This window comes from Acidovorax sp. A1169, assembly GCF_030704685.1.
GTDB lineage: Bacteria > Pseudomonadota > Gammaproteobacteria > Burkholderiales > Burkholderiaceae_C > Acidovorax.
In genome coordinates this window covers 57,672-113,379 of the sequence record NZ_JAUZDX010000010.1, presented here as the reverse complement: position 1 = coordinate 113,379, position 55,708 = coordinate 57,672, and the positions used below count along the sequence as shown (strand labels likewise).

Annotated in this window: 51 protein-coding genes, 1 tRNA gene and 1 pseudogene (2 of these 53 only partly in view); 32 read left to right on the top strand and 21 right to left on the bottom strand. The window is 67.4% G+C overall.

Going from position 1 to position 55,708, the window contains the following annotated elements:
- From QYL93_RS17400 to QYL93_RS17390, 3 genes are all read left to right on the top strand, one after another.
- On the top strand, positions 1 to 826 hold the 3' portion of the coding sequence (locus QYL93_RS17400; protein WP_305744807.1) for a hypothetical protein. 263 nt of this gene lie to the left of the window's left edge; 826 of the gene's 1,089 nt are visible here — the last part of the coding sequence; its start codon lies off the left edge, out of view; its stop codon occupies positions 824 to 826.
- 149 nt (positions 827 to 975) lie between these two features.
- Complete coding sequence (locus QYL93_RS17395) at positions 976 to 1,524, top strand: hypothetical protein (protein ID WP_305744806.1); 549 nt, start codon at positions 976 to 978, stop codon at positions 1,522 to 1,524.
- Positions 1,521 to 2,141 carry a hypothetical protein gene (locus tag QYL93_RS17390; RefSeq protein WP_305744805.1) on the top strand — a complete coding sequence of 207 codons (621 nt, stop codon included), beginning with the start codon at positions 1,521 to 1,523 and terminating at the stop codon, positions 2,139 to 2,141. The genes QYL93_RS17395 and QYL93_RS17390 overlap by 4 nt, the downstream gene beginning before the upstream one ends.
- A gap of 78 nt (positions 2,142 to 2,219) precedes the next feature.
- On the opposite strand, the gene QYL93_RS31980 is transcribed toward QYL93_RS17390, so the two are convergent.
- Entirely contained in the window at positions 2,220 to 3,167 is a 948-nt protein-coding gene (locus tag QYL93_RS31980) for a hypothetical protein (RefSeq protein WP_370876991.1), read from the bottom strand.
- Here QYL93_RS31980 and QYL93_RS31975 point away from each other — a divergent pair.
- The 4 genes and pseudogenes from QYL93_RS31975 (at position 3,157) to ssb (ending at position 5,844) form a co-directional block, all read left to right on the top strand.
- Positions 3,157 to 3,702, top strand: coding sequence for an endonuclease VII domain-containing protein (locus tag QYL93_RS31975; RefSeq protein ID WP_370876995.1), 546 nt, complete (start codon positions 3,157 to 3,159; stop codon positions 3,700 to 3,702). The two genes, QYL93_RS31980 and QYL93_RS31975, sit on opposite strands and share 11 nt — an antisense overlap.
- Positions 3,660 to 3,926, top strand: a pseudogene (locus tag QYL93_RS31970) (helicase-related protein); the annotation flags it as partial. The gene QYL93_RS31975 and the pseudogene QYL93_RS31970, both read left to right, overlap by 43 nt.
- A 108-nt stretch (positions 3,927 to 4,034) precedes the next feature.
- Positions 4,035 to 5,303 carry a DNA methyltransferase gene (locus QYL93_RS31965; protein ID WP_370876994.1) on the top strand — a complete coding sequence of 423 codons (1,269 nt, stop codon included), beginning with the start codon at positions 4,035 to 4,037 and terminating at the stop codon, positions 5,301 to 5,303.
- 61 nt (positions 5,304 to 5,364) lie between these two features.
- Positions 5,365 to 5,844, top strand: coding sequence for a single-stranded DNA-binding protein (gene ssb / locus QYL93_RS17380; protein ID WP_305744803.1), 480 nt, complete (start codon positions 5,365 to 5,367; stop codon positions 5,842 to 5,844).
- On the opposite strand, the gene QYL93_RS17375 is transcribed toward ssb, so the two are convergent.
- Entirely contained in the window at positions 5,841 to 6,428 is a 588-nt protein-coding gene (locus QYL93_RS17375) for a hypothetical protein (RefSeq protein WP_305744802.1), read from the bottom strand. The genes ssb and QYL93_RS17375 overlap by 4 nt on opposite strands.
- Positions 6,429 to 6,510: 82 nt before the next feature.
- Between QYL93_RS17375 and QYL93_RS17370 the strand changes: the two genes are divergently transcribed.
- Together QYL93_RS17370 and QYL93_RS17365 are read left to right on the top strand one after the other, a co-directional pair.
- Positions 6,511 to 8,421, top strand: a complete 1,911-nt coding sequence (locus QYL93_RS17370) for a DNA cytosine methyltransferase (protein ID WP_305744801.1) — start codon at positions 6,511 to 6,513, stop codon at positions 8,419 to 8,421.
- Complete coding sequence (locus QYL93_RS17365) at positions 8,418 to 8,717, top strand: hypothetical protein (RefSeq protein WP_305744800.1); 300 nt, start codon at positions 8,418 to 8,420, stop codon at positions 8,715 to 8,717. Before QYL93_RS17370 ends, QYL93_RS17365 begins: the two co-directional genes overlap by 4 nt.
- Here QYL93_RS17365 and QYL93_RS17360 read toward each other — a convergent pair whose 3' ends face one another.
- Complete coding sequence (locus QYL93_RS17360) at positions 8,718 to 9,032, bottom strand: hypothetical protein (protein WP_305744799.1); 315 nt, start codon at positions 9,030 to 9,032, stop codon at positions 8,718 to 8,720.
- A 28-nt stretch (positions 9,033 to 9,060) separates the two neighbouring features.
- Here QYL93_RS17360 and QYL93_RS17355 point away from each other — a divergent pair, with 28 nt between their 5' ends.
- The 5 genes from QYL93_RS17355 to QYL93_RS17335 all read left to right on the top strand — a co-directional run bounded on the left by QYL93_RS17355 (position 9,061) and on the right by QYL93_RS17335 (position 12,948).
- Positions 9,061 to 10,170, top strand: a complete 1,110-nt coding sequence (locus tag QYL93_RS17355; protein ID WP_305744934.1) for a phage Gp37/Gp68 family protein — start codon at positions 9,061 to 9,063, stop codon at positions 10,168 to 10,170.
- Positions 10,163 to 10,429, top strand: a complete 267-nt coding sequence (locus QYL93_RS17350; RefSeq protein WP_305744798.1) for a hypothetical protein — start codon at positions 10,163 to 10,165, stop codon at positions 10,427 to 10,429. The genes QYL93_RS17355 and QYL93_RS17350 overlap by 8 nt, the downstream gene beginning before the upstream one ends.
- Positions 10,430 to 10,636: 207 nt before the next feature.
- Positions 10,637 to 11,461 carry a hypothetical protein gene (locus QYL93_RS17345; RefSeq protein WP_305744797.1) on the top strand — a complete coding sequence of 275 codons (825 nt, stop codon included), beginning with the start codon at positions 10,637 to 10,639 and terminating at the stop codon, positions 11,459 to 11,461.
- A gap of 75 nt (positions 11,462 to 11,536) precedes the next feature.
- Entirely contained in the window at positions 11,537 to 11,779 is a 243-nt protein-coding gene (locus QYL93_RS17340; protein WP_370876990.1) for an excisionase, read from the top strand.
- Complete coding sequence (locus tag QYL93_RS17335; RefSeq protein WP_305744796.1) at positions 11,755 to 12,948, top strand: tyrosine-type recombinase/integrase; 1,194 nt, start codon at positions 11,755 to 11,757, stop codon at positions 12,946 to 12,948. The genes QYL93_RS17340 and QYL93_RS17335 overlap by 25 nt, the downstream gene beginning before the upstream one ends.
- Positions 12,949 to 12,983: 35 nt before the next feature.
- On the opposite strand, the gene QYL93_RS17330 is transcribed toward QYL93_RS17335, so the two are convergent.
- From QYL93_RS17330 to QYL93_RS17320, 3 genes are all read right to left on the bottom strand, one after another.
- Positions 12,984 to 13,060: transfer RNA gene (locus tag QYL93_RS17330), tRNA-Val, on the bottom strand.
- Positions 13,061 to 13,164: 104 nt separating this feature from the next.
- Entirely contained in the window at positions 13,165 to 15,393 is a 2,229-nt protein-coding gene (locus QYL93_RS17325) for a bifunctional (p)ppGpp synthetase/guanosine-3',5'-bis(diphosphate) 3'-pyrophosphohydrolase (RefSeq protein WP_305744795.1), read from the bottom strand.
- Complete coding sequence (locus QYL93_RS17320; RefSeq protein ID WP_305744794.1) at positions 15,390 to 16,376, bottom strand: alpha/beta fold hydrolase; 987 nt, start codon at positions 16,374 to 16,376, stop codon at positions 15,390 to 15,392. Before QYL93_RS17320 ends, QYL93_RS17325 begins: the two co-directional genes overlap by 4 nt.
- 127 nt (positions 16,377 to 16,503) lie before the next feature.
- Here QYL93_RS17320 and QYL93_RS17315 point away from each other — a divergent pair, with 127 nt between their 5' ends.
- Positions 16,504 to 17,286, top strand: coding sequence for a 3-hydroxybutyrate dehydrogenase (locus QYL93_RS17315; RefSeq protein ID WP_305744793.1), 783 nt, complete (start codon positions 16,504 to 16,506; stop codon positions 17,284 to 17,286).
- Positions 17,287 to 17,804: 518 nt separating this feature from the next.
- Entirely contained in the window at positions 17,805 to 20,999 is a 3,195-nt protein-coding gene (locus tag QYL93_RS17310) for a WD40 repeat domain-containing protein (protein WP_305744792.1), read from the top strand.
- A 49-nt stretch (positions 21,000 to 21,048) separates the two neighbouring features.
- Here the strand turns inward: QYL93_RS17310 and QYL93_RS17305 are convergent, their stop codons facing one another.
- From QYL93_RS17305 to QYL93_RS17295, 3 genes are all read right to left on the bottom strand, one after another.
- Positions 21,049 to 21,429: a response regulator gene (locus tag QYL93_RS17305; RefSeq protein ID WP_305744791.1), complete on the bottom strand. Its 381-nt coding sequence runs from the start codon at positions 21,427 to 21,429 to the stop codon at positions 21,049 to 21,051.
- 143 nt (positions 21,430 to 21,572) lie between these two features.
- On the bottom strand, positions 21,573 to 22,403 hold the full coding sequence (locus QYL93_RS17300) for a transglutaminase family protein (RefSeq protein ID WP_305744790.1): 831 nt from the start codon (positions 22,401 to 22,403) through the stop codon (positions 21,573 to 21,575).
- Between the two features lie 91 nt (positions 22,404 to 22,494).
- A complete protein-coding gene (locus QYL93_RS17295) occupies positions 22,495 to 24,255 on the bottom strand; it encodes an ATP-dependent DNA helicase RecQ (protein ID WP_305744789.1) in 1,761 nt (586 codons plus the stop codon).
- A gap of 1,128 nt (positions 24,256 to 25,383) precedes the next feature.
- Here QYL93_RS17295 and QYL93_RS17290 point away from each other — a divergent pair.
- Positions 25,384 to 26,022, top strand: a complete 639-nt coding sequence (locus tag QYL93_RS17290) for a LysE family translocator (RefSeq protein ID WP_057204655.1) — start codon at positions 25,384 to 25,386, stop codon at positions 26,020 to 26,022.
- Positions 26,023 to 26,039: 17 nt separating this feature from the next.
- Here QYL93_RS17290 and QYL93_RS17285 read toward each other — a convergent pair whose 3' ends face one another.
- Complete coding sequence (locus tag QYL93_RS17285) at positions 26,040 to 26,804, bottom strand: SDR family oxidoreductase (protein ID WP_305744788.1); 765 nt, start codon at positions 26,802 to 26,804, stop codon at positions 26,040 to 26,042.
- Between the two features lie 104 nt (positions 26,805 to 26,908).
- Here QYL93_RS17285 and QYL93_RS17280 point away from each other — a divergent pair, with 104 nt between their 5' ends.
- From QYL93_RS17280 to QYL93_RS17265, 4 genes are all read left to right on the top strand, one after another.
- Positions 26,909 to 27,847, top strand: a complete 939-nt coding sequence (locus tag QYL93_RS17280) for an AraC family transcriptional regulator (protein ID WP_305744787.1) — start codon at positions 26,909 to 26,911, stop codon at positions 27,845 to 27,847.
- Between the two features lie 162 nt (positions 27,848 to 28,009).
- Positions 28,010 to 28,438, top strand: coding sequence for a hypothetical protein (locus tag QYL93_RS17275; RefSeq protein ID WP_305744786.1), 429 nt, complete (start codon positions 28,010 to 28,012; stop codon positions 28,436 to 28,438).
- A 148-nt stretch (positions 28,439 to 28,586) separates the two neighbouring features.
- Complete coding sequence (locus QYL93_RS17270) at positions 28,587 to 29,045, top strand: DUF4136 domain-containing protein (RefSeq protein WP_305744785.1); 459 nt, start codon at positions 28,587 to 28,589, stop codon at positions 29,043 to 29,045.
- A gap of 158 nt (positions 29,046 to 29,203) precedes the next feature.
- Positions 29,204 to 29,815, top strand: a complete 612-nt coding sequence (locus QYL93_RS17265; protein ID WP_305744784.1) for a YdeI family protein — start codon at positions 29,204 to 29,206, stop codon at positions 29,813 to 29,815.
- Positions 29,816 to 29,836: 21 nt separating this feature from the next.
- On the opposite strand, the gene QYL93_RS17260 is transcribed toward QYL93_RS17265, so the two are convergent.
- On the bottom strand, positions 29,837 to 30,211 hold the full coding sequence (locus tag QYL93_RS17260; RefSeq protein ID WP_305744783.1) for a hypothetical protein: 375 nt from the start codon (positions 30,209 to 30,211) through the stop codon (positions 29,837 to 29,839).
- A gap of 112 nt (positions 30,212 to 30,323) precedes the next feature.
- Complete coding sequence (locus QYL93_RS17255) at positions 30,324 to 31,226, bottom strand: AraC family transcriptional regulator (protein WP_305744782.1); 903 nt, start codon at positions 31,224 to 31,226, stop codon at positions 30,324 to 30,326.
- A gap of 133 nt (positions 31,227 to 31,359) precedes the next feature.
- Between QYL93_RS17255 and QYL93_RS17250 the strand changes: the two genes are divergently transcribed.
- Positions 31,360 to 32,133 (top strand): SDR family oxidoreductase, encoded by a 774-nt coding sequence (locus tag QYL93_RS17250; RefSeq protein WP_305744781.1) that lies wholly within the window; start codon positions 31,360 to 31,362, stop codon positions 32,131 to 32,133.
- A gap of 34 nt (positions 32,134 to 32,167) precedes the next feature.
- Here QYL93_RS17250 and QYL93_RS17245 read toward each other — a convergent pair whose 3' ends face one another.
- A complete protein-coding gene (locus QYL93_RS17245) occupies positions 32,168 to 32,884 on the bottom strand; it encodes an SIMPL domain-containing protein (protein ID WP_305744780.1) in 717 nt (238 codons plus the stop codon).
- A gap of 217 nt (positions 32,885 to 33,101) precedes the next feature.
- On the opposite strand from QYL93_RS17245, the gene ompR reads away from it, so the two are divergent.
- A complete protein-coding gene (gene ompR, locus QYL93_RS17240) occupies positions 33,102 to 33,833 on the top strand; it encodes a two-component system response regulator OmpR (RefSeq protein ID WP_007859588.1) in 732 nt (243 codons plus the stop codon).
- Positions 33,834 to 33,845: 12 nt separating this feature from the next.
- On the top strand, positions 33,846 to 35,378 hold the full coding sequence (locus tag QYL93_RS17235) for a sensor histidine kinase (RefSeq protein ID WP_305744779.1): 1,533 nt from the start codon (positions 33,846 to 33,848) through the stop codon (positions 35,376 to 35,378).
- Positions 35,379 to 35,502: 124 nt separating this feature from the next.
- On the opposite strand, the gene QYL93_RS17230 is transcribed toward QYL93_RS17235, so the two are convergent.
- Positions 35,503 to 36,372, bottom strand: a complete 870-nt coding sequence (locus QYL93_RS17230) for a DMT family transporter (protein WP_305744778.1) — start codon at positions 36,370 to 36,372, stop codon at positions 35,503 to 35,505.
- 107 nt (positions 36,373 to 36,479) lie between these two features.
- Between QYL93_RS17230 and QYL93_RS17225 the strand changes: the two genes are divergently transcribed.
- The gene (locus QYL93_RS17225) at positions 36,480 to 37,412 is read left to right on the top strand and encodes a LysR family transcriptional regulator (protein WP_305744777.1); all 933 of its coding nucleotides are present in this window, start codon (positions 36,480 to 36,482) and stop codon (positions 37,410 to 37,412) included.
- Positions 37,413 to 37,570: 158 nt separating this feature from the next.
- Positions 37,571 to 38,809 carry a sensor domain-containing diguanylate cyclase gene (locus tag QYL93_RS17220; RefSeq protein ID WP_305744776.1) on the top strand — a complete coding sequence of 413 codons (1,239 nt, stop codon included), beginning with the start codon at positions 37,571 to 37,573 and terminating at the stop codon, positions 38,807 to 38,809.
- 66 nt (positions 38,810 to 38,875) lie between these two features.
- On the opposite strand, the gene QYL93_RS17215 is transcribed toward QYL93_RS17220, so the two are convergent.
- From QYL93_RS17215 to QYL93_RS17205, 3 genes are read right to left on the bottom strand one after another with little or no spacing between them, the layout of a single operon-like run.
- Complete coding sequence (locus QYL93_RS17215; protein ID WP_305744775.1) at positions 38,876 to 40,558, bottom strand: AMP-binding protein; 1,683 nt, start codon at positions 40,556 to 40,558, stop codon at positions 38,876 to 38,878.
- A gap of 37 nt (positions 40,559 to 40,595) precedes the next feature.
- Positions 40,596 to 41,036 (bottom strand): nuclear transport factor 2 family protein, encoded by a 441-nt coding sequence (locus QYL93_RS17210; protein WP_305744774.1) that lies wholly within the window; start codon positions 41,034 to 41,036, stop codon positions 40,596 to 40,598.
- Positions 41,037 to 41,065: 29 nt separating this feature from the next.
- Entirely contained in the window at positions 41,066 to 43,126 is a 2,061-nt protein-coding gene (locus QYL93_RS17205) for an FAD-dependent oxidoreductase (protein ID WP_370876989.1), read from the bottom strand.
- Positions 43,127 to 43,272: 146 nt separating this feature from the next.
- On the opposite strand from QYL93_RS17205, the gene QYL93_RS17200 reads away from it, so the two are divergent.
- The 6 genes from QYL93_RS17200 to QYL93_RS17175 all read left to right on the top strand — a co-directional run bounded on the left by QYL93_RS17200 (position 43,273) and on the right by QYL93_RS17175 (position 50,454).
- On the top strand, positions 43,273 to 43,818 hold the full coding sequence (locus QYL93_RS17200) for a PadR family transcriptional regulator (RefSeq protein WP_305744773.1): 546 nt from the start codon (positions 43,273 to 43,275) through the stop codon (positions 43,816 to 43,818).
- A gap of 173 nt (positions 43,819 to 43,991) precedes the next feature.
- Positions 43,992 to 45,545 carry a DUF4331 domain-containing protein gene (locus tag QYL93_RS17195; RefSeq protein WP_305744772.1) on the top strand — a complete coding sequence of 518 codons (1,554 nt, stop codon included), beginning with the start codon at positions 43,992 to 43,994 and terminating at the stop codon, positions 45,543 to 45,545.
- 17 nt (positions 45,546 to 45,562) lie between these two features.
- Entirely contained in the window at positions 45,563 to 45,802 is a 240-nt protein-coding gene (locus tag QYL93_RS17190; RefSeq protein WP_305744771.1) for a hypothetical protein, read from the top strand.
- Positions 45,803 to 45,926: 124 nt separating this feature from the next.
- The gene (locus QYL93_RS17185; protein WP_305744770.1) at positions 45,927 to 47,063 is read left to right on the top strand and encodes a hypothetical protein; all 1,137 of its coding nucleotides are present in this window, start codon (positions 45,927 to 45,929) and stop codon (positions 47,061 to 47,063) included.
- Positions 47,064 to 47,125: 62 nt separating this feature from the next.
- Positions 47,126 to 48,289, top strand: a complete 1,164-nt coding sequence (locus QYL93_RS17180) for a HupE/UreJ family protein (protein ID WP_305744769.1) — start codon at positions 47,126 to 47,128, stop codon at positions 48,287 to 48,289.
- A gap of 53 nt (positions 48,290 to 48,342) precedes the next feature.
- Entirely contained in the window at positions 48,343 to 50,454 is a 2,112-nt protein-coding gene (locus QYL93_RS17175) for a TonB-dependent receptor (RefSeq protein WP_305744768.1), read from the top strand.
- Positions 50,455 to 50,487: 33 nt separating this feature from the next.
- Here QYL93_RS17175 and QYL93_RS17170 read toward each other — a convergent pair whose 3' ends face one another.
- The 4 genes from QYL93_RS17170 to QYL93_RS17155 form a co-directional block, all read right to left on the bottom strand.
- Positions 50,488 to 52,398, bottom strand: coding sequence for an ankyrin repeat domain-containing protein (locus QYL93_RS17170; protein ID WP_305744767.1), 1,911 nt, complete (start codon positions 52,396 to 52,398; stop codon positions 50,488 to 50,490).
- A 458-nt stretch (positions 52,399 to 52,856) separates the two neighbouring features.
- Positions 52,857 to 53,918 (bottom strand): DMT family transporter, encoded by a 1,062-nt coding sequence (locus QYL93_RS17165; RefSeq protein WP_305744766.1) that lies wholly within the window; start codon positions 53,916 to 53,918, stop codon positions 52,857 to 52,859.
- A 7-nt stretch (positions 53,919 to 53,925) separates the two neighbouring features.
- Positions 53,926 to 54,321 (bottom strand): hypothetical protein, encoded by a 396-nt coding sequence (locus QYL93_RS17160; protein ID WP_305744765.1) that lies wholly within the window; start codon positions 54,319 to 54,321, stop codon positions 53,926 to 53,928.
- A 95-nt stretch (positions 54,322 to 54,416) separates the two neighbouring features.
- Positions 54,417 to 55,708, bottom strand: partial view of an efflux RND transporter permease subunit gene (locus QYL93_RS17155; protein WP_305744764.1) — the final stretch only. It continues 1,855 nt past the right edge of the window; only the last 1,292 of its 3,147 coding nucleotides appear in the window; the start codon falls outside the window, past its right edge — the gene reads right to left on this strand; it ends in the stop codon at positions 54,417 to 54,419.

Below are 55,708 nucleotides of genomic sequence, written 5' to 3'. Positions count from 1 at the left end.
GAACGAGCTCAAGCAGGTGATGGGCGCCGAGGTTGAGCGCCTGGTGGACATCGTGAAGCCTGTCGAGGATGCAATCGACGCCCAGATCAAGGTCGAGGAGAAGCGCAAGGCCGACGACAAGGCCGAGCGCGATCGCCTCGAAGCGGAGCGCGTAGCCGGGCACCGCGCCAACATCGACCAGCTGCGCGCCTACGCTGACCAGGCGGCAGGTCAGTCGCTGGAATCCTTGGCCAGCGCCATCACCGCGCTGGAAGCGATGGAGTTCGGCCCCGAGTGGGAGGAGTTCGCCCCCGAGGCCGACACCGCCCGCAACACCACGGTGGCCAGGCTGCGCGAGATCGCGGAGAGCACGCGGCAGCGCCAGGAGAACGAGCGGCTGCAGCAGGAGCTGGCCGCTGCACGGGCAGCGCTGGGCGCTCAGGCGCCTGCGCCGGCCCCTGCCGCCACGCCGGCACCACACCGCGCGGCCTTTGCGCATGCCCCCACCCTGGCCGCCCAGCCGAAGCCCGCCGCCCAGTTCGCTGCCATGGCGTTCGATGACGACGACCAGGCCCCCGACAGCACGGCGCCCGCCGGGCAGGCGGTCACGCCCGCCGAGCCGCGCGACCCCAGCGCAGCCTCGCTGACCATCGGACAGATCAACGAACGGCTGGCGCACATCAGCACCACTGCCGAGGGCCTGCGCGGCTTGGGCTTTCAGCCCGCCGGCCGTCGCGGCAGCGCCATGCTGTACCACGAGGAAGACTTCTCGGCCATCTGCGCAGCGATCGCGCGCCACGCCGGCACCGTGGCCAGCAGCTACCGCCTCGAGCTGGCCGCCGCCTGACCCTTTCCGGGGCGGCACGCCGCGCGGATCGCCCCTGCAGCCCCTTGCGAGACGCCTCGGGGCCCGTTGGCAGCGCCGACTACAGGAACCGCCGTGCGCCGGGCTGAGAAGGCCAGGCCGCCCCACCCATCACCACATCCGGAGGCCCATTGGAAAACGCTCCCCAACCCCAGCGCCCGCCCTTCAAGCTCGAAGGGCCGGCCGCCATCCGGCACTTGAACGTCCGCAAGGAAGGCCCAGAGGACGAGAAGGTCCTGGCGGTCGATGTGAAGCTGTCGTTCAGCAAGGTCGACCGCCGGCTGTGCACGTACTTCGATGACGCGCTCGAGGCGTTCCTATGGCGCGGCGACACCGCCGCGCTGATCGTGCGCAACGCCTTCCTGGCCCCTGTGACCTATGCCAACCAGATCAGCAGCGCCACCGTGCAGATCGGCCTGCGCACCTTCCACGGCTGCGACGTGAAGAAGTTCAGCATCGAGCCCGCCGATGGCGGCGTCATCACGCTGGGCTGCAGCGTGTCTCTCTACCCCGACGCGGGGGACGTCTCCGACTTGGCCAAGCTGGTGCAGGACGAAGACCGCGTGTCCATCGAAGGGCCGCCCGACCTCTTCACCGAGGCAGGGCTGGCGGTCGATGGCGCGGGCAACGTCACCCCGGTGGGCGATAGCGCCGGCCGAAACCTGGAGATCGTGCTGTGAAAGAACGCCCCATACCATTCAAGGCCGCGATGGTGCGCGCAGTGCTCAGCGGCGCCAAGACGCAGACGCGGCGCATCGCGAGCACGCGGCAGTGCGTGCTGGGCGAAGAGTTCCCGGGCCCGCGCGGCAGCGATGGCTTCAGCCGTGCCTACCTCATGCACCGAGCGAGCGATCGCGCGGACATGCTGGAGCGCTGCCCCTACGGCCAGCCCGGCGACAGCCTCTGGGTGCGGGAAGCCTGGCGCACCGTGGCCGAAGCTGACCAGCTCCCTCCGCGCGACCTGACGACCGCGCATCGCATCTGGCACGAGGCCGATGAAGCTCATCAGCCAGGGGCCGGCAAGTACCGCCCGCCGATGTTCATGCCCCGCTGGGCCAGCCGCATCACGCTGGAGGTGACGGGCGTGCGCGTGGAGCGTCTCCAAGACATCAGCGAGGCCGATGCAATAGCCGAGGGTTCGCGCTCCTGGGCGCTGGAACAAGACACGCCGGTGAAGGACATCCCTGCCGGCGAGACTCGCCTGATGTTTCGTCAGCTTTGGGAGCACATCAACGGCTCCGACTCTTGGGACGCAAACCCCTGGGTGTGGGCGGTGGAGTTCCGCCGCCTGCCCTGACCGCCCCGCCCACTCCCATCACCAGCCCGCCACGCGCGGGCTTTTTCACGCCCACACATGACCGCATACGACGACTTCCTACGCGCCAAGGTGACCTTGCCCACCGACACCGGCTTTGCTTGCGATCCCCACGAGGTAAACCCGCTGCTCAAGCCCCACCAGATTGCCATCGTCTGCTGGGCGGTGCGCGGCGGCCGGCGCGCGATCTTCGCCGCCTTCGGCCTGGGCAAGAGCGTGATGCAGCTGGAGATCGTGCGCATCACCCGCGCCAAGGCCGGCGGCATGGGCCTGCTGGTCATCCCGCTGGGAGTGCGGCAGGAGTTCATCCGCGACGCCGCCATGCTGGGCATCAAGGTGAAGTTCATCCGCCGCATCGAAGAGTGCGACGACCCCGAGGGCATCTACCTCACGAACTACGAGACCATCCGCGACGGCAAGCTCGACCCCACCCTGTTCGTGGTAGCCAGCCTGGACGAGGCCTCGTGCCTGCGCGGCTTCGGCGGCACCAAGACCTTCCGCGAGTTCATGGCCCTGTTCGCTGGCGACCGCAAGACCATGGATGCGCGCGTGCGCAGCGCTGGCGTGCGGTACCGGTTCGTGGCCACGGCCACGCCCAGCCCGAACGAGTTCATCGAACTGCTGGCCTACGCGGCGTTTCTGGACATCATGGACGTGGGCCAGGCCAAGACAAGGTTCTTCAAGCGCAACAGCGAGAAAGCGGACCAGCTCACCATCCACCCGCACAAGGAACGCGAGTTCTGGCTTTTCTGCGCGTCGTGGGGCATCTTCGTGCAGCGGCCCAGCGACCTGGTTTTCAGCGATGAAGGGTATGACCTGCCGGCATTGGAAGTGCGGTGGCACGAGATCAACGCCAACCACGACATGGCTGGACACGAGGTGTACGGCCAGGCGCGCATGTTCAAGGCCGAGGCGATCGGCATCATCGAGGCCTCGCGCGAAAAGCGCGATAGTCTCTCTGCCCGTGTCGCCAAACTGATGGAGATCATCCGTGCCGATGTCCGACAAAGCAGCCCGCCTGGCTTACAACAAGGCGTACTACCGGAAGAACAGGGAGCGGCTGCTGGCCGAGCAGAAGGCGCGCGATCAGCAGCGCGACCTGGCCGAGCCCGGCGCGCGGGACCAGTACCAGCAGGAGTACCGAGCTGCGAACAAGGAAGCGCTGCTGGAGAAGCAGCGCGCCAGGAACAGGGCGAACTATGCGGCCAACAAGCCTGGCTACCGGGCGCGGGGGAAGAAGGCGCGGCTCAAGAAGTACGGTATCACGGCGGCGCAGAAGAAGGCCATCCTGGACATGCAGGAACACCAGTGCCCGATATGCGAGCGCTTCCTGACGGAATCGCACGTGCCATCGATCGACCATTGCCATGTGTCGGGATCGGTACGGGGGATCCTATGCAGGCGCTGCAATGCGGCGCTGGGGATGCTGGACGAGAGCCCGGCCAACCTGGAGCGGGCCCTGGAGTACTTGAGCATGCGCAAGGCGCAGGAGATGACCAGGTTGTTATCTGGTGCGACCTCAACGACGAGCAGCGGGCCATAGAGAAGGCTCTCGCCGCGCTCTCGATCTCCTGCTCATCACTGCACGGTTCCCAGACCATCGACGAGCGCGACCCGTTGCTCGAGTCCTGGCGCAACCGGGAGACATGCGCGTTTCTGACCAAGCCCTCTATGTATGGGGCTGGCGTCAACCTGCAGCAGTGCCACACGATGGTCTTCGCAGGCATCAGCTTCAAGGCGCAGGACATCCTGCAGGCGATCCATCGCATCCACCGCTTCCAGCAGCAGCACGCCTGCGTGGTGCACCTGATCTACACCGAGGCCGAGCGCCAGGTCCGCCGGGACCTGGAGCGCAAGTGGGCCCAGCACAATGAAATGGTTGCAAAGATGACTGAAATCATCCGAGAGTTTGGCCTGTCGAAGTCCGGCATGGCCGAGTCCTTGACCCGCGCCCTGGGCGTGGAGCGCGTGGAGGTGAAAGGTGATCGCTTCACCTGCGTGAACGATGACTGCGTGCGCGAGACGGCCCGCATGGAGGCCAACAGCGTGGGCCTGGTGCTCACGTCGATTCCGTTCAGCACGCAGTACGAGTACTCGCCCAACTATGCGGACTTCGGGCACACCGACAACAACGCGCATTTCTTCCAGCAGATGGACTACCTGGTGCCCGAGCTGCTGCGCGTGCTGAAGCCCGGGCGCCTGGCGGCCATCCATGTGAAGGACCGCATCGTGCCGGGCAGCATGACGGGCTTGGGCTTCCAGACGGTGTACCCCTTCCACCTGGACACCATCCAGTGTTTCAGAAAGCACGGCTTCGGGTACATGGGCATGAAGACCATCGTCACCGACGTGGTGCGGGAGAACAACCAGACCTACCGCCTGGGCTGGAGCGAGCAGTGCAAGGACGGCAGCAAAATGGGCGTGGGCATGCCCGAATACTTGCTGATCTTCCGCAAGCCGCCCAGCAGCACCGAGAAGAGCTACGCCGACACGCCAGTGGTGAAGGACAAACCGCTCAGCCTGGACGAGGACGGCAACCAAGTGCCCTTCGAGCGCAACCTGCAGATGGTGCCCGGTACCGGCTACTCCCGCGCGCGGTGGCAGCTCGATGCCCACGGCTTCACGCGCAGCAGTGGCGATCGGCCGCTGACGCCCGAACACCTTGAGAGCCTGCCCCACGATGCGATCTTCAAGCTGTTCAAGCAATACAGCCTGGAGCAGGTCTACGACTTCGAGCACCACGTCCGCGTCGGCGAGCACCTGGAAACCAAGGGCATGCTGCCCGTCACCTTCATGCTGCTGCAGCCCCAGAGCTGGAGCGACGAGGTGTGGAGCGATATCACCCGCATGCTGACGCTCAACGGCGCCCAGTCGGCCAAGGGCCGCGAGATGCACCTGTGCCCCATGCAGTTCGATATCGCCGATCGCGCGATCAACCAATGGAGCATGCCCGGGGAGGAGGTCTACGACCCGTTTGGCGGCCTCATGACTGTGCCATACCGCGCCGTGAAGGCCGGCCGCCGCGGGCGCGGCTGCGAGTTGAGCTCGCGCTACTTCCTCGATGGCGTTAGCTACTGCGAGGCAATGGAGCGTGAGATCAGCATGCCCAGCCTGTTCGACACCCTGGACCTGCAGGCCGCCTGACCTGCGGCCCATCACCACCCCAACTCCTGCCGCGCGAGGCGGCAGGCAACCCGAGAGCACCATGGCATCAGTCAACAAAGTCATCATCGTCGGCAACCTGGGCCGCGATCCCGAGATGCGCACCTTCCCCAGCGGGGACCAGGTGGCCAGCGTCACCGTGGCCACCACGGACAAGTGGAAGGACAAGCAGAGCGGGGAGATGAAGGAAGCCACCGAGTGGCACCGCATCATCTTCAACGGCCGCCTGGCCGAGATCGTCGGCCAGTACCTGCGCAAGGGTTCCCAGGTCTACGTGGAGGGTAGCTTGCGCACCCGGAAGTGGACCGACCAGCAGGGCACCGAGCGGTACGCCACCGAGATCAGGGCCGACCAGATGCAGATGCTGGGCGGGCCGCGCGACGATGGCGGCCAGCAGGGGCATGCGCCTGCGCCGGCTCCGCGGCAGCAGCAGCGTCAGGCGGCGGCGCCGGCGCGATCACCAGCGCCGCCACCGCGCGCATCTTCAGGGTTCGACGACATGGACGATGACATACCTTTTTAGCCCAGCTGTTTCGCAAACTCCGAGACGTGGGTCGACGCTGTAGTGGCACGCAGGCGCATGCCGTCCAAAGCCATTTGGATTCTCGAATGACCAGCAACGATATTGCCCTGGTTCCGATCCATTAACTCGACCAAATCAGTGAATGCCGTCCTGATCTGCATCAAACTCCAAATGCATTCTGGGGGTAACGGCTTACCGGCCATGCTTTCTATCAGTGGCAGAGCTGCCCTGAGGCGCTCAGGTTGGCGGTTGAAGGGCAATGACTGCGGCCAGGTTTCAACCGTTTTGGCCTCTTCCCCAAGGGTAGTAGTCAACTCCCCAATGAGTAGATGAACCTCCTTGGCTGCGTCTAACTTCATGCGTCTCTCGTTTGCAAGCCCGGCTTCCGACTGCTTCCTGTACAGATAGACGGAAAAGTAAATCGCCAGCACGCTGAAGATGGCCTGCGTCCACCCAGACCACTCAGCTTTGGTCATGCATAAGGGCCACCAATCCGTCCAAAACCAGAGCAAACAGTATTCCTGCGCAGGCTTTGCCAGTTCCACAGCGCGCGCTAATGCCTCCGCCAATTGATTCGTATCCATCTCGCCCCTCCACATTGATGGGCCAGATCGTATCCCCTCACCCAGCCCGCACCAAGCGGGTTTTTTCATTTCTGGACCATCCATGACCCCAGTAGAGATCCGCCACTTCCACCTGTTCTGCGGCCTGGGCGGCGGCGCCAAGGGCTTCAACAAGGCATCCCCCCGCGTGGGCAACATGCAGGCGAAGTTCCGCTGCATAGGCGGCGTGGACGTGGACGCCGCCGGCATCCGCGACTTCGGGCGTCTGAGCGGCGTGCCCGGCACCGTGCTGGACATGTTCGACCGCAGCCAGTACGTGGACTTCCACGACAAGGAGCCGCCAGCAGACTGGCGCGAGGCCACGACCGCCGACATCCACCGCGCGGCCGGGGGCGAGCGCCCGCACATCGTGTTCCTGTCGGCACCGTGCAAGGGCTTCAGTGGCCTGTTGCCCGAGGGCAAGAGCAAGACCGCCAAGTACCAGGCCCTGAACCGCCTGACGCTGCGCGGCGTGTGGCTGATGCTCGAGGCCTGGCGCAACGACCCGCCCGAGCTGGTGATCTTCGAAAACGTGCCGCGCATCGCAACGCGCGGCCGCCACCTGCTGGACCAGATCGTGGACCTGCTGCGGGCCTACGGCTATGCGGTGGCCGAGACGACGCACGATTGCGGGCACCTGGCGGGCCTGGCCCAGAGCCGCAAGCGCTTCCTGCTGGTGGCGCGCCACGTCGAGAAGGTGCCGTCTTTCCTGTACCAGCCGCACAGCAAGCCGCTCCGCGCCGTTGGCGACGTGCTGGGCCGCATGTTGCTGCCGGGCGACCTGCGCGCCGGGCCCATGCACCGCGTCCCCAGCCTGCAGTGGAAAACCTGGGTGCGCCTGGCGTTCGTGCAGGCCGGCAGCGACTGGCGCTCGCTGAACCGACTGGCGGTCGAGGACGGCAACCTGCGGGACTACCTGATCGTTCCCGAGATGCACCGAGGCATGCTGGGCGTGCAGGAGTGGGGCCGCCCCAGCAGCACGGTCACCAGCAAGGGCCGCCCGAGCAATGGCAATTTCGCGATCGCCGACCCACGTTTCGACCAGTCAGCGAAGTGGAACGACGGCCAGGCCCTAGGCGTGCGCCGCTGGGTTGAGCCCACGGGCACCGTGGCGGGCCAGCAAAGCCCTGGCCAGGGCGCGTACAGCGTGGCCGATCCGCGCGGCTTCGGCGACGACACGCACAAGAACGTGTTCCGCGTGACGCCCTGGGATAACGCTGCCGGCACCATCTCCAGCGGCCATGGCCCAAGCAGCGGCGGTGGTGCCGTGGCGGATCCGCGCATGGAGGTTAAGCACAACAACTGCTTCCGCATCGTGCGCATGGACCAACCGGCTGGCACGGTCACGGGCGGCACCGGCCCGAGCGCAGGCGGCCAGGGCGTGGCGGATCCGCGCTCCTCCACCGGGTTCCTGGGAAAAGGCAAATACCGCGTGACCAGCATGAACGAACCCGCCGGCACGGTCATCGCACGCAGCGACACGGGCCAAGGCGCCTTTGCCGTGGCCGATCCCCGCCCAGGCATGCAGCGCGAGAAGGGCGACAGCTACATCACCGCCGGGCACTACGGCGTGGTGCCATGGGATGGTTCATCCGGAGCGGTCAGCGCAGCTGCTGGCCACGACAACGGCCGCTGGAGCGTGGCCGACCCGCGCATGCCGGCAGCGACCGAGAAGCTGATCTGCCGCATCACGGCCGAGGACGGCACCTGGCATCGCCCCTTCACGACCCTGGAGCTGGCCGCCCTGCAGTCCCTGGTGGACCCGGAGGAGCAGTTGGAGCTGGACGGGCTGAGCGATCAGGCCTGGCGCGAGCGCATCGGCAATGCGGTGCCCAGCGACGCAGCCGAGGCGATCGGCCACGTCATGGGCGAGACGCTGCTGCTCGCCTGGTCCGGGGAAACCTTCCTTCTCAACGCGCAGCCCATCTGGGTGCGCCCCATCGCAACCGCACTCAGCGTAGCAGGAGCAACATGACCATCACCGCCTATCCACCGCAGCGGGGAAAAGTTCTCACGCCTGAGGCCCAGGGAGAGCGCGACGACTTCGACAGGAGCTACGACGGTGGCAACTGCAGTTGCCACCTCTCGCCGCCCTGTGGCAGTTGCACCCACCCGGGCAACCCCCGCAATCAAGAAGAGGATCCAGATGCCTGGATGGATGACATCCTCGATCTTGACGAGCTGGAGCGCGAGGCGCGCGCGGCCGTGGCCTGGACCGTCGACGCCGCGGCCGCGCGGCACAAGCTGGAGATGGGGCTGCCGCCTTTCTGACTAGGCGTCCAGCGCCTCAGGACCTATGTGCAGTTCCGGGATTTGCACATTGTTCCCCTGCCAGCTCGCGAACTTTGCCGACAGCACGTTGCACGTGTGATTCCCTACGACAGCGGCAATCGCATCGCCCTCCGGCCCCACCACCTGCTCGATCACCAGCGGATCGAAGAACAGGTGCGCCTGCTTCTCATAGCTCATGTGTTCGATCTTCGGCATCGTGACCGTGATGGTTGCCCGCTCGCCTTCTGCGAAGCGTGAGCCATCGGGAAAAGCCTGCTCCAGGAACGGCTGCATGGCAGCAAGAAATTTAGACATCTCTCGACTCCTTATAGGAACGATCAGTATGAGCGAAAACAGCAAAATCGAATGGACCGACCACACCTTCAACCCGTGGGAGGGCTGCCAGAAGGTCGGCCCAGGCTGCGACCACTGCTACGCCGAGACGCGCAACGCGCGCTTCGCCGGTGGCACGGCCATCAATTGGGGCCCGGGCGCGCCGCGGCGACGCACCAGCGCCAGCAACTGGGAGCTGCCCAAGCGTTGGAACGCCCAGGCCGATGCGTTCATGGCCCAGCACGGCCGCCGGCAGCGGGTCTTCTGCGCCAGCTTGGCCGACGTGTTCGACAACGCGGTGGACTTGCTTTGGCGCGAGGATCTTTTTGCGCTGATCAATGCCACGCCCAATCTGGACTGGCTCCTACTCACGAAGCGAATCGGCAACGTGCCCGCGATGGTCTCCATCATTCCGGGCTGGCTGCCAGACAACGTGTGGCTGGGCGCCACCATCGTGAACCAGGAGGAGGCCGACCGGGACATCCCAAAGCTGCTGCGCGTGCCGGCGCGCGTGCGGTTTCTCTCCATGGAACCCTTGCTGGGCCCAGTGAACCTGCGCCGCTGGCTGCAGCCGCACTGCGAACGCCATCCCGGCCAGCTGGCCGCCGATGGCAAATGCGAGGTGTGCGAGGGCCGGGGCATCTGGGACATGCCGGGTGCAGAGCAGCTGCAAGAGCACGAGAAGGGCGCCATCCGCCCCGGGTTGGACTGGGTGATCGCGGGCGGAGAGAGCGGGCCAGGTGCGAGGCCCACGCTCCCACAATGGCCATGCTACTTGCGGAATCAGTGCACTGATGCTCGCGTTCCGTTTCTTTTCAAGCAATGGGGCGAGTGGCACACCCAAGCCTACAGCACCAGCACGGGTGAGCCGGTTTTCCGCCAGTTCACGAACTTCCAGGAATGGGTGAACAAGGCCCAAACCTGGGTGCAGGGCGGTATCTGCCTGGATGTTCACGGCCGGGAGCTACGCAACGGCGGCGACATGGCCAGGGCCAGGGATGCAGACGGTTTCCCCGTGACCATCATGCACAAGGTCGGCAAGAAGGCAGCCGGCCGCCTGCTCGACGGTCGCACCTGGGACGGGTTCCCCACAGCTGTGCAGGAGGCCGCCAATGGCTGACATTGAGCTGCTGGCCGACGCCAGCGCCTTCGAGGCAGAGATTCGCGCAATGCCCAACGGGCAGCTGCAGGCCCAGATGCTGGTGCAGCAGGGATCTATCCACGCGATCAGCTTCTTGCTGGCCCATGGCTGCACGGAAGAGATTGCTCAGGACATGCTGGTCGACCTGCGCCTGAACGCCGGGGCACTTCGCGACGAGGCAAAGCGCCGAGGGATGCCCGAGTTGTTCGAGGTCGACCAGACCGCTGGCTTCCACTGACCGTGACCGCCTCGGCCACAACCTGGCCAGCCGCCCGCCAGGCGTACTACTCCCACCACGCCGCATGCGGGCAATGCCAAGCAGCCCGCGCGGCCTCCCCCACCCAGCAGCGCTGCCCCGAGGGGCTGGCGCTCTGGGACACCTACAACCAGGCCGGCGACCCGCCCCACTTCCTGTGGGCGGCGCGGGCCCAACGACTCAAGAGCCATGACCGAAAGACAACCTGACGCGCGCCTGCGCATCCTCGCCGCGGCCGCTGGCCTCATCGCCGAAGCTGGCCAAGCCGGCCTGGTGGTGACCATCGCCACCGCGCCCAAGCTGCCCCTGGCCATGGGCCACTACAAGATGGCCATCAGCGTGCGCGACAAGCGCGGTGCGCCGGGACCGGCGGCTGAGGTGGCTCAGGAGGTGGATTTCAGCCCCATCGCCTGCCCATCAACCGAGACCACTGGAGTGGCAGCCGGGGCGCTGGCCGAACGCGAGGTCAAGGATGCCATCCGGTCAGCTTATGACCTTGGGTACAACGACGCCCGCGGCATGCGCGCAGTCACTGGTGATGGCGCACCTGGCTACAGAGGCCAGCAGGTCGAAAAAGACCACGGCGGTGCATTGTTGGCACGACTGCGGGCCATCGCCCCCACCGAGGCCGCTGCACCGGACCTGCCCCAGGCCGCCCGCGCCCAGCCCTCGGCACCTGCAGTCGCATGGCGCGAGCGCATGGGCCCCAAGGCCGCCTGGACACCATGCTCAAAGGAGCACCACGACTGGGTGCTGCGCGCCCCGGCGGAGTGGCCCGGGGTGGAGGTGCAAGCCCTGGCGGTTGCTGGTCCATACGTGCCGTTCAAGGCACTGCAGGCCGCTTTCGCAATGCGGTCGCCAACATGCTGGTGCGAGTCCTGCGACGCTATTGCCAACGATGGCCATCGCTCGCGCATGAGCCTGTGTCCCTCCTGCGGCGACAAGCGCTGCCCGCGCGCGCTGCATCACGAACACGATTGCCAATTCGGAGCCCCCCATGGCCAGCCGACGTAGCCGCACGCGCCGCGACAAGCGCGCACCCGTGCCCGATTTTGACGATTTGCCCGAGGGGCAGAAAGGAGGCCTTTGATGGGAGCAGCACTACCGATGACAGCGGTGGCGGCCCCGATGACACCCGCCGTGCAGGTAGTGGCATCGCGCTTTGTCACCATCCGACTCTATGCCGCCATTTCGGGCCTGACCGAGAAGGCGATCCGCCGCAAGATCGAGCGTGGCGTCTGGCTGGAAGGCCGGCACTGGCGCAAGTCCGATGGCAGCATCTTCATTGACACGAAAGAGGTAGAAAAATGGGTCGAGACGGCGACGGCGTAGAGCCGCGGGCAAAGTCCATCCGGGTGAACTTCACGCTGGATGGCGAGTGGCAGCGGGTGGCGCTGAAATTGCCGCCCACCCCAGCCAATCTGCGGTACGCCGCGAAGCTGGTGGCCCAGGTGCGCAGGGCAGTTGCAGCCGGCACCTTCGAGTGGGCCGAGTACTTCCCCGATGCCCCCCAGGCGAAGGCGAAGCGTGCAGCCGACAACTTCGGCCAGTGGTGCACGCTGTACCTGCAGACGAAGGGCCAGTTGGCCAAACGCACGCAGGACCAGTACCGGAACGCGCTCGAGGTGTGGAAGACCCTGCTCGGCGCCGAGACGGCGGTCGAGAAGCTGACGCACGCCGTGGTGGCTGCCAAGGTGGGCAGCCAGCCCTGGGCCTCGCCCAAGCTGCTCAACAACTACCTGATCCCCCTGCGCGGCGTCTTCGCCCTGGCCGGCCGCGACCTCAAGATCGATGATCCCATGGAGGGCATCGAGAACACCAAGCACCAGGCCCCCGACCCTGACCCGCTCAGTCTGGACCAGATGGAGCAGGTGCTGGAAAGCATGCGCAAGAACTACGACCTGCGGGTGTGGGCCTACTTCACGTGCGCCTTCCTCACGGGCATGCGCCCCGAAGAGCTGATCGAACTGCGCTGGGGGGATGTCGACTGGACCAACCAGACCATCCGTGTGTCGCGTGCCCGCACGGCCGGCGAGGTGAAGGGCATCAAGACCTACGCCACGCGGGACGTGGACCTGGTGCAGCGGGCGGTCGAGGCGCTGGAGTACATGAAGCGCTGGAGCATGCTGGGCAGCACCGATGAGGCAGACCACGAGTTCGGCCGGCAAATCTTCCAGAGCCCCGTGACCGGCCGGGCCTGGCACGACGAACGCAGCCAGCGGGACACCTTCTGGCGCCCCACCCTGCGGCGCCTGGGCATTCGCTGGCGCCGGGCCTACCAGACGCGGCACACCTACGCGGCCAACAACTTGATGGCGGGCGTGAACCCGGCCTACATCGCCAGGCAGATGGGGCACAAGAACGCCAAGATGCTCTTCACGGTCTACGCGAAGTGGATCGACGGCGCCGACCGAGGCCGCGAAAAGGCGAAAATGGAGGAACGGCTGGGGAAAAAGGAAAAGCCGGCTGATGCCGGCTTTATCTCCCACAAATCTCCCTGAAAGTCCCGACGCTGGTTTCGTCGAGAGGGAGAAAGTGGTAGGCGCGATTGGACTCGAACCAACGACCCCCACCATGTCAAGGTGGTGCTCTAACCAGCTGAGCTACGCGCCTGTGTTGTTCTGTTCAAGACCACGATTATAGCCACAAAAAATGGACGTCTGGAAAGACTCAGCAAAAAATTGCTAAACATCCTCCGGGCGCCCATCACGACCGCCTCATCTGCGCCGCGCCGACCGCACCCCCTGCACCCCCGCCACGATCCCCAGCACCTTGTTCAAGCGCCCTGAATCGGCAACCTCCACGGTGAACGTCATCCATGCCGTGCCCTTGACGGACTGGGTCTGCACGCCGATGACATTGGTCTTCTCGCGCGCAAACACTTCCGAGATGTCGCGCAGCAAGCCCTGGCGGTCGGCGGCTTCCACGGCCACGTCCACGGGGTACACGGCGGGCTTGTCCGTGGCTCTGGCCTTGGGCAGGCCCCAGTCCACGTCAATCACGCGCTCGCCGTTCTTGGCGGCCATTTCGCGGAAGTTGCTGCAGTCGGCGCGGTGCACGCTCACGCCCTTGCCGCGCGTGACAAAGCCGCGTATGTCGTCCGGCGGCGCGGGCTTGCAGCACTTGGCCAGCTGGGTCATGAGCGAGTCGATGCCCACCACCAGCACACCACCCTTGGGGCTGGATGATTCATTGCCGCGCGGCTTTTTCAGCAGCAGGTAGTCGTCGTCGTTCTGCGGGGGCTCGGCCGGGCGCAGCACGGTCTCGATGTTGCGCAGCGAGAACTCGTCCTTGCCCACCACCTCGAACAAGGCCTCGGCCGATTTGAAGCCCAGCTGCACGGCCAGGTCGTCGAGCTTCACGGCCGTCTTACCCTCGCGCTGCAGCAGGCGCTCCACGGCCTCGCGGCCGCGGGCCACGGTTTCGTGCGTGGCCTGGGCGTTGAACCAGGCGCGCACCTTGGCCTTGGCGCGGTTGCTGGTGAGGTAGCCGAGTTCGGCGTTGAGCCAGTCGCGCGAAGGGCGGCCCTCTTTCACGGTGACGATCTCCACCGTCTGGCCGTTCTGCAGCGCGGTGTTCAGCGGCACCATCACGCCGTCGACCTTGGCGCCGCGGCAGCGGTGGCCCAGGCTGGTGTGCACGGTGTAGGCAAAGTCCACCGGGGTGGCGCCCTGGGGCAGGTCGACCACGGCGGCCTCGGGGGTCAGCACGTAGATGCGGTCTTCGAACAGGCCATTGCTCTTTTGCGCATGGCCGGCCAGGTCGCGCTCCCACGCGAGCAGCTGGCGCAGCACGGCGATCTTGGCGTCGTATTCGCCCGTGGCGGCCACGCCCGCATAGCCCTTGGTGCCCGCCTCTTTGTAGGCCCAGTGGGCGGCCACGCCGTGCTCGGCATGCTCGTGCATGGCCTGGGTGCGGATCTGTATCTCGATGGGCTTGCCGTTGAGGTCATCGCGCACGATGGTGTGCAGCGACTGGTAGCCATTTGCTTTGGGCTTGGCGATGTAGTCGTCGAACTCTTCGACGATGGGCGCAAAGCGCTGGTGCACCCAGCTCAGCGCGGCATAGCAGTCCTTCACCGTGGGCACCACCACGCGCAGCGCGCGGATGTCGTACACCTGGTCGAAGTTGAGCGACTTGCCGCGCATCTTCTTGACGATGCTGTAGATGTGCTTGGGCCGGCCCTGCACGCTGGCGCTGATGCTGCGCGCGCGCAGGTCCGATTCGAGCCGGGCGCGCAGCTGCTCCATGTAGACCTCACGCTCGCCGCGCTTCTCGTCGAGCAGGCGCGCCACCTCCTTGTAGGTGTCGGGCTCCAGAAAGCGGAAGGACAAATCCTCCAGCTCCCACTTCACCTGCCAGATGCCCAGGCGGTTGGCCAGTTGCGCAAACACCTGCAGCGACTCGCGCGCCAGGCTGGGCGACATGGGCAGCTTGGTGGCCGCGTGAAAGCGCAGCGTCTGCAGCCGTGAGGCCAGGCGCAACATGACCACGCGCAGGTCGCGCGAGAAGGCCAGCAGCATCTTGCGCACGTTCTCGGTCTGCAGGGCCGGGTCGTCCAGCGCCTGGGCGCCGCGCGCCTGCTGCTGCACGCGCACGAGCTTGGTGGTCTCTACCGCCAGGGCGGCAAAGTTGGCGCCAAAGGCCTTGGTGATCACTTCCTCGGGCTTGTTAAGGTGCACACACGAGTACACGAGGTAGCTGGCGGCCTGCATGGCTTCAGAGCCGCCGATGGTCTTCAAGATGGCGGCCACGGCGTCGGCATGGGCCAGGGTGTTCTCGCCAGAATCGAGCGCTTCGCTGGCGATCAGCGGCTCGGCAAAGGCGCGGGCGCGCACCAGGGCATTGAGCTGTTCGGGCAGCGTGTGGGCGGTGGCCGCGATCAGCTGGGGCACGGCCTCGGCCGTGTTCAGCGGCGGGCCGGAGGGCGGGGCAAGCGTCTTCATGCGGTGGCGGTGCCCTCTCCTGCCAGCAAGAAGCCCACCACGGCGGCCACCTGGTCGGCCGCGACCAGGGTAGGCGCATGGCCCACGCCGGCAAACTCCACCAGCTGCGCACGCGGGCCGCGCTCGGCCATGGCCTGCGCGGTCTCATGCGAGAGCAGATCCGAATCCGCGCCGCGCAGCAGCAGCGTGCGCGCCGTGATCTGGTCGTACAGCTGCCACAGGAATGCCTCGCCAGCAGCGGCGGCCTCTTGCGTCATGGCGCGAAACGGCACGGCGATGGCGGGGTCGTAGTGCAAGGTGAGCCCTCCCTTGCCATCTTCATTGGGCAGGCTGCGCACCATGGCGCGCGACAGCTCCAGCCACTGGGCCGGCGTGTGCGGGCCAAAGCTGGTGGAGACGGCCCAGGTGGCATCGGCCGCCTGCTGCAGCGATTCGAACCGGGCGGCAAACCCGAGGTACTGGCCGATGCGCTGGATCGCCAGCCACTGGATCACCGGGCCCACATCGTTGAGCACCAGGCGCCGCACCGGCACGGGCAGCGGCAGCCCCGGCTGGCCGATGACACCCATGCCGATCAGCCCGCCCATGCTGGTGCCCACCCAGTCGAGCGTGGTGATGGGCGCCTGCTGGTGCAACTGCGCCAGCAGGGCCAGCATGTCGGCGCCGTACTGGGGGATCTGGTAGCCCATGGGGTCGGCCAGCCAGTCGCTCTGGCCACGGCCCACTACGTCGGGGCAGATGACGCGGGCGTGCTGGCTGAGCTCGCGCGCCAGCACGTCGAAATCGCGCCCCTGGCGCGACAGGCCATGCACGCACACGATGACGTGCGGGTGGGCGGGGTTGCCCGTGGCATTCCACTCCCAATACGCCATGCGGTGCTGCGGGCCGGTGACAGGCCTGGCGGCAGCAGGGTCTTGGCCGGCGGGCACCGCTGTGGCCCCGGGGCCGGGGCACAGTACGTAGTTCAGCGTAGGTTCTATCATGGGTGCGAAATCCGGTAGCGGCACTTGATAATGCCTGCGTTCAATCGGCGCCCGCCAGGAGCCCTGGCAAGGCGTTGCCTTCATCGTAATTCATATTCATCTTCACCTTTCATTCGGAGTGACTCACATGCTCAAAGGCAAAACGGCCCTCGTCACTGGCTCCACCAGCGGCATCGGCCTCGGTATCGCCAAAGCCCTCGCCCGACAGGGCGCCAACGTGGTGCTCAACGGTTTCGGTGATGTGGACACCCCCCGCGCCGAAGTGCTGGCCGCCGGCAAGGCAGCCGGCGCCCAGGTGGCCTACCACGGCGCCGACATGAGCCGCGTGGCCGACATCGAAGACATGATGAAGTACGCCGCCAGCCAGTTCGGCCGGGTGGACATCCTGGTCAACAACGCCGGCATCCAGCACGTGGCCAACGTGGAGGACTTCCCCGTCGAGAAGTGGGACGCCATCATCGCCATCAACCTCAGCAGCGCCTTCCACGCATCGCGCCTGGCCCTGCCCGCCATGAAGGCCGCCAACTGGGGCCGCATCATCAACCTGGCGTCGGTCCACGGCCTGGTCGGCTCGGCCCAGAAGGCCGCCTACGTGGCCGCCAAGCACGGCATCGTCGGCCTGACCAAGGTGACCGCGCTGGAGAACGCCACCACCGGCGTCACCTGCAACGCGATCTGCCCCGGCTGGGTGCTGACCCCCCTGGTGCAAAAACAGGTGGACGCCAAGGCCGCCGAGCACGGCCTGTCGAACGAAGACGCCAAGAAGCTGCTGCTGGGCGAAAAAGAGCCCTCGATGCAGTTCACCACCCCCGAAGAGCTGGGCGAACTGGCGGTGTTTTTCTGCTCTTCCGCCGCGAACAACGTGCGCGGCGTGGCGTGGAACATGGATGGGGGTTGGGCGGCGCAGTAAGGGGGCCTGCCCCCCCGTGAGTGCCTGCCGCCAACGGCAGCGCTCGCTTTGGAAGGTGATATAGATCCCTCGCCCCGCGCCGACGGCCTGCTGCAAGCCGCGCCTGAACGCGCCGAGCGGACCGTCGTCCGCGTGTCCCATCAGGGCCAGCGCCCGCCGAAGCGTTGGCGCCAACGTGACTTCGAATGCGTGCCCATCGAACGCAAACGCCTTGTGGGAAAAACCCACAGCGACAACTCCTGGCCTGAAACAGAACGGATGGCTGCCATCTTGGATGGCGCCAATCCGGAACAAATCGACGAATAGGCACTTCGTTGCCGCGCAAGGCCACCAGCGCTGGCGCCTGACGCATACATTGGGCAGCAGAGAGGGCATGGCAGTGCGCCCCTGCACCAGCCCCGCCCCCCCGAAGGGCGCGGAATGTGCGCACGGTGTTCAACGCCGCGCCGTACCAGCCTCTGAATTTCGCCACCCCATTTCCCGCAACGACCGCCAGGCCCACCACGCCTGTCCCGCCCATGCCCACCCTGCGCTTCGTACCCCTGGCCGACGTGGCCCATCTGCTCCCCGCCGACGGCCCGATGGCCGAGCAACTGCAGTCGGAGCCCGACACCCTGGCCGATGCCACCGTGGCCTGGGTCAGCGGTGACGTGCAGTTGCCCGCGCTGGACCTGGACGCGCCCCTGCAGCCCGGCAGCGCGCTGCGCGCCCTGGCCCAGGCCACCTCCGGTCTGCCGGGGCCGCCGCCCGGGCATCTGTACCTGGTGCTCATCGACGGCAACCTGCAGATCGACGGCGCACTGAGCGGTGGCGACGCCTACGGCAGCAGCCACCTCACCGTGCTGGGCAATGCGCAGCTGCAGCACGCCGTGGTGGAAGGGCTGCAACTGCATGTGCAGGGCACGCTGCGGGTCGATGGCCTGCTGTGGGGCCACGGCGAGCCTGGAGAGCTGCACGTGGACGGTGACCTGGTGGCGCGCGTGGCGATGTTCACCGACGACTACGTGGTGCACATCGACGGCGATGAAGGAGTGGAGTTTCTGCTCGACGAGGTGCGCGGCGTACCGAACCTGGTGGAGTTCTCGAACGAGGCCGCAGGGCTGGTGTTTGCCCCGGGCTTCTACAACGGCATCGACGATGGCGAAGACGGCTTGGCCGATCTGCTGGACCGCGACCGCGTGGTGGCCGCCGTGCGCGCGGGCCAGAGCCCCGTGCGCAGCAGCAGCGACATCCACGCCGACCTGCCCCTGGCCAACGACCTGTTTGCAGACGAGGCCATCAGCGCGGCAAATATCCAGGCCCTGGTGAACTCTGCCGTGCTGGAGGACGATCAGCAGACCGCCGATGGCTGGTTCGCGCAGACCCATTTCTCGCTGTGCCGCCGCCATGTGGACGCACAAGGGACGCAGCACGACGACCGGATGTTCTTCACGGTGTGGAAGGCCTGGGAGTTTTACCTGGCCGCATCGCCTGTAGCCCCAGCCCGGCCCACCCGGCGCCTGCCCAACCCTGCGAGCGCCAAGCTTTCGTTGCTGTACCGCGAGTACACCGATGGCGAACCCGGCGATTGGGCCACGTTGGACAAGCACGCCGACGAGGAGGTGCACGAGGCCTGCGAAGCCGCATGGCGCGGCGTGCTCGACTATGTGCGCCGCGCCGTGGGCCAGGCGCGCGCGGGCTACCCGCTGCACCAGCGGTTGAAGGCAGAGCTGACCGCCGCGCGCATAGAGCGCCTGACCCTGCTGCCCGTGTTCACCGAGCAGTACAACGACTGGTGGGACGCCGACAAGCGTGGCACCTGGTTCGACGACGTGTGGCTGGGCGCACGCCAGCCCACCATGCACGATGGCGAGTTCTGGTGCCGCGCGCTCGATGTGAGCTGGGAGAACGGCGAGGACGGCCCGGGCGACGCGGAGCACGACGCCCACGGCAACTACCAGATCGACATCGACCGCCCAGGCGAAGGCCGGGAGCCGGTGGAGTTCACCTATAGCCAGCGGCAAAGCGAACACCGGCCACCGCTGCCACGCGGCGCGGCCGACCACAGTGCGCGGCTGCTGCGCCTGGTGGGCATGGTTGAGGCGTCGTTGCTGGAGGCGCACGGCAAGCAGTTGGCCGAGCGGGCCCAGCAACAGGCCCAAGAGGCCGAGGCCCGGCGCATCGAGGCCGCGGTGCACCTGCTGACCACGCCGCCGCTAGCCCCTGGCTTGCCGGATACGGCCGTGTTCCCGCCCGTACTGCTGCAGCTATCCGGGGAATGGCAGGCCAGCGGCCAGACCTATGTGGCAGCCGTGCGCGCCCACCAGTTCGCGGCGCAGGCCGCCGCCGCTGCCGCCGAAGCGGCCGGCTACCAGCCACCCCGGTGGGACGACGATGCCGGCGCCGGGCAGCAAGACCCGAACGGCACGCTGCCCGACGACCCGCGCGAGGCCAGCGCCGCCACGGTGCTGCAGCTGGCCCGGGTGGTGAGCCGCCATGCGGACGAGGCCCTCACCGAGCGGTTTCGCCAGCGCTTTGCGTTTGCGCCCGATGCCTATGCCGCCCTGGCGTCAGAACAGGGCCAGGCCATCGGCCCGGTGTTCCAATTGGCGGACGGTGCCGGCCTGGTGGCGCGCATCGGCGCCGACTACAGCCCTGACGTGCACTGGGTGCAGTTAAAGGGCCCGGCGCTCACGCCGCTGCCTGCGCTCAAGGGCCTGGGGCGCTCGCACGACGGGCGCTGTTATGCGCAGAGCGACGGCACGCACATCACCACGCACCAGGGCTTTGGCGGGCCACAGATCGCACAACTGCCGCTGCCGCAGGGCAACGAGGCTCTGCCCGCAGCGCTGGGCCTGGCCGCAGGCGCGCTGGGTCAGCGCTGCGACGAGATCATCCCCTTCAACGACGGCCAGCGCGCGCTGCTGCGCAACCCCACGGGCGTGTACCTGCTCACACCCGGCGGCGTGCAGCGCATCCACCCGCAGGAGTTCGAGGACGACGGCCCCTACAGCTGGCCCAAGAACCAGCTGCAGGAGGGAATGGAGAACGGTGCTGACGCCAATGATGATGATGGCGAAGACGAAGACCGGGATGGCGAGGATGGCGAAGAGGGAGAGGACGAGAACACCGCCCCGCGCCAACTGGCGCTGGAGATGCTGCACATGGCGCTGTCACCCGACGAGCGGCACATTGCCCTGGGCGACCAGGACAGCATGCACATCCTGCTCGACGCGCAGGGCCGGGTGCTGCGCACGCTGGCGACCGAGTCCTACCCGCACCACACCCGCTTCTCGCACGACGGCGCGCTGCTGTGGGCTAACTCCTGCCATTTCTACAACGGCAGCACCGTGGCCAGCCGTGTGGGCGACACACAGGACAGCGAGGGCACGCTGATCGACACCGAATGCCGCGTCTACGCATCGGCCACGCTGCCGGGCATGGTGATTCTGGGCGACGCCTATGGCTACCTGCACGCCCGGGACGACAGCGGCCAACCGCTGTGGCGCCACCACATCGGCGGCACCATCAGCGCGCTGGAGGTATCGAGCGACGGCAGCCTGCTGCTGGCCGGCACCTGCAGCGGCTACCTGGTGCTGCTGCAGCGCGCGAAGGTGGACGCGAAGGCAGACGCTGGCGTGGGCGCAGACCCCTATGCCATCGGCACGTCGCCCTATGTGGAGCTGCGCCGCTGGATCTTCTGGGGCAGCGAGGCCGCGCCGCTGCGTTGGTGAGCCCAATGCACGGTGGGGTTTGGCGAGCCCCCTTGCGAACCCAGGACCATCAGACCACCACCTCGGGCAGCTGCGTGCAGTGATCGAAGAAGGCCTGCAGCTCGGTCACCTTGTCGAACACCGCGTCGGCACCCAGTGCCAGGCAGTGCGCGCGCATCTCTGGCGTGGCATGGTTGGTCAGCACCAGCACATGCTGGTCCGACGAGCGCGGCCCCACGGCCTGCAGCACGTCCAGGCCCGAGCCCTGGCCCAGGTGCAGGTCGACCACCAGCAGGTGCCACTTGCCGCGCCAGCGCGCCAGCGCCTGCCCGGCACCCATCGACGTTTTTGCAATGGCCACCACCTGCGCGTTGGCAGTTTCTTCCAGCGCCGGGACCAGGGTGTCGCAAATGGGTTTGTTGTCTTCTACAAGAATGGTGACGAAAGGCATCTTCAATGGGGGATGCAGCGCCTGGCACAGGCGCTGCACATACATCAGGTTGGGGTAGCAGGTGCCGCCATCGCCCTGTGGCGGGTGCGGCAGGGCCGCGCCAGGCGGGCAAGCGATGCCGGGCCGGCAGGGCTTGGCGGAGGTCAGGCCCGCAGGGGAAAGGTCAGCGGAGCCTCCATCGCAATCTCTTCGACGCGCACGTCCATCAGCGTGATTTCGAGCGGGCCGTAGTACGACAGGAACGCGACATCTGCCGCATCCCTGCCGTAGGCTACCACGATGCGCCCGCCCCTTGCATGGGCCTGGGTTCCGTCGAACGCATACCAGCGGTCACCCACGAAGGCCTCGAACCAGGCGTGCATGTCCATGGGGTCGAGCTCGTGCAGGTAGCCCACCACGTACCGCGCCGGGATGTCCAGGGCCCGGCACAGGCCGATGGCGACGTGCGAGAAATCGCGGCACACGCCGGCGCCATCGTTCAAAGTATCCAGCGCATCGGTGGTGCCGCTGCTGACGTTGTAGCGGTACTCCAGGTTGTGGTGCACCCAGCTGCGGATGGCCTCGACCTGGCCATAGCCCGGCGAGGCATCGCCCACGATCTCGCGCGCCTTGTCCTGCATCTTGTCGGACGGGCAGTAGCGGCTTTGCAGCAGGTACTTGAGCGCCTCGAAGGGCAGCTCTTCCACCGGCACGGCGGCGGCGCTGGCGTCCACCGCGATGTCGGTGTCGGTGATCATGATCATGTCGACCTCGATGCGCATCTGCCCCTGCGGAATCTTGAGCCGCTGGCACAGGTTGCCATGGTCGTCCACATACTCCGTCATCGGCACGACGGGCGTCAGCTCGTAGCGCTCCTGCACCATCCACTGCGCATCTCCGCTTCTTGGGCGAAGCACCGCCACCACGGCACAGTCCGCGTCGGCGGACAGTGTCATGTGGCAGGTGGCGTGCAGCTTGACGAAGGTTTTGTTCATCCCTGGGAGTCTAGGGGCTGGCACTAGGTGCGACGGCCGACAATGCCCCTAAAAAGCGCTCGATCCGGGACCGCGTCGCATGGCGGATCCCTTACGCAGCCAGCGCCACCGGTGCGGACCGCCGCACCGCGCGCACGAACTCTGGCAGAAAGGTACGCCGCGCCCCGTTCGGGAACTCCACCGTCACCGAATGCGCGTTGGCCTCGACCACCTGGCCGGCGCCATAGCGCCTGGCGCGCACGGCGTCGCCGCCGGTGAAGGCCGGCCGGGCGCTCGCCTGCTGCGGGCGCACCTCGATCGGCTGCTCGGGCGTGGCCACGGCGGGCGCCAGGCGCGACAGCTCGGCAATGCGCAGGCAGTTGTCGCAGCGGCCGCAGCCATCGGCAGCGGCAGAGTCGCCGCCCAGCGCCGACAGCACCCCCTGCCAGCGGCAGCGGCCGCTTTGGGAGTAGGCCACCATCGCTTCCAGCGTGGTGCTGTCCTGCTCGCGGCGGCTGCGGTAGCTGGCCAGCAGGGGCTCCAGGGCCGCGTCGTCCAGCTCGCGGGCCAGGGTGAAGCGGCCGGCCCGGTCGCGCCGCACCACCTTGTGGCCGCGCAGCAGGCTCAGCGCCACCCTGACCTTGGCACTTGGGCGCGACACGGCGTCGACGATGGCGTCGGCCGTCCAGCCGCCCTCGGGTGCCTTGTGCAGCAGCGCGGCGTGCACGGCCTGCACATCGTCCAGCGTGGGGTAGCGTCCCGAGGCGAAGAACTGCTGCAGCGCCCGGTCCTGCCGCACGTAGAGCAGCGTGCACTGCGAGTCCTTGCCGTCGCGCCCGGCGCGGCCGGCCTCCTGGTAGTAGGCGTCCACGCTGGCGGGCATCTGGTAGTGCAGCACGAAGCGGATGTCCGGCTTGTCGATGCCCAGGCCGAAGGCGTTGGTGGCCACCATCACGCGCACCCGGCCGTCCATGAAGTCGTCCTGCGCCTGCGCGCGCTGCGCAGCGGGCAGGCGCCCGTGGTACAGGCCCACGCTTTCGCCAGCGGCGGCCAGCTTGGCATGCAGCTCCTGCGCATTCTTGACCGTGGCGGTGTAGACGATGGCCGGCCCCTGGCTGGCCGCCACCAGCTGCAGCGCACGCGGCAACCGGTCGGCAGCGCGGCCCAGTTGCTCCACCGCCAGCTGCAGGTTGGGCCGGTAGGCGCCGGTCTGCACCACATTGGCAGCGGCAATGCCGAACTGGGCCACGATCTCCCTCATCACCGCCGGCTTGGCGGTGGCCGTGAGCGCCAGCACCGTGGGCCGCCCCATCGCGCGCACGGCCGGCGCGATCTCCAGAAAGGCGGGCCGAAAGTCGTGGCCCCACTGGGCAATGCAGTGCGCTTCGTCCACCACCAGCAAGCTCACCGTGTGCCGTGCCAGCGCCGCGGTCAGCGCCGGGTCGGCCATCTGCTCGGGCGTGGTCAGCACGATGCGCGCACTGCCGCTCTCGATGGCCTGGCGGGCCGCGGCCAGCTCATCGCTGCCGATGGCGCTGTTGACCTGCACCACCGCCACGCCGAGTTCGCGCAGGGTATCGCACTGGTCCTTCATCAACGCGACCAGGGGCGACACCACGACGGTGGTGCCCGGCAGCAGCAGGGCCGGCAACTGGTAGCACAGCGACTTGCCCGCGCCGGTGGGCATCACGGCCAAGGTGCTGGCGCCCTGCAGCACGCGCTGCACCACGTCCAGTTGGCCGGGCCGCAGGCGCTTAAGGCCGAAGACTTTGCGCAGGGTTTTCTGGATGGTTTCGGGGGTGGCGATGGTGGTGGATGCAGGGGCCGAGGGGGTGCATGCGGTCTTGCGGCTGGGGGTAGTGGCGGTGTGCATTTCGGGCCCGCGCCGGGTGGCGGCGGTGCTGTGTTGGATGAGGCTGATTGTGGGAAGGCACGACCTGCGCCACGCGCGGGAATGCTGCGCACGAGTGTGTAAGACAGGAGGCGCTGTTCGGGCGCTGCGGATGCGGCGGGTTGGGGGTTGGTGGTTGATGACGCATGCTTTTGCAGAGGGCGGAGGCCGGGGTGTGCGCCCGGCGGCGCAGTAACTTTCTCTTGCGTCGCCAAGAGAAAGTCACCAAAGAGAAGGCGACCCCCAGTCTGCGTCCCCCGTTCGCCCTGTCGGGCGAACGGGGGCAACCTGCGATGCTCGGGCCTGGGGTGGTGCCGCAGAACTCACTGCGTTCTCCCTTCGGGTGAACTCCGTTCAAACAGCTGCGGCAAGCCAGATGACGAAGTGCGTGTGTCCTTCGGCACACGCACCCACCCCAGCCCCTGCGCTTCTCGGCGCAGCCAGCAGGGGTGGGGAGCGGGTACCGCACGGCTGCTGCTTTCGCAGCGGCGCCGGGTGTCGGTTACGCGCTGCGCGCTGCCGACGCGCCTGACTATCGCCCTGGCGAGCCGAGCGCAGCGAAGGACCACAGGCCGAGCGAAGCAATGGCCCGAGTGGAGCCCGCTCCCCCCCCCCTTTGACCGTGCCGAGAAGCGCAGGGCCTGGGGTGAGCGCGTGCCGAAGGACACGCGCATCGTTGTCTGGCTTGCCGCAGCTGTTTGAGCGGAGTTCGAAGAACGCAGCGAGTTCTGCGGCACACCCCAGGCCCGAGCATCGCAGGCTGCCCCACTCGCCGCTAGGCGAGTGGGGACACGGGCAGCGGGGTCGCCTTTTCTTGGCCTACCTTCTTTTGGCGACGCAAAAGAAGGTAGGTGCGCCGCCGGGCGCACACCCCGGCCTCCGCCCTAAAAAAAGGCATGCAGCAACCATCACCCAAAACCTAACACCAGCACGCGATGCAGATCAATCATGGTACGTCGCGCAGCGAAGAATCTCTTCCACCTTCGGTGACATTATCCCCAACTGCAGGGGTCAATCAAAACCCCAGCAACAAGCCAACGCCAACTAACCGAAAATACCCCCTGGCGCTGTCCGCTGCAGCCGACGAACGACGACAAAAGCCCCCTGACCATGACCCTCACCCACTGGCTCCTATTCTGCGGCGTCTCCCTCCTGATGTGCTTCACCCCCGGCCCCGCCGTGCTGCTGGCCGTATCCAACTCGATGGACGTCGGCCCCAAGCGCACGGCCTTCAGCTCGGTAGGCAGCTCGGCCGGCATCTACGTGGTCTCGGGGCTGGCGATGATCGGCATGGGCGCAATTCTCAGCATGTCGGCCAACGCCTTTCTGGTGATGAAAGTGGTGGGCGCGATGTACCTGATCTGGCTGGGCGTCAAGCGCTGGCGCAGCAACGACGCTCTGATCAGCAGCGACGCGGGCCAGGCCCCCACGGACCGGCGCGAGCGCAAGAACTGGCAGCTGGTGGCGCAGGGCATGGGCGTGTCGCTCACCAACCCCAAAGCCATTTTGTTCTTCTCGGCCCTGTTCCCGCAGTTCATCGTGCCGGGCCAGCCGCTGTTCACGCAGTACCTGCTGCTGACCACCACCTTCGCCGTCTGCGCGCTGATCTCGCACGCCTTCTACGTGGCGCTGATCTCGCTGGTCAAGCGCCATGTGGTGGCGCGCGCCAAGCTGTTCAACCGCGTGGTGGGCGGCACCTTCATCGCGCTGGGGCTGGGCCTGCTGAACACGCGGCACAAGCTGGGCTGAGGCCCGGCCTGCGTTGCCTACGCGCCCGCCAGCGCCACCGCATCTGCCCCGGCCGGCAGGCGCATCGGCGCCGCCGCATCCGTCACCGCACGCCACACCGCCCCGGCCACATCCTGCGCATGAGTAACCGGCGTGGCCGTGTCGCGCACGGCGGCGAACACACGGTCGCGGAACTCCGCATAGGCCTCGGGCACGCTGTCCGGGCCCATGCGCGGGCGGGCGTTGTCGCCAAAACTGGTGCTGGGCGCACGGCCGGGCAGCACCAGGCGGGCGCGCACGTTGAAGGGCGCAAGCTCCAGCGCCAGCGATTCGGTGAAGGCGTTCACCGCCGCCTTGCTGCCGGTGTAGACGGACAGCAGGGGCAACGGCAGCAGCGTGACGCTGGAGGTGATGTTGACCACCACGCCCGCACGCCGCTCGCGCATTTGCGGCAGCACGGCCTGGGTCATGGCGATGGTGCCCAGCACATTGGTTTCAAAGACTTCGCGCGCATGGGCCATGGCAATGCCTTCGAGCGGCGCCAACAGGCCGATGCCGGCGTTGTTGACCAGCGCATCGATGGGGCATGCTTCGGCAATGCAGCGGCGGATGCTGTCGGCATCGGCCACGTCGAGTGGCAGCACGCGCAGGCGGTCCGATGGGGGCAGCAGGCCTTCGCCTGGCGTGCGCATGGTGGCGATGACGCGCCAGCCCTGGGCCAGGAAGAAGCGCGCCGTCTCCAGGCCGAAGCCGGACGAGCAGCCGGTGATGAGCACGGTGGATGGATTGGTGGTGGCAGGCATGGTGCAAAGGCTCCGTTGGTTGACGATGCCTGGATGGTAGAAACGCCGACCTGGATTGAATACACTCGCAAGTCCATCGTTTTGTCGAAAGAGTCCAGCCCACCATGAGCACCCCGGCCGTCGATCCCCTGGCGGAAGTCGTCTCGCTGCTGCGGCCCGCCGCGCCGTTCTCCAAGCTGGTGGTGGCATCGGCCCCCTGGGCCGTGCGCCGCAGCGAGACGGGCCGGCCGTTCTACTTTGTGGTGCTCGAAGGCAGCTGCCACCTGACCATCGACAGCCCCGAGCGCAGCGACACCCTCACGCTGCACCAGGGCGACTTTGCACTGATCCCCGCCGCGCGCAGCTTTGCCACCAGCAGCCTGGACCGCGACCCACCGCGCGAGGGCGAGGCCGTCACCACCCCCATTGCCCCCATGCCGGGCGGCGCCCGCGTGGGCGACCCTGAGGGCGCGGTGGACGTGCGCATGCTGGTGGGCCACTGCGTGTTCGAGTCGCCCGACGCGGCCCTGCTGGTGCCGCTGCTGCCGCAGTGGCTGCATGTGCGCGGCGAGCGGCGCCTGGCCACCCTGGTGGAGCTGGTGGGAGACGAGTCGCGCAGCGACCGGCCCGCGCGCGAGATCGTGATGGCGCGGCTGCTCGAAGTGCTGCTGATCGAGGCGCTGCGCTCGTCGGCCCGCACCATGGCCGCGCCTGGCCTGGTGCGCGGCCTGGCCGACCCGAAGCTGGCCATGGCCCTGCGCCGCATGCACGAGCGCCCCGCACAGCCCTGGACCATGGGCCAGCTGGCGCAAGAGGCCGCCATGTCGCGCAGCGCATTCTTTGGGCGCTTTCACCGCGCGGTGGGCATCGCCCCCATGGAATACCTGCTGGCCTGGCGCATGGCGCTGGCCCGGCAGATGCTGCGCCAAGGCACGCTGGCGATGGCCGAGATCGCCGAACAGGTGGGCTACAGCTCGGTCAGCACCTTTGGCGTGGCGTTCACGCGGCATGTGGGCATGCCGCCGGGGCGGTATGCGAAGGACGCCGCAGACACCCCCCCATAACGCGCACTTGGTAGCACGCACCACGGCCCGCACGGGCATGCTCGCATTCCCTGAGGTGCGGGCACAAGGCGGCTCCTACAATTGCACCGCCCGCCAATCGGCCCGGTGGCATCTCACCTCGCCGGCATGGCCGCAATCCCCACTGCAGGGAGGAAAACCGCCATGTCCGCCGCCCTCTTCGCCGCCATGTTCTTCACGGTGGCCCTGCTCGTCACCACCGCCTATTTCATCATGGGGTCCCTCCCGCTGCTGGTGCTCAAGCACGACACGCCGCTGGACGCACGCTTTGTGCGCGGCTTCTTCAACCTGTACTACCGGGCCGCGCTCGTGACGGCTGCGGCCACCGCAATCAGCTTTGCCGCCGCAGGCCGCCCGGGCATCGCAGCCGGGGCAGCGGCCCTGGCAGGGCTGTCCGTCGTGCTGCGCCGCCAGGTCATCCCCAAGATGGATGCGCTGGGCGCGCAGATCCAGTCGTCCCCAGATTGCATGAACGCCATCCCGGGCTTTCGCAAGACGCATGTCACGGCCATCGCTATCAATCTGGCGCAGCTGGTGGTGATCGTGTGGACGCTGATCGCGTTCAGCAAATAGAGCGGCTCAAGCGCCCGTTACCCAGGCGGATCCCGACAGTCCACTGCCATGCTCGGTTGTACCCACCATTCCCCATTTCCAAGCAGGACCCCCGCCCGGCAAGATACATTACGTAACCACCTCACCAACGTCAACAGACTGCTGCTTCATGAATCAAAAACGGCTCCTCGCGTCATTCCTGCTGACCCTTATGCTGGCGTTTCTTGCCGGCTGCGCAAACGTACAGACACAGGTGATTGGTGACACCAACCTCAAGAGCTACAAGCGTGCTCACGTGGAAGCACTGGCGAAAGACGAATTCCAGATCTATGGTGCATTGGTTGTCGAACTCGCGGACATGGGCATGCAAGTGGTCGCCACTCCGTTCAAGGACCCCGAAGACACCGACCTGCTCGTGAAATATACGTACGCCTCCGGCTGGGACATGTCGCGTTACCTGCAGTCGTTTCAGATTCAAATGATCGAAGCCAAGACAGGCCGCGTCGTTGCAGTCCAATCGTTCGCATCACGGGGTATCTGGCTCGGCGTTCGAGACGGCCGCCTCAAGGCCGCATTCAACGAAATGCGGGCCAAGAATGGCTACCCTCCAAGCAGGCAATTCCCGTAGCCGGTCGCTTGAAAAGGCCTGCCATGCCGTGAAGCCTGAAGGCGCTGCTTCTTCCATGAATCGTCTGCAGGACTAGGCACTTGCCGTTGGAGCAGGCGATACAGCTGAGGAATCACGCGCCTGCCTGGCAAAGCAACAACCCTGATACTGGAGTACAGATGGCAGCCGTCATCGTCGACCCCTCCAAAGTGCATGAATTCGCCGACGCCCAGGCCTTCCACACCTGGCTCGGCCGCCACCATGACCAGGAGACCGAAGTCTGGATCAAGATCCACAAAGTGGCTTCATGTCTGCCCTCCATCACCCCGAAGGAAGCCATCGATGTGGTGCTGTGCTGGGGCTGGATCGACGCGATTCGCAAGGGACTGGACGACCAGAGCTACCTGCAGCGCTACACGCCGCGCGGCAGGAAGAGCGTGTGGAGCAAGATCAACGTGGACAACGTGGCGCGCCTGGTCAAGGAAAAGCGCATGACGCCACACGGCCTGGCGCATGTCGATGCCGCCAAGGCCGACGGCCGATGGGACCGGGCCTATGGCAAGGGCCTGAAGATCCCCGACGACCTGCAGGCCGCCATCGATGCCGACCCCAAGGCCCGGGCGATGCTGCCCACGCTGACAGAGCAGAACCGGTTTGCACTGGCGTTTCGGGTGCACAACCTCAAGACCGAGGCGGGGCGCAGGAAGAAGATCGAGGCCTTTGTCGCCATGCTGGCGCGGGGGGAGACGATCTATCCGCAGCGCAGCATGAAGGTGCCGGAACCGTCCTGACACAGGGCGCAGGCGAGGCGCCTACCCTCGGGTCCCTCTTCTCCCCAGCCAAGCCGCCAGCGGCGCCAGCAGCACCAGCGCCACGCCCTGGTACACCGGCACCATCAGCACGGCGAGCGCGCCCTGGGCATCCGGGCGCCAGAAGAGGATCGCGGCCAGCCAGGCAATGCCGCCCAGCGACACCAGCACGGCCACGAGGTAGCCATGGGGCTGTGCGTCCTGCTGGCGGCGCAAGGCGGCGAGCGCCATGGCCATCAGGCCATAGGGGGCCAGCAGCCAGGCGGCGAAGGCGGCAAACGCCAAGGCGCTGACGGGCTTGAGCGCTGCCACACAAAGCAAGGTCGTACCTGCGGCCAGCAGGACCACGAGGAGGGCAATCAAGGGTATCCGTTTCATGGCAGCAGGCCCGTTGGGTGCACGACCACATTGCGCGCACCGCACTGTACCGCAAGCGCTTTTGCGGCACAGGCGCCACACGGCGGCCGCTTGCGCATGCGCGGGAAGCGGCTCACGCCGCCTCGCGCGCCCTCCCCCTTGCGGCCTGCGTGTCGCGCACCGGCGGCAGCCCGAACAGCCGCCCATACTCGCGCGTGAACTGCGGCACGCTCTCGTACCCCACGGCAAAGGCCGCACTGCTGGCGCTGGCACCCTCGGACAGCATGAGCCGGCGCGCCTCGATCAGGCGCAGCTGCTTTTGGAACTGCAGGGGCGACAGCGAGGTGACGGCCCTGAAGTGCTGGTGGAAGGACGAGGGGCTCATGTCCGCCAGCGCGGCCAGGCTTTCCACCGGTAGGGGCTGGGCGAAGTCGGTGCGCAGCACCGCCACGGCGCGGGCCACGCGCTGGGCGTGGCTGCCGGGCCAGCCCAGGCGGCGGATGGCGGCGCCGTGGCGGCCGGCCAGCAGCCAGTAGTGCAGCTCGCGCACCAGGGGGGCGTGCAGCAGGGGCACGGCCTCGGGCCGCTCCAAGAGGCGCATGAGGCGCAGGGCCACGTCGGCCACCTCGGCATCGGTGGGGTCCACGCGCACCGGGGCGTGGTCGCCCAGGGACACGGCGCCCATCTGGGCCGAGAGGTCGGCGATCACCGGCAGGCTCAGTTCCAGCGCGATCGACAGGTAGGGCGCTGCCGCGCTGGCGCGGGTGATCTGGCTCACAGTGGGCACGTCGGCCGTGATCAGCAACGATTCGCCCACCGTGAACTCGAAGGTCTGCGGCCCCATGGTCACCTGCTTGCTGCCCTGCAGCACCAGGCAGATGAGCGGGTGCGAGATGGCATGCAACAGCCCACTGGGCTCGGTGGCGCGCACCGTGCTCATGCCGGGGATGGCGGTCTGCACCACGCCTCCCTGGCGGGCATGTGCATCGGCGTAGCGGCTCACGGCCTGGAACAGCAAGGAGGGGGTCGTCGTCATGCCGGCTAGCGTAACGGTTTGTAGGAGCTTTGGCACTTGTTTTGGAGAATCAGGCAAGAATTGAAGGGGTTTCGGCAACACCGGCAGGGGCTCACGCCGGACACTGGACTCCGTCACACACAGGAGCCACCCCATGACATCCACCACCACGACAACCACCATCACCCTCGTCACCGGCGCCAGCCGGGGCCTGGGCCGCAACACCGCGCTGAGCATTGCGCGCACCGGCGGCGACGTGGTCGTCACCTACCACAGCAAGGCCGACGAAGCCCAGGCCGTGGTTGCCGAAATCACCGCCCTGGGCCGCAAGGCCGTGGCCCTGCAGCTGGACACGGGCGACGTGAGCGGCTTCGCCGCCTTCACCGAGCGCCTGCGCGCCGCGCTGCAGGCCACCTGGCAGCGCAGCACCATCGACCACCTGGTGAACAACGCCGGCCATGGCGACTACGCTGCGTTTGCCGAGACGAGCGAGGCCCAGTTCGACCGCCTGGTCAACGTGCACTTCAAGGGGGTGTTCTTCCTCACGCAGGCGCTGCTGCCGCTGATCGCCGACGGCGGGCGCATCGTGAACTTCTCCACCGGGCTCACGCGCCTGTCCCTGCCGGGCTATGCCGCCTACGCGGCCGCCAAGGGCGCCGTGGAGGTGCTCACGCGCTACCTGGCCAAGGAGCTGGGCGCGCGCGGCATCGCGGTGAACACCGTGGCGCCGGGCGCCATAGAGACCGACTTTGGCGGCGGCGTGGTGCGCGACAACCCCGCGCTGAACCAGCAGCTCGCCCAGATGACGGCCCTGGGCCGCGTGGGCGTGCCCGACGACATCGGCCCCATGGTGGCCGGCTTGCTGGCACCCGGCAACCGCTGGGTCACCGCCCAGCGCATCGAAGTATCCGGCGGTCAAGCCCTTTGACCACCAGGGCGGCAGCAGGCCGCCCTGGCCTGCCTCAGCGCATCTGGACGGAGCCAGACACGGTCACGACCACCTGCGCCTTGCCCGCCTCCACCGGCACGGCCGAGTCGGAGAACGACGAGGCCTTGGCCTCCATCGCCATCATGCGCGGGCGCGGGCCGGGGGACATCTCATTGCTGTTCACCGCCACTTCGCGCAGGCTGTAGTTGGCAAAGCCGAAGCCCTTGGCCAGCTCGGCCGCGCGCGACTTGAACTGCTCGATGGCCTGGGTCTGGGCCTCGCCCTCGACCTTGGCACGGGCCTCGCGCGACAGGGCAAACGCCAACTGGCTGATGGCCATGGTCTGCACCTTGCCGGCCGTGGTGGTGATGCGCGAGAAGTCACGCCCCTCCAGCACCAGCTCGGCGCGGCCCTGCCAGCCGTTGATCTTGCCGTCCTTGGCATAGCGCGGGTACAGGCCGAAGGGGCCCGTGCGCACATCCAGCTGCCCGGGCTGGGCATTGCGCTTGGCTTCGGCGAGCGCAGCGTCGAGCGCCTGCTTGAGCTGGGCCTGCACGGCGCTGGCATCGGCGCCCTCCTTGCTGGTGGCGAGGGTGACCACCAGCAGGTCCTGCTGCGCCTCCACGGTGCCCGTGGCCGACAGCTGCACCACGTTGCGCAGCTCCTGCGGCGCCGTGGCCTGGGCCATGGCGGTGCCCGCACAGGCCAGCAAGGCGGCGGTGGTGATCAGGCGGATGGCGATTTTTTTCATGGGTAAACCTTCGTCGATGAAAGGGGCGCGGCCGGCAACCGGGCCACGCAGGCCGCCACCATAACCGCTGTGGCAGCACCCCCGGTGAACAGGGGGTGGCAACTGTGCGAAGCTCCGCAAAACTTGTAACAGTTGGTCAAAGATGACCCCAAAAACCGAACTTTGGCGTTCCAAGTAGTCAGAATCGGCTCTGTTACAAATTGGACTTGGGATCAACATGGCCACAACAACCAACCGCACCGACAAGATTCTCGTCGTGGACGACGACGCACGCATCCGCGACTTGCTGCGCCGCTATCTCACGCAGGAAGGCTTCGAGGTGATGGTCGCCGAAGATGGCAAGGCCCTCAACCGCCTGCTGCTGCGCGAAACCGTGGACCTCATCGTGCTCGACCTGATGATGCCCGGCGAAGACGGCCTGTCCATCTGCCGGCGCCTGCGCGCCGCCAACGACCGCACGCCCATCATCATGCTCACCGCCAAGGGCGAGGATGTGGACCGCATCGTGGGCCTGGAAGTGGGCGCCGACGACTACCTGGGCAAGCCCTTCAACCCCCGTGAGCTGCTGGCCCGCGTGCACGCCGTGCTGCGCCGCCGCCCCGCGCAAGAGGCGCCGGGCGCCCCTTCGGGCGACAACGAGGTGGTCAACTTTGGCCCCTTCACGTTCGACCTGGGCACCCGCGCCCTGCAGCGCAGCGGCGAAGAGCTGCCCCTGACCACCGGCGAGTTCGCCATGCTCAAGGCCCTGGTGCGCCACCCGCGCCAGCCGCTGTCGCGTGAAAAGCTGGCCCTGCTGGCCCGTGGCCGCGAGTTCGAGCCCTTTGACCGCAGCCTCGATGTGCAGGTTTCGCGCCTGCGCAAGCTGGTCGAGGTGGACGCCGCCGCACCGCGCTACATCCAGACCGTGTGGGGTGTGGGCTACGTGTTCGTGCCGGACGGCACGAGCTGATAATCGAGGGATATGTCCATTTCCGGCGCCAAGGGGCGGTCTGCACCGCGCCCTTCTCCCTCCGTGACCGCGCCGACCGATGCCACCAGCCCGGCCCCGCTTGAAGCTGTGCGCCTGGCGCGCGAGCAAAAGGCGCGCGTCGGGCTTAACCTCTTCTGGCGCACCTTCTTCCTTCTGGCCTTGCTGCTGGTGGGCAGCATCCTGGCGTGGCTGCAAACGCTGCGCGCGCTCGAGTTCGAGCCCCGCACCCTGCATACCGCGCAGCAGATCGCCTCGCTGGTGAATCTGAGCCGCGCCGCGCTGGTGCACTCGGACGCGATTGCGCGCGTCTCGCTCATCAAGACCATGGCCGACCAGGAGGGTGTGCGCATCCTCCCGCGCGAACCCAAGGACCAGTTTGCCCTGCTCGACGGCACGGCGCTGGGCAACCGCCTCACCGATGAGCTCACCCAGCGCCTGGGCCCCGACACCATCGTGGCCCAGAGCGTCAACGGCGAGCCTGGCCTGTGGGTCGGCTTCAACATCAACGGCGACCCCAACTGGCTGCTGATGGACCGCTCGCGCTTCAGCCCTGCGGGCGGGCGCACCTGGCTCATCTGGCTCATCACCGCAGGCGCGCTGTCGCTGGCGGGTGCAGCGGCCATTGCGCGGCTGATCAACCGGCCGCTCAAGCAGCTGTCGTATGCCGCCAACCGCGTACGCGACGGCGACTTTGCCGCCAGCCACCTGGATGAAGAGGTGGTCACCAGCGAGATCCGCGAAGTGAACATCGGCTTCAACCGCATGGCGCAAAAGCTCGCCAAGCTCGAGCAGGACCGCGCGGTGATGCTGGCCGGCATCTCGCACGACCTGCGCACGCCGCTGGCTCGCCTCCGGCTCGAAACCGAGATGAGCGTGAACGACGACGTGGCGCGCGAGCACATGGTGGCCGACATCGTGCAGCTTGATGCCACCATCGACAAGTTCCTCGACTATGCGCGGCCCGACCACGTGACCCTCACGCCCGTGAACCTGCATGCCGTGGTCTCGTCGTGCGTGTACGCCGTGCAGGACCACCGCGAGCTGCAGATCGCCATGACCATCCCCGAGGACCTGAACGTGCTGGCCGACGAGGTGGAGCTGGCCCGCGTGATCTCCAACCTGCTGGAGAACGCGCGCCGCTACGGCAAGGGCGAGGACACCGGCGTGGCCAACGTCGACATCGTCGCCAAGGGCCGCGAGAACTGGGTGCTGGTGAAGATTCGCGACCACGGCCTGGGCGTGCCGCCCGAGCAGCTGTCCAACCTCACCAAGCCCTTCTTCCGCGGCGACTCGGCGCGCACCGCCGCTGCCGGTGCAGGGCTGGGCCTGTCCATCGTGGACAAGACGGTGCAGCGCATGGGCGGCATCTTCGCGCTGGCCAACAGCAGCACCGGCGGCCTGGTGGCCCACATCCAGCTGCAGCGCGCCAGCGAGCTGCCTGATGGCGTGGACCCCAAGCAGCGCCTGCAGCGCCCCAGCATCAAGCGGCACCTACCGCGCCGGCGGGCGGAAGACAAGGTGTAGGCAGCGGCAGTCACCACAGCAGGCCACCCACAGTTCACGGCGGTGGTCCTGCGAGGTTCTTTCAACTCGGGGTCGGCGAGATCACTCCTGCGCATCTCGGGAGGCCATCCCTCCCCACCGCCATTCAGGCAGAGCGATTGGTCAGGTAAACACCAAAAATGGTGATTGCAGCACCTATCACCATGGGCATGCTGGGAACCTCGCCAAAGGCGATCAATGCCTGCAACGCGGTCAGCGCGGGGACAAGGTACACCAGCGCAGCGGCGCGGGACGCCTGCCCTTGGCGCAGCAGATAGAGCAGCAGAAGAATGCCGACCAGGGAATTGGCCAGGACCGACCACGCCATGACGGACCAGAACACCCAGCCGAAGTCGATCGTCCAGGTGTCCAGTAGAAACGACAGCGGCAAGGTGACGAACAATGCACCCAGGTACTGGTAGGTCACGACGACACGCAAGTCGTGACCGCCGAGCTTTTTCTTTTGGTAGATGGTCCCGTAGCTGACCGAGATCATCCCCAGGACATTGATGAGGATGGCCCAGGCCGCGATGCTTGCAGCACTTGCCGCGAGAATGTTGGGGGCAATGGCCACGGCGACCCCTGCGAATCCGATGAGCAATCCCGTCTTCTGGTTGCGGCTGAGCCGCTCTCCGATCAGATGCACGGCAAGAATGGCCGTGAGCAGCGGCTGCAGCGCTGCAATCACGCCCGAAAGCCCGGCAGGAACGCCTTGGGCGATGGCCCACCATACCGCCCCCAGATAGAGCCCGTGCAGCAACACGCCAGAGAGCATGGACACCGCCATCAGCCGAAGATCCCGTGGAAATGGGACGCGCTGAAGCCGGCAGAGCAGGAGCATCAGCATTGCGGCAGCGCCAAACCGCAGGCTCAGGAACACCATGGGGCCAGCCACTCCCGCGCCGAATTTCGCGGCGATCCAGCCTGTCGACCAGAGGAAGGCAAATAGGCTGGGAGCGATTCGTTCGAGCGACATGTGGCGAGGCCTGTGGTTGGCGTGCTTGGAAGTGGCCCTTTTCTCGGTGTAGGCCTGAGGGGCTTAGACTATCACTGCACCCCAAAATGACAATCGGCCATCGAAGAATGAACGTCATGCAAAAAATGCAGGAATCGATGCCAGGGCTGAGCCTGGACGAACTCTCCACTTTCGTCGCGGTGGTGCAAGCGCACAGCTTCACAGGGGCCGCAAAGATCGTTGGGCGCGATGCCACGATTGTGTCGCGCCGGATGGGGCAGTTGGAGCAGCGGCTGGGGGTTCGCCTGTTGTCGCGCACCACCCGCAAAGTCGCGCTGACAGAGGTCGGGACGCTGTACTACCAGCGGGTTCGCGCGCTGCTGGACGGGCTGGAAAGCGCTGGACAAGAGGCGAGCAACTTTGCTTCGAGCCCGCAGGGCTTGCTGCGCATCTCGCTGCCGGTCACCTTCGGCAGGCGACTGGTTGCGCCGCACTTCCCCGCCTTTCTTCGCGAGCACCCCAAGATTCGGATGGACGCTCGCTTTTCAGATCGCTATGTCGATGTGGTCGCAGAGGGATTCGACGTGGCCATCCGTGTCGGCGTGCTGCGCGACAGCACTCTCATCGCACGCCAGATTGCATCCTTTCGCACCTTGCTGTACGCCGCACCGTCCTACCTCGCCGCGCACGGTGAGCCCCAGGACCCGGGCGATCTGGAGCAGCACGCATGCCTGAGTTTCATCCACCATGCCAGTTGGCCGGATTGGATACTCAAGAGTGACGGACAGCAGCGAACCGTCAGGCCTGCCGGCTCGCTGTCGGCCGACAACTCCGAGTCGCTGTTGCAGGCAGCGATTGCAGGTGCAGGCATCGTCCTCACACCGGACTGGCTGGCCAGTGCTGCCGTGCGAGAAGGCGCACTGGTTCAGATACTGAGCGGGTGGCAGGGATGGGGATCAGGAGGGATCTACGCAGTGTTGCCACCAGGGCGATTGATCCCCGCCAAAACGCGCTTGTTTGTGGACGACATCAGCGCAGCGATCCAGGCAGAGCTGGACTAGGTGTCCCAGGCCGCACGATGATTCAACTCGCACAATCCTTGGCGATACCGATCGTTACACTGACCCAGAATTGAACCGCTCCTGAGCCGCCATACCGAAGCGATGCATCGCAGGTTCCCGCCCAGGCCGACTGCTCCGTCCCACCTTTCCACGTCAACATGGTTGCAACCATTCTCGTCGGCATGCTGTGCACACACCTGCTGTGCTTTTCGGTGATGTTTTGGCTCGTCAGCAAACGCCTGCACGGCAAAAAGATGGGGATGAACATTTTTGCGATGGGCAATCTTCTGTTGGGCTGTGCCTATGTGCTGCAATTGGCTGAAGGAGGCCCCGCCTGGAGCTTGATGAGCGTCGTCAATCACACCTTGACACTGGCCGCACCAGTGGCTTATTGGCTGGGTGCCATGCGTTTTTTTGGACGCTCTGTCCCTGTGTGGCGCCCAATGCTTGCGGTTGCCGCGACCTACAGCGCCGCGCAGGTGCTGGTGCAATGGGGCCTGGGCCCCGTTGCCCGCTACGCCATGCTCTCAGGCATGTCTGCGCTGCTGTTCCTGGCCATGGTCATCACCGTGGTCTATGGCGTGCGCACATTTGCCAAAGATCTGTACGCGGAGATGGTATTTTTTGCAGCCCTCATTGGCGGCATCTGCGTACTCAATGCACTCAAGTTCATGAGGCTTGTGGATGCAGGCCTCGATGGCGGTCTGGATGCACTGCAGATGGACGGCAATTTTCAATTGGTGTTCTACATCTACATGTCGTCCCTGGCCACGGTGTTACCACCTTCGATCATTTGGCTGGTACTGCGCCGCTTGACCGATGAGCTGCGCAACATCGCTGCGCGTGACCCCCTGACACAGCTACTCAACCGCCGCGGACTCACAGAAGCGCTGCAGCTGTATTTCAACTCCCGCAAGGCCGAGCCTGCATACCTGCTGCTGGTTGACGTCGACCACTTCAAACGCATCAACGACACCCATGGCCACCCCATCGGAGATACCGTGCTGCGCCACATGGCGGAGGTACTTCGAGGCGCTGTGCGCCGGGGCGACCTGGCAGGCCGTATCGGTGGGGAAGAATTCCTGGTCATCTGTCTGGACTCCGACGTTCACGGAGTCAGGCACCTGGCCGAGCGCTTGCGCGCAGCCATCGAAAATCAAGCAGTCCATACCGCTGGCGCAGCCCATCCACTGCACTGCACGGTGACGATTGGGGTTTCAAACCCATTCGCTGGCGCACATGCCTTCGAGGACGCCATGCGAGAAGCCGACGCCGCCCTCTACCGTGGCAAAGCAGCTGGGCGCAACCGGATCGAATGGCCCCCAATCGCCCAGGGCAATCAGCCCACCCAGAGCGCAAGCACATCCACAACGCGCCCGATCGACAAGGTGGTTTAGCCAGAGTCGCAAGGCCATTCAGTCTCGGGAATGCGCGGTGGGTGCAACCGCCACACCTGGATCAGGTCAGCCCACCTCGCGCAGCGACGCCCTCAGGATCTTGCCCACCGGCGACTTGGGCAGCTGATCGCGGAACACGATCTGCCGCGGCACCTTGTACGCCGTGAGCTGGGTGCGGCAGTGGCGCTCCACGTCCTCTGCGGTGAGCGCCGGGTTGCGCGCGACCACGAAGGCGCGCACGGCCTCGCCGGTACCGGCATCCTGCACACCGATGACGGCGGCCTCGGCGATGTCGGGGTGGGCAGCCAGCACATCTTCCACCTCGTTGGGGTAGACGTTGAAGCCCGAGACGAGAATCATGTCCTTCTTGCGGTCCACGATGCGGATGAAACCGCCCTCCTCCAGCTGCGCGATGTCGCCGGTGTGCAGCCAGCCGCCCACCAGCGCACTGGCGCTGTCCTCGGGGGCGTGCAGATAGCCGCCCACCACCTGCGGGCCCTGCACCAGCAGCTCGCCGCGCTCGCCCTGGGGCAAGTCGCGCCCCTGGTCATCGACCACGCGCACCCGGCAGCCCGGCATGGGCACGCCCACGGTGCCAAGGCGCGGCGTGGCCGAGGGCGGGTTGCACGAGACGATGCACGAGGTTTCGGTCATGCCGTAGCCTTCAAGGATGGGGCAGACCAGCGCCTGCCAGGCCTGCGCGGTCGATGTGCGCAAGGCCGTGCCGCCCGAAAACGCATAGCGCAGCTTCGGTGGTCCGGCCTGGAACCAGGGCTCGGCCAGCAGGCCGGCGAACAGCGTGTCCACCCCGGCGGTCCACTGCACCTCGAACTGCTCGAAGGCATTTTGCAGGTTGGATAGGGGGCGCGGGCTGGGCACCAGCAGGTTGCGCGCGCCGACCTGAAAGAACACCAGAAAATTCACCATGAAGGCGAACACGTGGTACATGGGCAGCACGGTGAGCATGGTCTCACCGCGCTTCGGTCCATCGTAGGCGTCGAGAAAATCGCGCGTGATGCGCAAGGTGGCCAGGATGTTGCCGTGCGTGATCACCGCGCCCTTGCTGCGCCCGGTGGTGCCGCCCGTGTACTGGTACAGCGCCGCGGGGTGGCTGCGCCGGTCGATGGGCGGCAGTGCCTGCCCGCGCACCAGCGCATCGGCCATGCGCGGCAGCGACGTGGCATCCGCATCGGCAGGCCCGGCCATCTTGGCGCGGATGGCCGACGCCACGGGTTCGTCAAAGAAGTCCCACAGGCTGGCGGCAAGCACCGGCACGCCCAACGCCTGGGCCACGGGCCGCGCCACTTGCAGGAACATGTCGCACACCAGCAGCAGGCGCGCGCCGCTGTCTTCGAGCTGCAGGCGCAGCTCGCGCCCGGTGTACAGCGGGTTCACGTTGGTCACGATGAGCCCGGCCTTCCACGCACCGAAAACCGCAATCGGATAGTGCAGGCAGTTGGGCATCTGCAGCGCCAGCACCTGGCCCGCCTGAAGCCCCTGCCCGCGCACCAGCCAGGCGGCAAAGGCGTCTGACAGCGCATCGATCTCACTGAAACTGCGCACCACATTGGCGCCGGTGGGCAGCACGAAGGTGAAGGCGGGCTGGTCCCCGTGGTCGGCAGCGGCCTGTGCAGCCAGCTGCGCGGCATTGGCGGGCAGCGCCGCCAGGTCCAGCTGGTAGTTGCGCAGGGCCTCAGGGTACGAGCCCTCCCAGGGCATCGATGCTGGCGGCGCGGTGGTGGCGGTCATGGGCGTTGTCTCCTGTCTTTTCTTTTTTACGAACGCGTCAGGTCTTGGCCTTGAACGCCGGCAGCTTGCCCCCCAGCCGCGCGCCCATCTCGGCGCCCAGCGCCTGCAGGCCGCTCAACGGCCTCACCATGACCTCGAACTCCGTGATCTGCCCTGCTTCATTGAAGCGCACCAGATCGATGCCCTTGAGCTGCTTGTCGCCCACGCGCGCGCTGAACTCCAGCACGATGTTCAGGCCGTCGTCGGTGGCCAGCTGGCGGTGGTAGGTGAAGTCCTCGAACACCTGGATCACGGTGGACAGCGCCAGCATCAGCGCCGGGGCCGAGGAGTAGGCCGTGTTCGCCATGGGCGAGCGGAACACCGCGTCGGGGTGCACGATGGACAGCAGGTTCGACAGGTCGCGGCTGGCCACCATGTGGTGCCAGGTGTCGAGCGAGCGGGCGACGGCGGGGTGGATGTTCTTCAAGGCTTCGGTCATGGGATGTCTCCTGGGATGATGTTGTTGAATCAGATGGAGGCGGCGAGCGTGGTGCCCTGCAGGATGGCGCGCTTGGCATCGAGCTCGGCGGCCACGTCGGCACCGCCGATGAGGTGGGCGCTCTGGCCCGCGGCCAGCAGCGCGTCGTACAGCTCGCGCAGCGGCTCCTGGCCGGCGCAGACGACGATGTGGTCCACATCGAGCACACGCGGCTGGCCGTCGATGCGGATGTGCAAGCCGGCATCGTCCACGCGGTCGTAGGCCACGCCCGAGCTCATGCCCACGTTGCGCGCCTTCAGCGAGGTGCGGTGGATCCAGCCCGTGGTCTTGCCCAGTTGGTCGCCCACCTTGCTGGCCTTGCGCTGCAGCAGGTGCACCTGGCGCGCGGGCGGCTCCACCTGCGCGGCGCGCAGTCTGCCGGCCTGGGCATAGCCGGTGTCGATGCCCCATTCGTCGTTGAACTTGGCGGGCGCAAGCGCCCCGCTTTCGCCTTCGTGCGTGAGGTACTCGCCCACGTCAAAGCCGATGCCGCCCGCGCCGATCACGGCCACGCGCTGGCCCACAGGCTTCTTGTCGCGCAGCACATCGAGGTAGCTCAGCACCTTGGGGTGGGTGATGCCTTCGATGCCGGGCGTGCGCGGGCGGATGCCGGTGGCCACCACCACCTCGTCAAAGCCCTGGCCCGCCAGCTCCTGCGCGGCCACGCGGGCGGAAAGGCGCACGTCCACGCCATGCAGCTCCAGCTGGCGGCGGTAGTAGCGCAGGGTCTCGTAGAACTCTTCCTTGCCCGGCACCTGCTTGGCGATGTTGAGCTGACCGCCGATCTCGCTGCCCGCATCGAACAGCACCACTGCGTGGCCGCGCTGCGCGGCGGTGACGGCAAAGCTCAGCCCCGCGGGGCCGGCGCCCACCACGGCGATGCGCTTCTTCGCAGCCGTGGGGACGATGACCAGCTCCGTCTCGTGGCATGCACGGGGGTTGACCAGGCAGCTGGTGATCTTGCCGCCGAAGGTGTGGTCCAGGCAGGCCTGGTTGCAGGCGATGCAGGTGTTGATCTCGTCGGCCCGGCCCTGGCGTGCCTTGCGCACGAAGTCGGCATCGGCCAGCAGCGGCCGCGCCATGGAGACCATGTCGGCGCAGCCCTCGGCCAGCAGGCGCTCGGCCACCTCGGGCGTGTTGATGCGGTTGGAGGTGATGAGCGGTATGCCCACCTGCCCCATCACCTGCTTCGTCACCCACGCATAGGCCGCGCGCGGCACCTTGGTGGCTATTGTGGGGATGCGCGCCTCGTGCCAGCCGATGCCGGTGTTCAGGATGGTGGCGCCCGCCGCCTCGATGGCCTGGGCCAATTGAATCACCTCGGCCAGCGTGGAGCCGCCCTCCACCAGGTCGAGCATGGACAGGCGGTAGATGATGATGAAGTTCGGCCCCACCCGCTCGCGCGTGCGCCGCACGATCTCGACGGGGAATCGCATGCGGTTGGCATAGCTGCCGCCCCAATCGTCGTCGCGGTGGTTGCTGCGCGCCGCGATGAACTCGTTGATCAGATAACCCTCGGAGCCCATGACCTCCACGCCGTCATACCCCGCATGCTGGGCCAGCGCGGCGCAGCGCACGAAGTCTTCAATGGTCTGCGCCACCTCGTCCGCCGTGAGCGCGTGCGGCACGTGGGGGTTGATGGGTGCACGCAACGCGCTCGGTGCCACCAGGTCGCGGTGGTAGGCATAGCGGCCGAAGTGCAGGATCTGCATCGCGATCTTGCCGCCCTCGGCATGCACGGCCTGCGTCACCTTGCGGTGCTGCTCCGCTTCATGCTCGTTGACCAGCATGGCCCCGCCCTGCATGGGCCGGCCGCGCTCGTTGGGCGCAATGCCGCCCGTCACGATGAGCCCCACTTCGCCGCGCGCCCGCTCGGCGTAGAAGGCGGCCATGCGCTCGAAGCCGTTGGCCACCTCTTCCAGCCCCACGTGCATGGAGCCCATGAGCACGCGGTTCTTGAGCGTGGTGAAGCCCAGGTCCAGCGGGGCGTGCAGGTGGGGATAGGGGGAAGCCATGGACGGCTCCCGGGTCGGTGCGAGGACGGCGTTCATCGTGGGTCTCCTTTTGTTTATGCAACCAGTTGCACAAATATAGCCTTGACGCGCTGTTTGTGCAACTGGTTGCAGAAACAAATGAAGCCCTCCGCGATTCAGGCAAGATCGGGGATTCCGAATTCCTGGCCGCCTCCTTCCGCCCGATGTCCCTGCCCCATGCCCTCCTCACCGCCCTGGTCGAGCACCCCTGCTCGGGCTCGGAACTCGCCGAGCGCTTCGACAAGTCCATCGGCTACTTCTGGCACGCCACGCACCAGCAGATCTACCGCGAACTCGCGCGGCTTGAAGAGGCGCTGTGGATCGAGGCCCTGCCGGCCGAGACGGGCCGCGGCCGCAAGCGCCAGTTCCGCCTGCTGCCCGCAGGCCGCAAGGAGCTGCGCCGCTGGATCGCCGAGCAGCACGACCCCACGCCCCTGCGCGACGAACTCATGGTGCGCCTGCGCGCCGAGGCCGCCATCGGCCCCACGGGCCTGGACAAGGAAATCGCCCGCCTCATGGCCCTGCACCAGGAGAAGCTGGCCGTCTACCAGCGCATCGAGCAGCGCGACTTTGTGGGCAAGGCGCTGAGCCGCGAGCGCCGCCTGCAGCACCTGGTGCTCAAGGCCGGCATCCTGCAGGAGGAGCTGTCGCTGGCGATATCGAAGGAGGCGCTGGAGATACTGGGCGGGACTCCGGCATCGAAGTCCTGACGTCGTTTGGAGCGGTCCTTCAGCGCCGCCAAAGGCTGCGCGATGTACAGGCCGGGGACCTGCATTAGGTGTTAACCCTTGCGCGGCCAAATAACTGCATCCGCCTGGAAGTCCCGGCCGTATAAGAGGGCGAGCTATTGCGCTCACGGTCGAACACCCACGAGGAGATCTCTATGCGAATCAGGAAACTCAGTCTGTTGGCGCTTGCAGCGCTTGCTGCCTGCACGGCAGGCGTCAGCCTGGCATCCAGCCACCGAGAGGCGCCCTTCATCACGACCCAGCCCAAGGTCGATGGTGCGGACTTTTACCTCTTCAACAGCTATGAGGCGGGGCGTGGCGGCTTCGTCACCATGATCGCCAATTACCTGCCGCTGCAGGACCCCTATGGCGGGCCCAACTACTTCAGCCTGGACCCGAATGCGCTGTACGAGATCCACATCGACAACAACGGCGATGCGGCAGAAGACGTCACCCTGCAGTTCCGCTTCAAGAACACGCTGAACAACGGCGGGGCCGGCATCACCCTGGACATCGGCCCGGACGGCGCCCGCAAGAAGGTGGCCATACCGCTGCGCAATGCGGGCGGGATCACGGGCGCTGCGGCAGACCCGGTGTCCTACCGCGAAGAATATGAAATGTTCATCGTGCGTGGCGACCGGCGCACCGGCAAGCGCGAGCAGATCACCATGGCCGGTGGGGGCACCACCTTCACCAAGCCCATCGACTACATCGGCGAGAAGTCGCTGGGCAACGCCGCCGCCTACGACGCCTATGCCGGCAAGTATGTGTACGGCATCAACGTGCCCGGCTGCGCCACGCCGGGCAAGGTGTTCGTGGGCCAGCGGCAGGACCCCTTCCCGGTATCCCTGGGCACCATCTTCGACCTGGTGAACGCCCCTGCCGCCGTGATCACCAGCGAATCGAATGCCGCGGCCTTCGGCGCAGGCCAGATCGCGAACAAGAACGTGACTTCGCTCGCCGTCGAGATGCCCACCGGTTGCCTGACCGCTGCATCGGGCGAGAAGGTCATTGGCGGCTGGACCACGGCCAGCCTGCGCCAGGCACGTGTGCTCAACGGCAAGCCCGACTCCGGCCTGCAGGCCAGCGAAAAGGCCGGCGGCGCCTGGACCCAGGTGTCGCGCCTGGGCATGCCCCTGGTGAATGAAGTCGTCATCGGCCTCAAGGACAAGGACAAGTTCAATGCGTCCAAGCCCAAGGACGATGCCGCCAACTTCGCCGACTATGTGACCCACCCCACGCTGCCGGCCCTGATCCAGGTGCTTTTCGGCGCGCAGGCGCCCACCAACTTCCCGCGCACCGACCTGATGACGGCCTTCCTCACGGGCCTGCCCACCGTCAACCGCCCGGGCAACATCACGGCACTGGGTACCGGCGGGCCGCTGGCGGAAATGCTGCGCCTGAACACCGGCATAGCCGCCACGCCGGCCAGCGCGCAGAACTCGCTGGGCGTGGTGGCAGGCGATGCCGCCGGCTTCCCCAACGGGCGCCGCCTGGGCGATGACGTGGTCGACGTCTCGCTGCGCGTGGCCATGGGTGCGCTCTGCACCCTGACCGGTGCGAGCGATGCGCTCAAGGTGGGTTGCAAGCCCGCCGATGCGCCTGCCGGCGCGGTCGAGTTCGTGGACGGCGCGCGCACCAAGGCCACCGACTACCGCACCGCCTTCCCGTACGTGAACACGCCGCTGCCTGGCGCCAAGAACTTCTGATGCGAGGGATGCACACCATGCCCAACATCACGATGCGAAAGGCCGCCCTGGTGGCCGTGGGAGCGATGGCGCTGACCGCTTGCGGCGGTGGCGGCGGCAGCGACAACGCCGGGCCCGACGGCGGTGCCGGAGCGGTGAACGCCTTTGCCTACACCCAGCCGATTGCGGCCAGCGTGCAGGACACGGCGGAACCCGTGGCCGTGGAACAACTGGTGCTGTCCACCAGCGACACCGACGAGCCAGACACCCGTCTGTGACGTCGCCCTGGGCGGTGGCCGCATGCCCGTGCGTGCGGCCACCGCCTGTTGCCCGCGCGGGCCTGCGGCCTGTTTCTCGCCGCTCGCCCGCTGCTTGCCCATCCCTTCACACCTGCGGACTCCTATGACACACCCTGCCCGCCTTTTCTGGGGCATCGGCCTTGCCCTGTGCTGCCTGGGCACGGCCGCCGCCGTGCAGGAGCTGCGCCCCGCGTCGGACAACGAGGTGATCGAGGTGTTGCCCGAGCGGGTCAGCCTTGCACCGGCCACGCCGCAGGCCGCCGCGACCGCAGCGCGCCGCTGGATCACCCTGGCGCGCGAGACCGCCGACCCCCGCTACCTGGGCCGCGCCCAGGCCGTGCTGGCCCTGTGGTGGGGCAAGCCCGATGCGCCCGCCGAACTGGCGGTGCTGCAGGCCACGGTGGAGCAAGGCCGCCATGAATTCGACGCCGCGCGCGCCACCCTGAAGCGCGCCCTGCAGGCCGACCCTGCGCAGGTGCAGGGCTGGCTGACCCTGGCCACGCTGGAGCGGGTGGCCGCCCGCTATGCCGAATCCGAGACCGCCTGCCGCAACGTGGCGCGACATGGGGCTGCGCTGCACGCCACGGCCTGCCTGCTCGAAAGCCGCTCGCTGCAGGGCCAGAGCGACGCGGCACGCAGCGGCTTGACCGCACTCATCGGGCAGGCGGCAGACCCGGCTGGCCGTGCCTGGCTGCTGTCGCTGCTGGCCGAGAGCGAGGAACGCGCCGGGCGCGACGACGCAGCCGATGCCGCCTACCGCAGCAGCCTGGCTGCGGCGCCCGACGGCTACACCGCCCTGGCCCATGCCGACCTGCTGCTGCGCCTGGGCCGCCCGGCCGCCGCCGTGGATGTGCTCAAGGCCCAGCCCGCCAGCGACGCCGTGCTGCTGCGCCGCGCCCAGGCCCTGCGGCTCATGGGCAAGACCGTGCAGTCGCAGGCCCTGGCCACCGAACTGCAAGCCCGGTTTGCAGCTCTTGCGGCGCGCGGCGAAGCCCTCGATGCCCATGCCCGCGAGCGCTCGCTGCTGGCGCTGTGGCTGCAGGGCCAGCCCCGGGAGGCCTGGCAGGCCGCACAGGCCAATCTGGCATTGCAGAAAGAGCCGCTGGACTGGTGGCTGGCGCTGCAGACGTCCGAGCAGTCCGGTGACGCCGCCGCCCACCGCGCGGTGGTGCAGAGCTTTCAGCGCACGGGCCTGCAGGACGCGCGCCTGGCCCGCTGGCAAGCACGGGGAGACAAGTGATGCAGCCGTCGCTTTTTCAACGAACGGCCTGCACACTGCGATGGCTGGCGATGGCCGGGGCCATGGCCGCCGCCTGCGCCGCAGCGCCCAGCGCCTGGGCGCACAAGGCCAGCGACGCCTACCTGCGGGTGGCCGGCGCCGGCGCAGGTGACGCCGACCCCGCCCGCGCCGACGCCGTGGCGCTGCAGCTTTCGCTGGCGCTCAAGGACGTGGATGCCGGGCTGGACCTGCTCGATGCCGACGGCGACCGCCAGCTCACCTGGGGCGAGATCCAGCAGGCCACGCCTGCGGTGGCCGCCTGGGTGGGCCAAGGCATCCGCTGGCAATGCGGCGATGCGGTGCTGGCCCCGGCCTGGCGCTTCGAGGCGCTGGAGCAGCGCACGGACGGGCGCTACCTGCGCATGGCGGCCGTGCTCGACTGCGGTGCCACGCAGGCGCTGGCGCTCGACTACCGCCTGATGCAGGCCATCGACCCCACGCACCGCCTGCTGGTCAGCGGGCAACTGGGTGGCCAGCCGCTGGCCGCCGTGCTGGCGCCCGACGGCCGCTCGCGCACCGACCTGCGTGCGGTGGGCGGCAGCGCCACCGCACCCGAGGCCGCAACGGCCCGCAGCGGCCCGGCCACGCTGGCGCACTTCGTCTCGGAGGGTGTGCACCACATCCTGGAAGGCTACGACCACCTGGCCTTTTTGCTGGCCCTGCTGCTGCCGATCACGCTGCTGCGCCGCCAGGGCGCAGCGCAGGCCCTGCCGGCGGCCGGGCCGTGGGGCGGCGTCAAGACACTGCTGCTCACCGTGACCAGCTTCACCGTGGGCCATTCGGTCACGCTGGTGCTGGCAGGCCTGGGCTGGGTGACGGTGTCCGGCAACTGGGTCGAGCCGGCCATTGCCATCAGCATCGGCGTCTCGGCGCTGCTCAATATTTTTCCGGTGAAGGGCTTGCGCAGCGACCTGCTGGCGCTGTGCTTTGGCCTGGTGCATGGGCTGGGGTTCTCGGGCGCGCTGGTCGAGGCCGGCGTTTCGGGCGGCCTGCTGGTCTGGGCGCTGGCGGGGTTCAACCTGGGGGTGGAGGCCGGCCAGCTCATGGTGGTTGCCGTGTGGTGCGGCGTCTCCCTGCTGCTGGCCCGCTGGGCGGGCTACCGCACCGTGGTGGTCAAGGGCGGCTCGGTGGCACTGGTCGTGCTGTCGTTGTACTGGACGGTGCAGCGTATAGCGTTCTCTGGCTGAGGGTGGGCCGGGAGCCTGCGCGGCAAGACTTCTGGACAATGAAAAAGGCAGACATGAAGAATAAAAAGCTCTCTCGCATGCCAGCGCCGCGCCCACTGGCGCTCGGCATTCTGGTGGCCGGCATGGCCACCACGGCGGCCTGGGCCCAGCAGGCCACGCACCTGCCCGAGGTCGATGTGCGCGGCCCCAAGGATGTGAGCATCGGCCTGGCCGACAGCGCCAGCGAGGGCGCGGTGGAGCGAGAGTCGTTCCAGGCGCGCCCCAAGCTGCGCCCCGGCGACATCGTCGAAGCCGTGCCAGGGGTCGTGGCCACCCAGCACTCGGGGGATGGCAAGGCCAACCAGTATTTTCTGCGCGGCTTCAACCTGGACCATGGCACCGACTTCTCGGTCACGGTGGATGGCATGCCGGTCAACATGCCCACGCACGGCCATGGCCAGGGCTTTGCCGACCTGAACTTTCTGATCCCCGACCTGGTCTCGGGCGTGCGCTACCGCAAGGGCCCCTACTTCGCCGACAGCGGCGACTTCTCCACGGCAGGCAGCGCGTCGCTCGACTACGTGAGCGCACTCGATGCACCATTCGCCGAGGTGACCCTGGGCCCCAATCAGCTGCGCCGCCTGCTGGCGGCCGGCTCGCGCACCCGGGACGACCAGACCTGGCTGGGCGCCATCGAGCTCGAAGGCAACGATGGCCCCTGGGACGTGCCCGAGCGCCTGCGCAAGATCAACGCCGTGGTGCGCTATGCGCAGGGCTCGCCCAGCCGGGGCTTCAGCGTGACGGGCATGGCCTACCGCAACCGCTGGAACGCAACCGACCAGATCCCCGAGCGCCTGATCGACAGCGGCGAGCTGCCGCGCTTCGGCTCGCTCAACCCCACCGACGGCGGCAGCACCCGGCGCCTGAGCCTGTCAGGCAAATGGTTCGACAAGGGCCCCGAGGGCCAGACCCAGATCAGCGCCTATGCCATCGACTACCGGTTCCACCTGTTCTCCGACTTCACCTACTTCCTGCGTGATCCGGTCAACGGTGACCAGTTCGAGCAGTCGGACCGGCGCCGCGTATTCGGCGCCCAGGCCTCGCACAGCCTGCCCAACCGGATCGCCGGCCTGGACGGCGTGCTCAGCTTGGGCGCACAGTGGCGCGGCGACCGCATCGCCGAGGTGGGCCTGTACAACACGGCGGCCCGCCAGCGCCTGTCCACCGTGCGCAACGACCAGGTGTCGCAGGACATGCTGTCGGTGCATGCGCAGCAGTTCGTGAGCTTCACCGAGCGCCTGCGCGGCTACGCGGGCTTGCGCGGTGACCTGCTGCGCTACGACGTGCAGGGCCGCGAGGCCGTCTACGGCGCAGCCAACAGCGGCAGTGGCCACGATGCGCTGGTAAGCCCCAAGGCCGGGCTGGCCTGGGCCATCACTCCCGTGCATGAGCTGTACCTGAACACGGGCGTGGGCTCGCACAGCAACGACGTGCGCGGCGCCACCATCCAGACCGACCCGCAAAGCGGCCTGCCCGCAGACCGCGTGCCCGCGCTGGTCAAGGGCCTGGGCAGCGAGATCGGCTGGCGCTACCAGCCTGGCGACGACCTGACCATCACCACGGCGCTGTGGCAGCTCAAGCTCGATTCCGAGCTGGTGTATGTGGGCGACGCCGGCAGCACCGAGCCGGGCCGCGCCAGCTACCGGCGCGGCATAGAGACCACGGTGCGCTGGAAGCCCCACGCCCGCTGGCGCCTGGAAGCCGACGCCGCCGTGTCGCGCGCGCGCTTTCGCGGTGCCGCACCCGAGGGCGAAGGCAACTTCGTGGACAACGCGGTGGAGCGCGTGCTGGCCCTGGGCGCGGTCTATACCCAGGGCCCGCTGACCGCCTCGCTGCGCCTGCGCTACCTGGGCCCGCGCGCGCTGGACACACTCAACTCCGTGCGCTCGCGCGCCAACACGGTGCTCAATGCCGGCGCGCGCTATGCGGTAAGCAAGCAGCTCACGCTGGGCCTGGACGTGTTCAACCTGGCCGGCAAGAAGGGCAACGACATCGAGTACCTCTATGCATCGTGCACGGCGGGCGAAGCAGCGCGCGGTGACTGCACGGGCGGCGGCATCGAGGGGCGCCATGTGCACCCCATGGAGCCACGCAGCGCACGGCTCAGTGCGCGCTGGGCGTTCTAGGAGTGTGCGGGAGCACCCCCACACGCGGGCCCGTCAGCGCTTTTGGCACAGCGCCTCCCCGCTGCTGACCGCCCCCTTGCGGCTGAGCCAGGCCGCCGCGTCCTTGGCGCCTGCGCAATTCGCCCAGGCCAGCAGAGAAATGTTTTTCCTGTCCGGCCGGTGGACGTCGAGCGGAGTCTTCGCGTTCATCATCTCCAGCATCTCGACGCTGTTCTCTATCACCGCCCGGATGAACGGGGGCCTGCCATCCGGGTTCGGATCATTGGGGTCTGCGCCAAAATCCAGAAGCACTTTCAGGACGCCCGTATCGCCCGAGAAAATCGCCATTTCCAGGGCGTTCAAGGGGTTGCAGCCGGTACAGGCGGGCCGCACGTTGGCGTTGTTGTGCCGCTTGAGCATCTCCACCAGCACCTGCGCTTGCGGCGGGTGGTCTTCCATCCCCACGGTCAGGTACATCAGCAAGGGCGTGTCCTGCCTGGGGCCCGCGTACGCGGGGTAGGGATAGACAGTGTCCAGGGGCAAGCCGCGCTGGAGCAAGGCCTTGAAACCCTCAGGGCACCTGCGCGCAAAGACGCCCAGGGTTATTTCGGAGAACTCCTGGTTGTCGAACACCCCCTGCACCCTGGCGCCCTGCGCCACCAGAACGTCGATTTCCGTCCACGGCGCAGCGTCCTTGGGGCACCTGGCCAGCAGCCGTCCCAGCACCAGGGTCAGTTGGTCCCCCAGCGCCCGAGACTGCGCCGGGTTGCCTTGTGCGGCGGCCAGTGCGGCATTCAGCAGCAAGGGATAGATTTCAGGGGCTGCATCAGCATTCATCCGGGCCCTGGACAACCAGCCCTTCTGGGCGGGGTTGGCCCCGGCGTGGAGCATGCGCCGGATGCCTTCCACGCCGTTGCGGTCGATCAGTGTCGTCATCAAACTCGCGTCGTTGGCCGCGCCGGGCCCTGCCTCTGCCAGCAGGTAGTCAAAGGTGTCTGCAGGAATGCGCAGGGTGTTGAACTGCAGCGCCTCGGACGCGATTTTTTGCGACGACCCGCGCACTGACCGCCGCAGAACGCCCTGGCGGTTCAATGCCTTCAGCGCCACCACGCCATACTCCTGTGGAATGGATACCAGCTCCTTGATAAGGTAGGTCAGCTCGGCAAGGCCGCGATCCTCGTCGTGGCTGGCATCGCCCATCAGGGGCAGGATCTCATGCACAAACAGTGCGTAGACCTCTTTCTGGAACGGGACCGCCTCGCCGCCCCGGCTCGCGATGCTCGACAGCAGGCTGCTCGAAGCCGAGGCCCAGGATTCCTGCCCCTCTGCGTTGCGGGGCACCTGCCCGGCTCTGATCAGGGTGGATACCTCCTTCAGCATGCCTTCTCTCGATGCACCGGACGAGGCGTTCGAGCCCAGGCTGCGGCCCATCAGATCGTTCAGGTACTGCCCGCAGACAAACCTGGATTGGCCGGCGGCATTCAGCCGGTGAAACCCGCTCTTTTGCAGGGCTGGCAAGCCATCGAATGCGGCCTGGCGCATATCGGGCAAGCGCCGCCCGGGGCAGATCGCCGAGCCAGGGACTTCGCGGCCAGACGCCGCCTGGGCGGAGGCCGCAGGCACTGCGGGCGCTTCACCCGCGCGGGCCACCGGGTACAGATCCACGGCAGACACGGCAAAGCCACTGGCCTCGTAGAACAGGTAGCCGGTCAGCGCCTGGCTTTCGACCGTGGACTTTTCGGTGGCGCTGCTCACGCGGTACGCCTGCCCCACCGGCACCTTGAGCAAGGCCCCGCCCGGTACGCGCACGCCGCACATCGGCCCTGAACGGTCCTCGGCATCCATGAGCCTGCGCACCATGTCGGGCGCCACCACCGGGCTCTCGAACCGTTGAGCGCCCCACTGGCCCCTGTCGTCCTTCTGGAGGGTGTGCAAGCGGCCGGAGGACTGCTCGATGCGAAGCACGGCAGGCCCGTTCTTTTCAACAGCGTAGTCCCCCGGCAGACCGTCGCTGCACTCAGCGGCAGTGGCCACGCTGCAAAAAACCGAGAAGGACAACAGCGCGAGGAGCCGGATGGCGGTAGGTGGGTGCATTCAATCAGTTGTCCGGCGCAAAGCCATTGGCCATGGGAACGAAGGGGTAGCCGAGGCAGCCCCTGGGGGCGTGCAGGCCGTCAGCCGCCGCCCGTGGGGCCAGCATCGCAGAAATCCCGCTGCCTGCTGGCCCCGCGCCTTGCGCAACGCGGCGATTCAGGACATTTCGCACACATCGCCCCTCAGCGCCTCGATGAGGACCGCCCCGTGCGCGTGCGGGAGGACTGGTGCCCGCCCTTTGCGGGCTACCACCTGTCCGAGTTCAGCCGTCACCGGCGCTCTCGCTGGTGCTGCTGGCGCTTCGGCGGGACGCAGGACGCCGGCGAAAATCAAGGCCCATGCCCATGCCGGTGGTGCACATCCGGCACATGGGGGTGCGCGTGGCTCAGCGGTTCATGCGCATGCAGATGGCTGTGCGCCCCGGCCGGCATCTGCGCATGGGTGTGGTTGTGGTGCCCGTCGCCGTGGCGGTGCGCATGCTCGTGCTCCATCGCCTCGTGCACGTGTTCATGCGCGTGTGCCTCGGCCAGATGCAGTGCCACGCCCAGCACCATCAGCGCACCACCCGCCGCCATGGCCCAGCTGCCGCTGCGGTCGCCCAGCGCGATGGCCAGGGCCGCGCCGATGAAGGGCGCGAACGCGAACACCGAGCCCGTGCGCGCAGCGCCGAAGGCCCGCTGCGCGAGCAGGCAAAAGCGCAGGCTCAGCCCGTAGCCGGTGGCGCCCACTGCCAGCAAGGCCAGCGCCGCGCCGATGCTTGGCAGCGGATCGCCAAAGACCAGCGCGAGGACGGCGGTGGCACTGGCGCCCAGCAAGGCCTTGCCCAGCACCACCTGGCCCGGATCGCGCTCTGCCAGAGCGCGCGACAGCGTGTTGTCCGCACCCCAGGCGGCCGTGGCCAGCAGTACGGCCAGCAAGCCCAGCAGCTGGCTGCCGCCGGCCTGCCCCTGGTCCATCACCAGCGCAATGCCCCCGACCAGCAGCAGTAGCATGGCCCCCCAGACGCGGCGGTCCATAGTCTCCCGGTAGATCAGGCGCGCCAGCACTGCGGTGAACAGCGCCTCCAGCGTCAGCATCAGCGAGGCGCCAGTGCCGCTGGTGTGCTGCAGCCCCCAGGCCATGGCCACCGGGCCCAGCACCGCGCCAAACACGGCCATGGACAACAGCCGGGGCATGTCTCCACGCGTGAGCCGCGCCTCCTGCTCGACCGGCTGTCGTGAGAGGGCGCCCACCGCTGCGGCCCCTGCGTACAGCAAGGCGGCGGTGGTGAACGCGCCAAGCCCGGCACCAAAGTGCTGGACCAGCGGCATGCTCACGCCGAACAGCGCGGCCGCCAGCAGGGCCAGCAGCCCGCCGCGCAGCGACGGCCAATGCGTAGAGGCGCGGTTCATCGGCAGATCACTTGGCGGTAAATCGCACGGTGATGGTCTTCTTGCTGCTGGTGTTCAGCACGGCCACCACCTTGGCACCGGGCAAGAGCTTGACGCCCTTCGCCTCCAGCTTGTTGCCGCCGGCGTGCTTGAGCGGCGCTTCGGACTTGTCGGCACCGTTGAGCACGGTGAGCTTGCCGTCGTAGCGGGACGCATCGACGGGCTCGTCATGGTCCAGGGTATAGACCAGGGCGCCATCGGGCGTAGCCACCAGTTCGAAGACAACGTGGTTGACGGTCTGCACCACGCCGCCATACATCGGGTCGGGCGTGCCGTGGGCCAGGGCGGCGGGGGCAAAGATCGCAGAGGCCGCCAGCACAGCTGCGGCGGCAATGGTCTTGGAGAGCTTGTTCTTCACGGTCATGGGATTTTCCTTGGGTTGAGAAGTTGCAGGGATCGGCGCGCTTGCCCAGGGGGCGCACAAAGGCCTATGAAACCAGGCGGGAGGCGGTAACAGGGTCAATAGGCCTCCTGCGTTCGGGGCGCATCGCCATCGCTCTGGGTATCTTCAGACAGCAGGCGTTCTGTCGCGCGCCGTCCGAATCTCCAGAACATCACGGGCGTGAGCAGCGTGTCGAGCAAGGTGGAGCTGACAAGTCCCCCGAAGATCACCACCGCCACCGGGTGCAGGATCTCCTTGCCCGGGGCATCGGCCGCCAGCAGCAGCGGCGTGAGCGCAAAGGCCGCCACGAGCGCCGTCATCAGCACGGGCGTGAGGCGCTCCAGCGAGCCGCGCACGACCATGGCCTGGCTGAAGCTCTCGCCCTCGAACTGGCACAGGTTGATGTAGTGGCTGACCTTGAGGATGCCGTTGCGCGTGGCAATGCCCGCCAGCGTGATGAAGCCCACCATGGACGCCACCGACAGGCTCACCCCCGCCAGCCACATGGCCACCACGCTGCCGATGAGGGCCAAGGGGATGTTGGCCATGATGATGCCGGCCAGCACCGCAGACTGGTAGCGTGCGTACAGCACCAGGAAAACCATCGCCAGAGACACGAGCGACAGGCCCACGATGAGTTGCATCGCCTGTTCCTGGGCCTGGAACTGGCCCTCCAGGCTCAGGAAGGTGCCCGCCGGCAACGGGGTCTTCGCCATGGCGGCGCGGATGTCGGCGATCACGCGGCCCATGTCCGATCCGTCGGTGTTGGCGTAGACGACGATCCGCCGGCGGCCATTCTCCCGGCCGATCTGGTTGGGGCCGTCGGTTTCCTGCACGGTAGCGAGGGCCGACACCGGAATCCGGCCGGAAGGTGTATCGATCAGGGTCTGCGCCAGATCCTGCGGGCCGCGTTTGCCATCGGGCAGGCGCAGCACCAGCTCGTAGCGGCGCAGGCCGTCCACGATCTGGGCGCCGTGCGCGCCCTCGGTCAGTGCCTGCAGCACGCGGATGGCTTCCCCTGGGGATAGCCCGGCCTGGGCGGCTTTGCGGTGGTCCAGGCGCACGGTGATCTGGGGGATCAGCACCTGCTTTTCGACCGACAGGTCCACCAGGCCCGGCACGCCCGCCAGTTGCTGGCGCATCTGCTCGGCCAGGCTGCGCAGCGTGTCGGTGTCGTCGCCGAAGATCTTGAGCGCGATCTGCGCCCGCACGCCCGAGAGCAGATGGTCCAGCCGGTGCGATATGGGCTGGCCGATGGCGACCTGGGCCGGCAGCACGGCCAGGCGGACGCGGATGTCGGCCATCACGGCTTCGCGGTCGCGGGCCGATCGTTTCAGGTCCACATCGATCTCGGCCGAGTGCACGCCTT

Bases quoted from the DNA above. Each gene is read 5' to 3' on its own strand.
- QYL93_RS31975 (WP_370876995.1), top strand. From the start codon at position 3,157: ATGTCCGACAAAGCAGCCCGCCTGGCTTACAACAAGGCGTACTACCGG.
- QYL93_RS31965 (WP_370876994.1), top strand. From the start codon at position 4,035: ATGGTTGCAAAGATGACTGAAATCATCCGAGAGTTTGGCCTGTCGAAG.
- ssb (WP_305744803.1), top strand. From the start codon at position 5,365: ATGGCATCAGTCAACAAAGTCATCATCGTCGGCAACCTGGGCCGCGAT.
- QYL93_RS17375 (WP_305744802.1), bottom strand. From the start codon at position 6,428: ATGGATACGAATCAATTGGCGGAGGCATTAGCGCGCGCTGTGGAACTG.
- QYL93_RS17370 (WP_305744801.1), top strand. From the start codon at position 6,511: ATGACCCCAGTAGAGATCCGCCACTTCCACCTGTTCTGCGGCCTGGGC.
- QYL93_RS17365 (WP_305744800.1), top strand. From the start codon at position 8,418: ATGACCATCACCGCCTATCCACCGCAGCGGGGAAAAGTTCTCACGCCT.
- QYL93_RS17360 (WP_305744799.1), bottom strand. From the start codon at position 9,032: ATGTCTAAATTTCTTGCTGCCATGCAGCCGTTCCTGGAGCAGGCTTTT.
- QYL93_RS17355 (WP_305744934.1), top strand. From the start codon at position 9,061: ATGAGCGAAAACAGCAAAATCGAATGGACCGACCACACCTTCAACCCG.
- QYL93_RS17350 (WP_305744798.1), top strand. From the start codon at position 10,163: ATGGCTGACATTGAGCTGCTGGCCGACGCCAGCGCCTTCGAGGCAGAG.
- QYL93_RS17345 (WP_305744797.1), top strand. From the start codon at position 10,637: ATGACCGAAAGACAACCTGACGCGCGCCTGCGCATCCTCGCCGCGGCC.
- QYL93_RS17340 (WP_370876990.1), top strand. From the start codon at position 11,537: ATGGGAGCAGCACTACCGATGACAGCGGTGGCGGCCCCGATGACACCC.
- QYL93_RS17335 (WP_305744796.1), top strand. From the start codon at position 11,755: ATGGGTCGAGACGGCGACGGCGTAGAGCCGCGGGCAAAGTCCATCCGG.
- QYL93_RS17325 (WP_305744795.1), bottom strand. From the start codon at position 15,393: ATGAAGACGCTTGCCCCGCCCTCCGGCCCGCCGCTGAACACGGCCGAG.
- QYL93_RS17320 (WP_305744794.1), bottom strand. From the start codon at position 16,376: ATGATAGAACCTACGCTGAACTACGTACTGTGCCCCGGCCCCGGGGCC.
- QYL93_RS17315 (WP_305744793.1), top strand. From the start codon at position 16,504: ATGCTCAAAGGCAAAACGGCCCTCGTCACTGGCTCCACCAGCGGCATC.
- QYL93_RS17310 (WP_305744792.1), top strand. From the start codon at position 17,805: ATGCCCACCCTGCGCTTCGTACCCCTGGCCGACGTGGCCCATCTGCTC.
- QYL93_RS17305 (WP_305744791.1), bottom strand. From the start codon at position 21,429: ATGCCTTTCGTCACCATTCTTGTAGAAGACAACAAACCCATTTGCGAC.
- QYL93_RS17300 (WP_305744790.1), bottom strand. From the start codon at position 22,403: ATGAACAAAACCTTCGTCAAGCTGCACGCCACCTGCCACATGACACTG.
- QYL93_RS17295 (WP_305744789.1), bottom strand. From the start codon at position 24,255: ATGCACACCGCCACTACCCCCAGCCGCAAGACCGCATGCACCCCCTCG.
- QYL93_RS17290 (WP_057204655.1), top strand. From the start codon at position 25,384: ATGACCCTCACCCACTGGCTCCTATTCTGCGGCGTCTCCCTCCTGATG.
- QYL93_RS17285 (WP_305744788.1), bottom strand. From the start codon at position 26,804: ATGCCTGCCACCACCAATCCATCCACCGTGCTCATCACCGGCTGCTCG.
- QYL93_RS17280 (WP_305744787.1), top strand. From the start codon at position 26,909: ATGAGCACCCCGGCCGTCGATCCCCTGGCGGAAGTCGTCTCGCTGCTG.
- QYL93_RS17275 (WP_305744786.1), top strand. From the start codon at position 28,010: ATGTCCGCCGCCCTCTTCGCCGCCATGTTCTTCACGGTGGCCCTGCTC.
- QYL93_RS17270 (WP_305744785.1), top strand. From the start codon at position 28,587: ATGAATCAAAAACGGCTCCTCGCGTCATTCCTGCTGACCCTTATGCTG.
- QYL93_RS17265 (WP_305744784.1), top strand. From the start codon at position 29,204: ATGGCAGCCGTCATCGTCGACCCCTCCAAAGTGCATGAATTCGCCGAC.
- QYL93_RS17260 (WP_305744783.1), bottom strand. From the start codon at position 30,211: ATGAAACGGATACCCTTGATTGCCCTCCTCGTGGTCCTGCTGGCCGCA.
- QYL93_RS17255 (WP_305744782.1), bottom strand. From the start codon at position 31,226: ATGACGACGACCCCCTCCTTGCTGTTCCAGGCCGTGAGCCGCTACGCC.
- QYL93_RS17250 (WP_305744781.1), top strand. From the start codon at position 31,360: ATGACATCCACCACCACGACAACCACCATCACCCTCGTCACCGGCGCC.
- QYL93_RS17245 (WP_305744780.1), bottom strand. From the start codon at position 32,884: ATGAAAAAAATCGCCATCCGCCTGATCACCACCGCCGCCTTGCTGGCC.
- ompR (WP_007859588.1), top strand. From the start codon at position 33,102: ATGGCCACAACAACCAACCGCACCGACAAGATTCTCGTCGTGGACGAC.
- QYL93_RS17235 (WP_305744779.1), top strand. From the start codon at position 33,846: ATGTCCATTTCCGGCGCCAAGGGGCGGTCTGCACCGCGCCCTTCTCCC.
- QYL93_RS17230 (WP_305744778.1), bottom strand. From the start codon at position 36,372: ATGTCGCTCGAACGAATCGCTCCCAGCCTATTTGCCTTCCTCTGGTCG.
- QYL93_RS17225 (WP_305744777.1), top strand. From the start codon at position 36,480: ATGAACGTCATGCAAAAAATGCAGGAATCGATGCCAGGGCTGAGCCTG.
- QYL93_RS17220 (WP_305744776.1), top strand. From the start codon at position 37,571: ATGGTTGCAACCATTCTCGTCGGCATGCTGTGCACACACCTGCTGTGC.
- QYL93_RS17215 (WP_305744775.1), bottom strand. From the start codon at position 40,558: ATGACCGCCACCACCGCGCCGCCAGCATCGATGCCCTGGGAGGGCTCG.
- QYL93_RS17210 (WP_305744774.1), bottom strand. From the start codon at position 41,036: ATGACCGAAGCCTTGAAGAACATCCACCCCGCCGTCGCCCGCTCGCTC.
- QYL93_RS17205 (WP_370876989.1), bottom strand. From the start codon at position 43,126: ATGAACGCCGTCCTCGCACCGACCCGGGAGCCGTCCATGGCTTCCCCC.
- QYL93_RS17200 (WP_305744773.1), top strand. From the start codon at position 43,273: ATGTCCCTGCCCCATGCCCTCCTCACCGCCCTGGTCGAGCACCCCTGC.
- QYL93_RS17195 (WP_305744772.1), top strand. From the start codon at position 43,992: ATGCGAATCAGGAAACTCAGTCTGTTGGCGCTTGCAGCGCTTGCTGCC.
- QYL93_RS17190 (WP_305744771.1), top strand. From the start codon at position 45,563: ATGCCCAACATCACGATGCGAAAGGCCGCCCTGGTGGCCGTGGGAGCG.
- QYL93_RS17185 (WP_305744770.1), top strand. From the start codon at position 45,927: ATGACACACCCTGCCCGCCTTTTCTGGGGCATCGGCCTTGCCCTGTGC.
- QYL93_RS17180 (WP_305744769.1), top strand. From the start codon at position 47,126: ATGGCCGCCGCCTGCGCCGCAGCGCCCAGCGCCTGGGCGCACAAGGCC.
- QYL93_RS17175 (WP_305744768.1), top strand. From the start codon at position 48,343: ATGAAGAATAAAAAGCTCTCTCGCATGCCAGCGCCGCGCCCACTGGCG.
- QYL93_RS17165 (WP_305744766.1), bottom strand. From the start codon at position 53,918: ATGAACCGCGCCTCTACGCATTGGCCGTCGCTGCGCGGCGGGCTGCTG.
- QYL93_RS17160 (WP_305744765.1), bottom strand. From the start codon at position 54,321: ATGACCGTGAAGAACAAGCTCTCCAAGACCATTGCCGCCGCAGCTGTG.